Source organism: Streptomyces sp. NPDC006332, assembly GCF_040612855.1.
Taxonomy (GTDB): Bacteria; Actinomycetota; Actinomycetes; order Streptomycetales; family Streptomycetaceae; genus Streptomyces.
Window position 1 is genome coordinate 1 of the sequence record NZ_JBEXRA010000018.1, and the last position, 57435, is coordinate 57435.

47 protein-coding genes and 1 pseudogene (1 of these 48 only partly in view) are annotated in these 57435 nt (G+C 70.1%); 28 read left to right on the plus strand and 20 right to left on the minus strand.

The window, feature by feature from the left end:
- Positions 1-142 precede the first annotated feature (142 nt).
- The gene (locus ABZ027_RS18150) at positions 143-805 is read right to left on the minus strand and encodes a CBS domain-containing protein (protein ID WP_356769349.1); all 663 of its coding nucleotides are present in this window, start codon (positions 803-805) and stop codon (positions 143-145) included.
- Positions 806-1015: 210 nt separating this feature from the next.
- The gene (locus ABZ027_RS18155; RefSeq protein ID WP_356769351.1) at positions 1016-1861 is read right to left on the minus strand and encodes an oxidoreductase; all 846 of its coding nucleotides are present in this window, start codon (positions 1859-1861) and stop codon (positions 1016-1018) included.
- 106 nt (positions 1862-1967) lie between these two features.
- On the opposite strand from ABZ027_RS18155, the gene ABZ027_RS18160 reads away from it, so the two are divergent.
- The 3 genes from ABZ027_RS18160 (at position 1968) to ABZ027_RS18170 (ending at position 4431) form a co-directional block, all read left to right on the plus strand.
- Complete coding sequence (locus ABZ027_RS18160; RefSeq protein ID WP_356769353.1) at positions 1968-2882, plus strand: LysR family transcriptional regulator; 915 nt, start codon at positions 1968-1970, stop codon at positions 2880-2882.
- 108 nt (positions 2883-2990) lie between these two features.
- Positions 2991-3206 carry a hypothetical protein gene (locus ABZ027_RS18165; RefSeq protein ID WP_356769355.1) on the plus strand — a complete coding sequence of 72 codons (216 nt, stop codon included), beginning with the start codon at positions 2991-2993 and terminating at the stop codon, positions 3204-3206.
- A gap of 175 nt (positions 3207-3381) precedes the next feature.
- Complete coding sequence (locus tag ABZ027_RS18170) at positions 3382-4431, plus strand: LacI family DNA-binding transcriptional regulator (RefSeq protein WP_356769570.1); 1050 nt, start codon at positions 3382-3384, stop codon at positions 4429-4431.
- Here the strand turns inward: ABZ027_RS18170 and ABZ027_RS18175 are convergent.
- Complete coding sequence (locus tag ABZ027_RS18175; RefSeq protein ID WP_356769357.1) at positions 4386-5969, minus strand: glycoside hydrolase family 43 protein; 1584 nt, start codon at positions 5967-5969, stop codon at positions 4386-4388. The two genes, ABZ027_RS18170 and ABZ027_RS18175, sit on opposite strands and share 46 nt — an antisense overlap.
- Before the next feature lie 144 nt (positions 5970-6113).
- Here ABZ027_RS18175 and ABZ027_RS18180 point away from each other — a divergent pair, with 144 nt between their 5' ends.
- The 3 genes from ABZ027_RS18180 to ABZ027_RS18190 are packed head-to-tail and all read left to right on the plus strand — an operon-like array spanning position 6114 to position 8862.
- Positions 6114-7559 carry a GH1 family beta-glucosidase gene (locus ABZ027_RS18180; protein ID WP_356769359.1) on the plus strand — a complete coding sequence of 482 codons (1446 nt, stop codon included), beginning with the start codon at positions 6114-6116 and terminating at the stop codon, positions 7557-7559.
- On the plus strand, positions 7556-8032 hold the full coding sequence (locus tag ABZ027_RS18185) for a DUF2809 domain-containing protein (RefSeq protein ID WP_356769361.1): 477 nt from the start codon (positions 7556-7558) through the stop codon (positions 8030-8032). The genes ABZ027_RS18180 and ABZ027_RS18185 overlap by 4 nt, the downstream gene beginning before the upstream one ends.
- 35 nt (positions 8033-8067) lie before the next feature.
- Positions 8068-8862 carry a restriction endonuclease gene (locus ABZ027_RS18190; RefSeq protein WP_356769363.1) on the plus strand — a complete coding sequence of 265 codons (795 nt, stop codon included), beginning with the start codon at positions 8068-8070 and terminating at the stop codon, positions 8860-8862.
- A gap of 57 nt (positions 8863-8919) precedes the next feature.
- On the opposite strand, the gene ABZ027_RS18195 is transcribed toward ABZ027_RS18190, so the two are convergent.
- Positions 8920-11328, minus strand: coding sequence for an Orn/Lys/Arg decarboxylase N-terminal domain-containing protein (locus ABZ027_RS18195; RefSeq protein ID WP_356769365.1), 2409 nt, complete (start codon positions 11326-11328; stop codon positions 8920-8922).
- A 192-nt stretch (positions 11329-11520) separates the two neighbouring features.
- Positions 11521-12810: a cellulase-like family protein gene (locus ABZ027_RS18200; RefSeq protein WP_356769367.1), complete on the minus strand. Its 1290-nt coding sequence runs from the start codon at positions 12808-12810 to the stop codon at positions 11521-11523.
- A 163-nt stretch (positions 12811-12973) separates the two neighbouring features.
- On the opposite strand from ABZ027_RS18200, the gene ABZ027_RS18205 reads away from it, so the two are divergent.
- Positions 12974-15022 (plus strand): glycoside hydrolase family 2 TIM barrel-domain containing protein, encoded by a 2049-nt coding sequence (locus ABZ027_RS18205; RefSeq protein WP_356769369.1) that lies wholly within the window; start codon positions 12974-12976, stop codon positions 15020-15022.
- Between the two features lie 63 nt (positions 15023-15085).
- On the opposite strand, the gene ABZ027_RS18210 is transcribed toward ABZ027_RS18205, so the two are convergent.
- The 3 genes from ABZ027_RS18210 to ABZ027_RS18220 form a co-directional block, all read right to left on the minus strand.
- Positions 15086-16015: a carbohydrate ABC transporter permease gene (locus tag ABZ027_RS18210; RefSeq protein WP_356769371.1), complete on the minus strand. Its 930-nt coding sequence runs from the start codon at positions 16013-16015 to the stop codon at positions 15086-15088.
- Complete coding sequence (locus tag ABZ027_RS18215) at positions 16012-16917, minus strand: sugar ABC transporter permease (protein WP_356769373.1); 906 nt, start codon at positions 16915-16917, stop codon at positions 16012-16014. Before ABZ027_RS18215 ends, ABZ027_RS18210 begins: the two co-directional genes overlap by 4 nt.
- A gap of 63 nt (positions 16918-16980) precedes the next feature.
- Positions 16981-18327: an extracellular solute-binding protein gene (locus ABZ027_RS18220; RefSeq protein WP_356769375.1), complete on the minus strand. Its 1347-nt coding sequence runs from the start codon at positions 18325-18327 to the stop codon at positions 16981-16983.
- A 196-nt stretch (positions 18328-18523) separates the two neighbouring features.
- On the opposite strand from ABZ027_RS18220, the gene ABZ027_RS18225 reads away from it, so the two are divergent.
- The 10 genes from ABZ027_RS18225 (at position 18524) to ABZ027_RS18270 (ending at position 30561) form a co-directional block, all read left to right on the plus strand.
- Complete coding sequence (locus ABZ027_RS18225) at positions 18524-19267, plus strand: SDR family oxidoreductase (RefSeq protein ID WP_356769377.1); 744 nt, start codon at positions 18524-18526, stop codon at positions 19265-19267.
- A 67-nt stretch (positions 19268-19334) separates the two neighbouring features.
- Positions 19335-20081 carry a FadR/GntR family transcriptional regulator gene (locus tag ABZ027_RS18230; protein ID WP_356769379.1) on the plus strand — a complete coding sequence of 249 codons (747 nt, stop codon included), beginning with the start codon at positions 19335-19337 and terminating at the stop codon, positions 20079-20081.
- On the plus strand, positions 20078-21223 hold the full coding sequence (gene dgoD / locus ABZ027_RS18235) for a galactonate dehydratase (protein ID WP_356769381.1): 1146 nt from the start codon (positions 20078-20080) through the stop codon (positions 21221-21223). The genes ABZ027_RS18230 and dgoD overlap by 4 nt, the downstream gene beginning before the upstream one ends.
- A gap of 47 nt (positions 21224-21270) precedes the next feature.
- Positions 21271-21891 (plus strand): bifunctional 4-hydroxy-2-oxoglutarate aldolase/2-dehydro-3-deoxy-phosphogluconate aldolase, encoded by a 621-nt coding sequence (locus ABZ027_RS18240; RefSeq protein ID WP_356769383.1) that lies wholly within the window; start codon positions 21271-21273, stop codon positions 21889-21891.
- Positions 21888-22862: a sugar kinase gene (locus ABZ027_RS18245; RefSeq protein ID WP_356769385.1), complete on the plus strand. Its 975-nt coding sequence runs from the start codon at positions 21888-21890 to the stop codon at positions 22860-22862. The genes ABZ027_RS18240 and ABZ027_RS18245 overlap by 4 nt, the downstream gene beginning before the upstream one ends.
- Before the next feature lie 15 nt (positions 22863-22877).
- The gene (locus tag ABZ027_RS18250) at positions 22878-23765 is read left to right on the plus strand and encodes an SMP-30/gluconolactonase/LRE family protein (protein WP_356769387.1); all 888 of its coding nucleotides are present in this window, start codon (positions 22878-22880) and stop codon (positions 23763-23765) included.
- 150 nt (positions 23766-23915) lie between these two features.
- Positions 23916-27566: a family 78 glycoside hydrolase catalytic domain gene (locus ABZ027_RS18255; RefSeq protein WP_356769389.1), complete on the plus strand. Its 3651-nt coding sequence runs from the start codon at positions 23916-23918 to the stop codon at positions 27564-27566.
- A gap of 216 nt (positions 27567-27782) precedes the next feature.
- Positions 27783-28478, plus strand: a complete 696-nt coding sequence (locus ABZ027_RS18260; RefSeq protein WP_356769391.1) for an alpha/beta fold hydrolase — start codon at positions 27783-27785, stop codon at positions 28476-28478.
- A 194-nt stretch (positions 28479-28672) separates the two neighbouring features.
- Complete coding sequence (locus ABZ027_RS18265; protein ID WP_356769572.1) at positions 28673-29863, plus strand: MFS transporter; 1191 nt, start codon at positions 28673-28675, stop codon at positions 29861-29863.
- Between the two features lie 113 nt (positions 29864-29976).
- Positions 29977-30561 carry a TetR family transcriptional regulator gene (locus tag ABZ027_RS18270; protein ID WP_356769393.1) on the plus strand — a complete coding sequence of 195 codons (585 nt, stop codon included), beginning with the start codon at positions 29977-29979 and terminating at the stop codon, positions 30559-30561.
- Positions 30562-30627: 66 nt separating this feature from the next.
- Here the strand turns inward: ABZ027_RS18270 and ABZ027_RS18275 are convergent, their stop codons facing one another.
- Positions 30628-31335 (minus strand): phenylalanine--tRNA ligase beta subunit-related protein, encoded by a 708-nt coding sequence (locus ABZ027_RS18275; protein WP_356769395.1) that lies wholly within the window; start codon positions 31333-31335, stop codon positions 30628-30630.
- Positions 31336-31500: 165 nt separating this feature from the next.
- Between ABZ027_RS18275 and ABZ027_RS18280 the strand changes: the two genes are divergently transcribed.
- Positions 31501-32085 carry an XRE family transcriptional regulator gene (locus tag ABZ027_RS18280; RefSeq protein WP_356769397.1) on the plus strand — a complete coding sequence of 195 codons (585 nt, stop codon included), beginning with the start codon at positions 31501-31503 and terminating at the stop codon, positions 32083-32085.
- A 40-nt stretch (positions 32086-32125) separates the two neighbouring features.
- On the opposite strand, the gene ABZ027_RS18285 is transcribed toward ABZ027_RS18280, so the two are convergent.
- Positions 32126-32989, minus strand: coding sequence for an SDR family oxidoreductase (locus tag ABZ027_RS18285; protein ID WP_356769399.1), 864 nt, complete (start codon positions 32987-32989; stop codon positions 32126-32128).
- A gap of 89 nt (positions 32990-33078) precedes the next feature.
- On the opposite strand from ABZ027_RS18285, the gene ABZ027_RS18290 reads away from it, so the two are divergent.
- Positions 33079-33813 carry a TetR/AcrR family transcriptional regulator gene (locus tag ABZ027_RS18290; RefSeq protein ID WP_356769401.1) on the plus strand — a complete coding sequence of 245 codons (735 nt, stop codon included), beginning with the start codon at positions 33079-33081 and terminating at the stop codon, positions 33811-33813.
- Positions 33814-34035: 222 nt separating this feature from the next.
- Here ABZ027_RS18290 and ABZ027_RS18295 read toward each other — a convergent pair whose 3' ends face one another.
- Positions 34036-35097, minus strand: coding sequence for a LacI family DNA-binding transcriptional regulator (locus ABZ027_RS18295; RefSeq protein WP_356769403.1), 1062 nt, complete (start codon positions 35095-35097; stop codon positions 34036-34038).
- A 97-nt stretch (positions 35098-35194) separates the two neighbouring features.
- Between ABZ027_RS18295 and ABZ027_RS18300 the strand changes: the two genes are divergently transcribed.
- The 5 genes from ABZ027_RS18300 to ABZ027_RS18320 all read left to right on the plus strand — a co-directional run bounded on the left by ABZ027_RS18300 (position 35195) and on the right by ABZ027_RS18320 (position 42891).
- The gene (locus ABZ027_RS18300) at positions 35195-36490 is read left to right on the plus strand and encodes an extracellular solute-binding protein (protein WP_356769405.1); all 1296 of its coding nucleotides are present in this window, start codon (positions 35195-35197) and stop codon (positions 36488-36490) included.
- Complete coding sequence (locus tag ABZ027_RS18305) at positions 36487-37431, plus strand: sugar ABC transporter permease (RefSeq protein WP_356769407.1); 945 nt, start codon at positions 36487-36489, stop codon at positions 37429-37431. Before ABZ027_RS18300 ends, ABZ027_RS18305 begins: the two co-directional genes overlap by 4 nt.
- A gap of 8 nt (positions 37432-37439) precedes the next feature.
- On the plus strand, positions 37440-38306 hold the full coding sequence (locus tag ABZ027_RS18310) for a carbohydrate ABC transporter permease (protein WP_356769409.1): 867 nt from the start codon (positions 37440-37442) through the stop codon (positions 38304-38306).
- Positions 38306-40141, plus strand: a complete 1836-nt coding sequence (locus ABZ027_RS18315) for a DUF2264 domain-containing protein (protein ID WP_356769411.1) — start codon at positions 38306-38308, stop codon at positions 40139-40141. Before ABZ027_RS18310 ends, ABZ027_RS18315 begins: the two co-directional genes overlap by 1 nt.
- Before the next feature lie 71 nt (positions 40142-40212).
- Positions 40213-42891: a discoidin domain-containing protein gene (locus tag ABZ027_RS18320; protein WP_356769413.1), complete on the plus strand. Its 2679-nt coding sequence runs from the start codon at positions 40213-40215 to the stop codon at positions 42889-42891.
- Between the two features lie 71 nt (positions 42892-42962).
- On the opposite strand, the gene ABZ027_RS18325 is transcribed toward ABZ027_RS18320, so the two are convergent.
- Both ABZ027_RS18325 and ABZ027_RS18330 read right to left on the minus strand, forming a co-directional pair.
- Complete coding sequence (locus ABZ027_RS18325) at positions 42963-44237, minus strand: alginate lyase family protein (protein ID WP_356769415.1); 1275 nt, start codon at positions 44235-44237, stop codon at positions 42963-42965.
- Positions 44238-44286: 49 nt separating this feature from the next.
- Entirely contained in the window at positions 44287-45981 is a 1695-nt protein-coding gene (locus ABZ027_RS18330) for a glycosyl hydrolase family 28-related protein (protein ID WP_356769417.1), read from the minus strand.
- A gap of 373 nt (positions 45982-46354) precedes the next feature.
- Between ABZ027_RS18330 and ABZ027_RS18335 the strand changes: the two genes are divergently transcribed.
- Together ABZ027_RS18335 and ABZ027_RS18340 are read left to right on the plus strand one after the other, a co-directional pair.
- A complete protein-coding gene (locus ABZ027_RS18335) occupies positions 46355-47035 on the plus strand; it encodes a polysaccharide lyase family 7 protein (protein WP_356769419.1) in 681 nt (226 codons plus the stop codon).
- Between the two features lie 6 nt (positions 47036-47041).
- Positions 47042-47794: a polysaccharide lyase gene (locus ABZ027_RS18340; RefSeq protein WP_356769421.1), complete on the plus strand. Its 753-nt coding sequence runs from the start codon at positions 47042-47044 to the stop codon at positions 47792-47794.
- A gap of 56 nt (positions 47795-47850) precedes the next feature.
- Here ABZ027_RS18340 and ABZ027_RS18345 read toward each other — a convergent pair whose 3' ends face one another.
- Both ABZ027_RS18345 and ABZ027_RS18350 read right to left on the minus strand, forming a co-directional pair.
- On the minus strand, positions 47851-50175 hold the full coding sequence (locus tag ABZ027_RS18345; protein WP_356769423.1) for a glycoside hydrolase family 95-like protein: 2325 nt from the start codon (positions 50173-50175) through the stop codon (positions 47851-47853).
- Positions 50176-50355: 180 nt separating this feature from the next.
- Complete coding sequence (locus tag ABZ027_RS18350; RefSeq protein WP_356769425.1) at positions 50356-50808, minus strand: Lrp/AsnC family transcriptional regulator; 453 nt, start codon at positions 50806-50808, stop codon at positions 50356-50358.
- Between the two features lie 190 nt (positions 50809-50998).
- Here ABZ027_RS18350 and ABZ027_RS18355 point away from each other — a divergent pair, with 190 nt between their 5' ends.
- Positions 50999-51916: a DMT family transporter gene (locus ABZ027_RS18355; RefSeq protein ID WP_356769427.1), complete on the plus strand. Its 918-nt coding sequence runs from the start codon at positions 50999-51001 to the stop codon at positions 51914-51916.
- Positions 51917-51972: 56 nt separating this feature from the next.
- Here ABZ027_RS18355 and ABZ027_RS18360 read toward each other — a convergent pair whose 3' ends face one another.
- The gene (locus ABZ027_RS18360) at positions 51973-53391 is read right to left on the minus strand and encodes a DEAD/DEAH box helicase (protein WP_356769429.1); all 1419 of its coding nucleotides are present in this window, start codon (positions 53389-53391) and stop codon (positions 51973-51975) included.
- A gap of 209 nt (positions 53392-53600) precedes the next feature.
- On the opposite strand from ABZ027_RS18360, the gene ABZ027_RS18365 reads away from it, so the two are divergent.
- Positions 53601-54092 (plus strand): hemerythrin domain-containing protein, encoded by a 492-nt coding sequence (locus tag ABZ027_RS18365; protein WP_356769431.1) that lies wholly within the window; start codon positions 53601-53603, stop codon positions 54090-54092.
- 304 nt (positions 54093-54396) lie between these two features.
- Here the strand turns inward: ABZ027_RS18365 and ABZ027_RS18370 are convergent.
- From ABZ027_RS18370 to ABZ027_RS18385, 4 genes and pseudogenes are all read right to left on the minus strand, one after another.
- A pseudogene (locus ABZ027_RS18370) lies at positions 54397-55056 on the minus strand (GAF and ANTAR domain-containing protein); the annotation flags it as partial.
- Positions 55057-55202: 146 nt separating this feature from the next.
- A complete protein-coding gene (locus ABZ027_RS18375) occupies positions 55203-56213 on the minus strand; it encodes a sugar kinase (protein WP_356769433.1) in 1011 nt (336 codons plus the stop codon).
- Positions 56214-56268: 55 nt separating this feature from the next.
- Positions 56269-57042 (minus strand): amino acid ABC transporter ATP-binding protein, encoded by a 774-nt coding sequence (locus ABZ027_RS18380; protein ID WP_356769434.1) that lies wholly within the window; start codon positions 57040-57042, stop codon positions 56269-56271.
- Positions 57039-57435, minus strand: the 3' portion of a protein-coding gene (locus ABZ027_RS18385) for an amino acid ABC transporter permease (RefSeq protein WP_356769436.1). 254 nt of this gene lie beyond the right edge of the window; 397 of the gene's 651 nt are visible here — the last part of the coding sequence; its start codon lies beyond the right edge, outside the window; it ends in the stop codon at positions 57039-57041. Before ABZ027_RS18385 ends, ABZ027_RS18380 begins: the two co-directional genes overlap by 4 nt.

Below are 57435 nucleotides of genomic sequence, written 5' to 3' on the forward strand. Positions count from 1 at the left end.
GTCGGCGCGGTGCTGGCGGGTGAGCGGGGACACGTCGGTCGGGAAGTCCTTGTAGAAGGTGGGCAGCTGGGTCCGTTCCGCGCAACACGACGCGAGGAACGGCCCCTGCGGTATGCGCCATGGGGTGGCCGCACCGCACACGTCATCCGGGGATCTGGTGTACCGGGTCGTCGGCATCGGTCTCCTGGACCGGTCTGAACTCCACGGCCACCACACCGTCGACGTTCCTGCACAGCTCCTCCAGGGCGGGCACCGAAACTTCCGGTGACAGCCGCCCGCTGAGCACCACCTGACCGTGCGCCACGTCCACATGCACGGCGGAGGGAGCCAGGCCGAGACTCCTGACCAGTACCTCCTCGACGATCTCGGTACGGATCGCCTGGTCCGTCCGCACGAAGATCCGCAGCAGGTCACTCCGGCTCACCACACCGATCAACCGCCGGCCCTCATCGACCACGGGCAACCGCTTGATGCCGTGCTGAGCCATGACACGGGCGGCGTCGACGACACTCCAGTCCTCGCCCGCACAGACGGCGGGTGAGGTCATCAGCCCGGCCGCGTCGGTGGCCCATGCCTTGGTGGGCCGTACGCCCGAGGCCGGGGCGGTGCCCTCCTGCCCGCCCCACATCTTGTGCAGCAGATCAGCCTCCGACACCACGCCCACCGGGCGGTCCTCCGCGTCCACGACGGGCACCGCCGTGATGTCGTACTCCAGCAGCAGGTGCGCGATCTCCTTGAACGGGGTTCTGGCCTGGACACGGACGACCGCGTTGCTCATCACGCCGCGCACCGTCTGGTGGTTCATCGCAGGGCTTCCTCTCGGGGTCCGGCTCCGGGCCGGGCGACGTGCGCGTACGGCCTTCACACTGTAGGCAACGAGCGGCACACCGCGGATTACGCCCGACTTCCGGTGCTGCATCCCCCCATTCCACCGCGCGGCGCCCCGGAACGCACCTCGGAACGACCACCCCGCACGGACAACCCCCTCCCTGCTCGGCTGCCACCCCGTCGGCTGTCATTCCGAAGCGAAGTCCGTCCCCCGGGAGACCTTCTCCCACTCGGCGAGCTCGGCTCGCACGGAGTCCAGGTGCCCGGTCAGGGCGTCGACCGCGTCGTTGCCGAGGGCGAGACGGAGCGGGGTCCTCTCGGCGTCCAGAGCCAGCAGGATCGCCGCCGCGGCCTTCGCCGGGTCGCCGGGCTGGCTGCCGGCGCCGTCCCGTACCAACTGCCGGGTCGCGCCGACCTTCTCCGCGTACACCGGGTTCTCGGCGGAGAAGTACGCGGCTCCCTTGCCGAACAGGTTGGTTCGGAACGCGCCGGGTTCCACGATCAGCACCTTGACACCGAACGGTGCCACTTCGTCGGCCAAGCCCTCCGACAACTGCTCCAGCGCCGCCTTGGTCGCGCTGTACGCGGAGAACCCGGCGAAGGACAGCTGCCCGCCGAGGCTGCTGATGTTCACCACCGATCCACTGCCCCGCTCCCGCATCTGCGGCAGCAGCGCCCGGGTCAGCCGCGCCGGACCGAACACGTGCAGCTCGAACAGGTCGCGCAGCTCCCGGTCGGTTGTCTCCTCGAACGCTCCCACCTGGGTACGGCCGGCGTTGTTCACCAGCACGTCCACCCTGCCGTAACGGGCCAGGACGTCGGCGGCCACCGCGTCGATCCGCGCGCCGTCAGTGACGTCCAGGCTGACCGCGTCCACCCGGTCCGGGTATGCGGCGACCAGGTCGTCCAGCGACTCTGTCCGCCGCGCCGTCGCCACCACCGTGTCACCGGCGGCGACCGCGGCCTCCGCGATGGCCCGCCCGAAACCGCTGCTCGCGCCGGTGACCAGCCAGACCTTGGCGTTGCCGCTCATCTGTGTCTCCCTCGTCAACTGCCGTTCGGGACTTCCCCGTCGACAGGTCCCATCCTTCCGGCGGAGCGCGGACGACGTCCAAGACACGCCGTGATAGCCATGGGTTATGGATGTACATGGGCGCGATCTTCGCTACTTCACCGCGGTCGCCGAGGAGTTGAGCTTCACCCGTGCCGCCGAGCGGCTGTTCGTCTCCCAGCCCGCGCTGAGCAAGCAGATACGGATGCTGGAGAAGCAACTCGGCGTGGTCCTGTTCGAACGTGACCGGCGGACCGTGCGGTTGACCGCTGTGGGGGAAGCCCTGCTGCCCCGCGCCCGCGAGGTGCTGGCCGCCTGGGAGACGGCCGAAGCGGCGGTGGAGGAGGCGAAGGCCGCCGAGCGGAGCGCCTTGGTGATCGGCATGTCCACCAGCCCGGGGCGCGGTCTGCTGCCCGCCCTGCGGACCCGCCTCGTCTCCCGGTGTCCGGACGCGCGGCCCGTTCTGCGTCAGGTCAACTGGGCGGATCCCAGCGCCGGGTTGGCGGACGGATCCAGTGACGTCGCCTTCGTCTGGCTGCCGCTGCCGGACGGTGACCGTTACCGGTTCGAGGTGGTGGCCCGCGAGCCCCGGCTGGTCGCGCTGCCGGACGGACACCCCCTGGCGGCGCGGGCCGCCCGTGACCCCGAGGGACAGGTGGACTTCGCCGACCTGCTGGAGGAGCCCTTCCTCGCCCTCCCGGCGGAGGCCGGACCGCTGCGGGACTACTGGCTCGCCCTGGACGCCCGCGATGGTCGACGACCGCGGATCGGCGGGGTGGTCTCCAGCGCCGAGGAGACCCACGAGGCGGTCGCCGGCGGCCAGGGAGTGGCGCTGCTGGCCACCGGCAACGCCCCGCTGGTCGTCCGGGACGGGGTGATCGCCGTACCGGTCCGGGGCATTTCCCCGGCTCGACTTGCGGTGGCCGCGGCTCAGGGCGACAGACGGCCACTGGTTCTCGCCTACCTTGCCGCCGCGCGCGAGGTCGGGGCCACGACCTGCTGATGCGGCTGCTCAGCCCCTCGGGATCCTCGCCATTCCCGCCGTCCCCGGTGTGCGCGGGCACCGGCGGCCCCACATGCGCGGAGCCGCCACACACGGCACGCTGGTGCCATGGCCGACGCCCAGCCCATCGTGATCTACCGGCCCGCCGTGGACGGCGGACGGCGGGTGCGAGTGGGCGATCAGTTCCGTGGCATGGCGTACGGTCTGCTGGACGTCGTCGAGTTCCTGCGTGGCGCGGGCCTGGGGGACGTCGATGAGGACTGGGTGCGGCAGTCCGGGCTGATCGAGTGGCGGGGCGGCGGTCCGGAGCAGTGGCTGCCGTGACGCGACGAAGCCGTTCTTGGCCGTGGTCCTTCGGGGCACGGGCCGACTGCCCGGTGGGCCGAACCGTCACGCGGATGTGGCCCGAAGCCTGTGTCAGTATCGGCGGTGTGGGCGCAACGCCGTGCGCCGGGCCGAGGGCAGGGGAACGACTGAGATGAACCGGCCACCAGGAATGATGGATGTGGCACGGGAGGCAGGCGTCTCGCACATCACCGTTTCCCGGGTGATCAACGATCATCCGTCGGTGCGGCCGGAGACCCGGACCCGAGTAGAGGCCGCGATTCGAAAGCTGGGCTATCGCCCCAACAGTGTGGCCAGGGCCCTCAAGAGCCGCCGTTCGGCGACGATCGGTGTGGTGATCGTCGGGTCGGAGCTGTTCGAACTGCCCCGCATCCTGCTCGGCGTGGAGACGGCCGCCAAGGAAGCCGGTTACTGGGTGAGCCTGGCGAGCCGGCAGGGTGAGAGCACCACCGGCGATCTGGTGGAGACCCTGCGGCGGCTCACCGACCAGTCGGTGGAGGCGATCGCGGTCGTCGCCGACCGGAGTGTCGTGGTGGAGGCGCTGGCGGGCCTCGTGTTCGAGGTGCCGGTGGCCGTGGTGATGTCCGGGAGCGTCCCCAACCCCGATCTGAGCTTCGTCGAGGTCGATCAGGAACTCGGTGCCCGGCTGGCGGTTCGGCACCTCCTCGACCTCGGGCACAGGCGCGTCGCCCACCTTTCCGGCCCCCCACGCACCTTCGACGCTCGGGCGCGCGTCGAAGGCTGGCAGGCTGAACTCGCTGCCGCGGGAGCGGAGGGAGTCGTGCTGGAAGGGGATTTCACCGCGGAGAGCGGCTTCCGACTCGCCCACGAACTCTGCACGCACGAGGCAGGTCTGCCGACAGCGGTCTTCGCGGGCAACGACCTGATGGCGATGGGGGTGTTGGCGGCGTTCGCGGAGCGTGGAGTGAAGGTGCCGCAGGACGTGTCGGTGGTGGGATTCGACGACATGAAGGGGGTCGACTACCTGGTGCCGGCCCTGACCACGGTGCGGCAGGATTTCCTCCACCTCGGCAGGAGCGCCATCGAGCTGCTGGTGCGGACGCTGCACGGGGAGAAGGCGGCGCGCGAGAAGATCACGCCGGAGCTCGTCGTGCGGCGCAGCACCGCTCCTCCTCCCGCCGGTTCACCGTCCCGTCGTCACGTCCCCTCCCGTCCTGCCCGGGACGCAGCGGCGGGCGCGTAGTCGAACCAGCGTATGAGTGCCTCGCCCTGACCTGCTTCGGCGTCGCCCGTGCCGTACAGGCCGAGGTGCACGCCGACGAATCCGCCGGCTCGTTCGGTGCTGAAGAAGGATCGCTCGATGCTGCCCAGGGTCGCCCAGGTGCCGTCCTTGACGTAGAACGTGTAGCCGGACTCGTCGCTGTCCACCGCGAGGACGACCTCGTCGTCCGTCACGGCGACCGCCGCGAGGCGAGTGTCGGTACCCGCTTCCCGGGCGGTGAGCACCGCATGCGGAATTCCGGAGGCGTCGACGGTCAGAGCCAGCGTGGCGTGCCGGTCGTGGTTCTGGAAGACGACCAGCCCCGCTTCCTGCGTCGGTGCGACGGCGGTGAAGCGGATCCGGGTGCTCGCGCGCACGCGTAGGTGCTGCTGGCGGCGGGCGATGAACGCGGGGGTGCCTGTAGAGGTGAGGGTCTCGGGGGAGAGGCGGATGGTCAGCCCTTCCTCGCCGGGGCGGAGCGAGACGAGTCCGTCGACCGGTCCGCGCAGGCTGTACCAGTCCGGGGCGAGTGCGGTGCCGTCGAATCGGTCCAGCACACGGCCGTCCCGGTGCGCCCCCACGGGCGCCACCGTGATCCCGGCGGGCAGCCGCTCCGACAGCCGTACACGTCCGCTGTCCGGTGCGAACACGGGGCCCCTGGCGGTCCATTCGACGGGTACAAGGAACACCTCGCGGCCGAGCGTGTGCGTGCCGTCGGTCGGCCGCACGCCCAGGGCCACGGCCCAGGTCTCCCCGGCGGGGGTGTCGACCAGGTCGACGTGGCCGACGTTGTGGATGGGCTCCGCCGCTCCGCGGTGGCGGTGGGTGAGCAGGGGGCTCCTGGGATCCGTGGTGTAGGGACCGGTGACGGCGTCGGCACGAGCCGCGGTCACGGCGTGGTGGTGTTCCGTGCCCCCCTCCGCGGCGATCAGGTAGTACAGGCCATCGCGTTTGTAGAGGTGCGGCGCCTCCACCCAGGCACCGCGCAGCGCCCCGTGCCACAGGACATGGGTCGGGCCGGTCAGAACCAGGGTGTCGAGGTCGAGCTCGCGCATCCACAGTTCACCGGGACCGGTCACGTCCGGGCGGGCGGCGTCGCGGCAGGCGGTGAACCAGCAACGGCCGTCGTCGTCGAAGAACAGCGACGGGTCGATGCCCTCCGCGTCCATAACGATCGCCTCCGACCAGGGGCCGGCCGGGTCGGATGCGGTGGAGAGGAACGTGACGCTGCCCTGGCGGCTCTTCGCCAGGGTCGCGACCACGTAGAACGTGCCCTCGTGATGACGGATGGTGGGAGCCCAGATGCCGTCCGAGACGTCCAGCCCGGTCAGCGACAGACGCGAAGACCGGCGCACCACGTGCCCCAGAGGGCTCCAGTTCACCAGGTCGCGGCTGTGGAAGACCGGGATCCCGGGATAGTACGCGAATGTTGACGTGACCAGGTAGAAGTCCTCCCCGACCCGGCAGATCGACGGGTCCGGATGGCTGCCGGCGAGAACGGGATTGGCGAAGGTCGACACGAGGGCGCACTCCGAGGCAGACATGGGGCGGGGACGGGATCGGTCGCGGCCGAAGCCTCGACGGATTGTTAACGTTAACATCAAGGCTACGAAAGAAAGATCCGAAAGACGCGTCCGTCCACACGACATCAGAGAGGCACCCGCATGCCGACATCCCGGCACGAACCCACCGGGCACCTGGCCTTCCCCCCGGACTTCCTCATCGGCTCCGCGACCGCCGCCTACCAGATCGAGGGCGCCGCCGACGAGGACGGACGCGGTCCTTCCATCTGGGACACCTACTCCCACACCCCGGGCCGGACGTGGAACGGCGACACCGGAGACATCGCCGCCGACCACTATCACCGCCTGGAGGACGACCTCGACCTCATGGAGTCCCTCGGCCTGCGCGCCTACCGGTTCTCCATCTCCTGGCCGCGTGTCCAACCCACCGGCCGCGGTCCGGTCAACCCCAAAGGCCTGGACTTCTACCGTCGCCTGGTCGACGGCCTCCTCGACCGGGGCATCACCCCCGTAGCGACCCTCTACCACTGGGACCTGCCCCAAGCCCTCGAAGACACGGGGGGCTGGACGAACCGCGACACCGCCCTCGCCCTCGCCGACTACGCCGGCACCGTCGGCGCCGCTCTCGGCGATCGCGTCCCGGTATGGACCACGCTGAACGAACCATGGTGCTCCGCCTACCTCGGCTACGGATCCGGAGCGCATGCCCCCGGCCGCACCGACGGCGCCGCGGCGCTGACCGCGGTCCACCACCTCAACCTCGCTCACGGACTGGCCGTCCAACAGCTCAGGGCGGTCACCACCAACAGCCCGCAGTGCGCCATCAGTCTCAACTTCCACGTTCTGCGAGGCAGGGGCGACGGCGCCGACGAAGCGGTGCGCCGCATCGACGCGCTGGCCAACCGCTCCTTCACCGAACCGCTGCTGCGCGGACACTACCCGGAGGACCTCCTCAGGGACACCGCCGCGGTCACCGACTGGGCGTTCGTGCGGGACGGCGACCTCACCGACATCCACCAGCCCCTGGACCTGCTCGGCGTCAACTACTACGCCACCACCGCCGTCCGCCTCTGGGACGGCGTGACCCCGCGTCAGAACAACGACGGTCACAAGGACGTGGGAGGCTCCCCCTGGCCGGGCTCGCCCCAGGTCGAGTTCCTCGAACAGGAGGGCCCGCACACCGCCATGGGCTGGAACATCGACCCCGAGGGCCTTGAGGATCTCCTCCTGGACCTGCACACCCGGTTCCCGAACCAGCCTCTGGTCGTCACCGAGAACGGGGCGGCCTTCGAGGACCACCCCGCCGCCCGCGCGGACGGCACCCACGCCATCCACGACCCCCAGCGCGTCGACTACCTCCGCCGCCACCTCGTCGCCGCCCACCGGGCACTCGCCTCCGGTGTCGATCTGCGCGGATACTTCGTGTGGTCCCTGATGGACAACTTCGAATGGGGCTACGGCTACTCCAAACGTTTCGGCATCGTCCATGTCGACTACGAGACCCAGCGCCGCACCCCGAAGGACAGCGCCCTGTGGTACCGGGACCTCGCGGTGACCGGCAGCATCCCACCGCTGCCGACCAGATGAAGGAAAGGCGGACCAGGATGAACCTGGCCACACCCGCGGATCCGGTACGGACCCGGTTGGTCGCGGCCGGGGCCGCGGCGGTGACCATCGGCGCGGGGCTGGGGCTCAGGGCAGTGGCGACCGGGGACGTGGCCAAGTACGGCGGAGACGCGCTGTACACCGTCCTGCTGCATGCGCTCGTCGTGCTGGCAGCGCCACGTGTGACCCCGCTGGCGGCCGCCGGAACGGCGCTGGCCGTCAGTTGCGCGGTCGAGTTCTCCCAACTCACCGACGCCCCGGCGGAGCTCGCCCGGCGCAGCGCCGTCGCCCGCCTGGTGCTCGGTTCCACCTTCAATCCACCCGACCTGGTCTGGTACGCGGTCGGCGCGGCGGTGGGCTGGCTCGTCCACTCCGCGGTGGGCTCCTCGAACTCGGGCGACGCGAAGTCGGCGAGAAGAACGATGAAGTCTCTGATCTTGGGAAGACGAGAGTGATCTTCGTATTGCTTCCGTGAGGGGGACGCTTCGCCGTGGCCACGCCCATACGCCGTTTCCGACCCGTGCGGCGCCGACGCCGCCCGTTCGACATCCGTCGAACCGCCGCGTTCTTCGGCCTGCTGGCCCTGGTGGTGATCCTGGTGGGCTTCTCGGTGCGGGCGGCGGCCGGTGCCGTCGAGCGACGCCCCGCGTGGGCCCTCGCGCTGGGCGTCGTGGGCGTGGCGATCGTGATGGCCCTACGGCACGGGCGACGCCGGTTCTCCCTCTCCAGGACGGCGCGCCGGGCCGCCGTCGCGCTCGACCAGGGAGCAGGTAGGGCGGTCGAGGTGCTGGACACCCCCTCGTCCGTGGGTGCGGACCCGGAACCTTCCGCCGTCGGCGCCGGCCTCGAGGAGACGGTCGTCCTCCCACGCGATGCCGTGGCCGCCCCGGACGCCCTGAGCCCGGACGAGTTCGAGGCGGCGACAGCCGCCCTGTGCGAGCGGGACGGATGCTCGGACGTCGAAGTCGTCGGCGGGGCGGGCGACCTCGGTGCGGACGTCCTGGCCGTCGCTCCGGACGGGCGGCGCGTCGTCATCCAGTGCAAGCGCTACGGCGATGGCCACCGGGTCGGCTCCCAGGACCTGCAGCGCTTCGGCGGCACCTGTTTCACCGTCCACCAGGCCGACGTCGCCGTCGTCGTCACCACCAGCGACTTCACCGAACCGGCCGTCGAGTACGCCGAGCAGTGCGGGATCCTGTGCTGGGACGGGCCGGCCCTGGAGGCATGGAGCGCCGGCACCGGTCCGGCGCCGTGGGAGTCATGGACCGAGGAGGCTTACCGTTGACAGCCGCCGCCGACAACCGCGGCGGCTGTCACGCCCGTCGCGCACCCACCGGCACGGTCAGGGGCGCCCTCGGGCTTCCATCGGGTGACTGCGTGGGGCGGGTGGCACGGCGGCCGGTTTCAATGCCCGGTACGTCGCCTCCGCGTCGTCGTCCGCCGTCGGCCGCAGGCACTCGATGAGGTAGTCGCCCGTGTCGGGGTCGAGGGTCACGCCGTGGGTCTCACTGCGGAATCCGGGGAAGTGACGGTCGAACGACTCCAGGGCGGTGAGGTAGCGCAGCAGGGGGCCGTCGGGCACGCCCACGCTCTCGCCGGGCATGAGGACGGGAATGCCCGGCGGGGTGACGGTGACCATGGCGGCGGCCACCTGGCCCGGCGCGTCGGCCAGGCGTACGCGCTGCGTGCCGCCGCGGATCAGCTGCTGGTAGCAGAGGTACGGCGGGGCCGCGGGTTGCGGCAACTGCCGGAACGCTGTGTCCAGCAGGTCGACGAGGCGGGCCGAGCGCAGATGGTCGTGCATGTCCTGACACAGATCGCGCAGGGTCAGGCCGGCGTAGCGCCTGGGATGCTCGGCGACTAGCGCGGGCAGCACACGGTCGAGGGGGGCGTCCTCGTCGTAGAGGGCCTTGAAGTCCATCAGGGCGTCGAGGAGGGTGCCCCACTTGCCTTTGGTGATGCCCATGGAGAACAGCACGAGCGTGGTGTAGCTGTCGGTCTTCTCCACGACGATGTGACGGGTGGCCAGGTACGCGGTGAGCACCCGTGCCGGGATGCCCCACTCGGCTGCCGCACCGGTCGCGTCGATGCCGGGGCAGGTCAGGGTGACCTTGATCGGGTCGAGCATGCAGTAGCCGTCGGTGAGCCCCGGGAAACCGTGCCAGGCGGCGCCCGGTTCCAGGTGCCAGCAGGACGGCTCGGTGCGCAGCAGATCGGCCGGTGCCTCGTCGAACGGCACTCGTGCGCCGGTGCCCGGGTCGGTGACCGACTCGGGTTGCCACACGCCGAAGAACCACGGCGGCCGGTCACCGGCCTCCTCGATCCGACGCCGGATGCGCACCATCTCCTGACGGAACCGGACCGCCTCGGTCACGGCCTCGTCCAGCAGCCAGTGGCCCTGCGGCCCGTCCATCATCGCGGTCGCCACATCCAGCGACGCGATCATCGGGTAGAGCGGGGAGGTGGTGCCGTGCATCATCAACGCCTCGTTGAACCGGTCGTGTTCGACGGGCGCCCTGGGCGCGGGCCGGACGTGGACCATGGCGCTCTGCGAGAGCGCGGCCAGCAACTTGTGGGTCGACTGGGTCGCGAAGACCGTCGGCCGGTCCGGGCCGGGGAAGGTGTCCTCGTCCACCGACATGCCGTACCGGCCCGCGTAGAGCGGATGGAAGCGGGCATAGGCGAACCACGCCTCGTCGAAATGCAGCCGGGGAGTGCTCGCGGCGAACGCCCGCGCCGCCGTCGAGGCGTCGTAACACAGGCCGTCATAGGTCGAGTTGGTGAAGACGGCGTACTGGGCGTCCGGTGACACGGCCTGCCCGGTCAGCGGGTTGGCCACCACCCGCGCCGCGACCGACCCCGCGGCGAGCTCCGCCGGAGGCAGCGGTCCGGCCAGGCCGTAGCCGTTGCGGGTGGGGATCAGGTAGACCGGGCGCGCGCCGGACATGACCAGCCCGTGCAGCACCGACTTGTGGCAGTTGCGGTCCACCAGGGCGATCTCGTCGCGGGTGACGCTGAAGGTGCCGACCACGCGGTTGCAGGTGGAATCCCCGTGCAGCACGAAGTAGGTGAGGTCGGCGCCGAAGACCCGGGCGGCGTTGCGTTCCGCCTCGCCGATCGGGCCGGTGTGCTCGAACAACGAGCCCAGTTCCCCGACGGAGATCGACAGGTCGCTGCGCAGCAGCCGTTCCCCGAAGTAGTCGTGGAACGCCCGGCCCGCGGGCGACTTCAGCAGGGCGACACCGCCGGAGTGGGCCGGGGTGTGCCAGGAGTACTCGTGCGCGTCGTCGAAACGGCGCAGCGCGCGGAAGAAGGGCGGCAGGACGGCTTCCCGGTAGGTCCCGGCGGCGGTGGTGATCCGGCCCGCGATGAAGCCGGGGGTGTCCTCCAGCGGCCACACGTACCCCACGATCAGTTCCGACACCCACAGCGGCAGGTCGCGTACGCCGTCGTCCGTCATGACCAGGAAGACCGGCAGATCCTTGAACCGCCGGCCGATCGAGCGGAGCACCGTGGCGCCCCCCGGCTCACCGTCCCCGCCCCCTCGGCCCGGGAGGTCCCAGGCGACCAGCGCCGCGGTCAGTCCGGCCTCGGTCCGTAACACCGCTTCGGCGTCGGCCACCCCGACCGCCCACCGGACGTCGAAACCCCGCGCCTGGATCGCCTGACCGATCCCCGCCCATTGCTCCGAGCCGGCCCCCTCGTCCCGAGGATGCTCCCGCACCGCGATCAGAATCCTGCTGTCCGCCATGGAATTCCCTCCCGGCGGCCCGTACCGCCGCCCCCGCTCAGTCTCCGAGAGAACCCGGCCGGACCGAGGGGAGCGCACGGTAAACCACCCGCACGACGGAAACGCCTGTCGTCGAGGGCTCGGGGTGAGGGGATCGTCGAACGGCTATGTGCCGGATGGGCGGTGGGGTCTTCGGGTGCCGTCGGGGCGCGTTCAGCCGGCGGTGACCCGGGCGTTGACCCGCCGCATCCAGTCCTGGTCGGTGTGCCACATGGGGTGGTGGGGAGCGGCGTTGGAGGTCAGGACGACGCCGTGGAACCCCGCGGCGAGGCAGCGGTCGACGACGAACTCCGCGATGTCCTTGCCGACGGCGTCCTCCTCGAAGCGCGTCAGCAGCGGGGTGTACCCCACGACGCTCTCACCGAGGACGGCGGGGATGCCGCGGTCGCGGGCGAAATCGGCGACGGAGTCGACCCACCCGGCCAGTGTCTCCCGCATGGCCTGCCGGTGCGCCGGATAGTTCTCGTAGAGCCACAGGTCCCAGCGGTCGGGGTCCACCCAGTCGTGCGCGTAGAACAGTTCGCGCGGGATGCCGGTCGCGGCCAGACGCCAGGGCTCGTCCGGCTGGTAGTCGGCGAAGGCGGGCGCGTCGGGGCGCAGCATGGCGGCCAGTTCGGGGGTGGGCCAGGTGGCCGTCTCCGGCGCCGCCTCGGTGCCGTGCCCGAGCCCCACCGCCTCGTACAGCGCGCCGAGCACGCCGTACACGTAGAAGTGGAAGTGCGCGATCTGCGCCTGCTCCGGCAGATCGTCGAGCTCGTCGGGCCACGGCTCACCCAGCGAGTAGGTCACCGGAATGCTGGGGTGGCGTGCCTGCAGCAGCTTCACGGCGCGTTCGAGGGGGCCGCGCAGCCGGGCGTAGTGGCGGGTGGTTCCGTCGCCGGGCACCAGGGAGCAGTTGTCGACCTCGTTGTGCACCTCGACGTAGGCGACGGGGCCGGCCAGCCCGCGTTCGGTGAGGAAGTCCAGCAGCTCGGCGAGCGCTTCGGCGACCGCCTCGGCGCGGTCCGGGCCCGGGACGTCGGCCAGGGCGCGGTGCCAGCTGTCGGTGTCGGCGAAGCTGGGGGACTGCTGGTACTCCCACGAGGACACGATGACCTTGCAGTCATGGCGGGCGGCGGCCTCGAACAGCTCGATGAGCCGTCGGCGGCCGTCCAGCGGGTAGCCGCCGTGCACGTTGTACCAGCGGGTGCGCTGTCCGAACTGCGCGCCCAGGCCGCGGACCTGCAGGGACTCCGGCTCGTCGACGCGTCCGGAGAACAGCAGGAAGGGCATGGCGCAGATGCGCACGGTGTTGAAGCCCCGCTCCACCGTCTCGGCGAAGGCGCGGTCGAGGTCGGCGAACGGCTCGCCCGGTCCGGCCTGCGTGTACCAACTGAAGTCCCACAGAGTGATGGCGAGCCGGCCCGTGGTCTTGAGCCGAGCGGGTTGTTGCTGTGCGGTCATGGGGTCACCCGTCGTGTTCGTGTGCGGTGGGCCGTCGCGGATCGGCGGAGCGGCGGCACCACGCTAGCTCAATTCATTATTTATGAATAATCCTTGACGAGGGTGGCGGGGTTGTCCAGGCTGTGGGGCGAACGAACCCGCGCGCATCGAGGAGTCGCCCGCTATGACCGAATCCACCCATCCGTCCCGGCGCGCCGTCGTCACGGCGCTCGGTGCGGCCGGCTTCGTCGCCCTGCCGGCCTGGCCGCAGACGGCGCGAGCGGCAGACGGCCCGGCCGTGGCCGCCGCGACCGGCCCGGTGCTCGACACCCACCCGGACACCGAACCCTCCGGCACCCATGTGCGTGAGGTCGGCGGCACCAACGTCGTCTTCCAGTACGGCACGGTGCTCCCCGCCTTCGACGGCTGGCGCACCCATGAGCCCACCCGCGAGTACCTCACCCTGGACAAGAAGTGGCGCTTCCGCTTCGACCCCGACGACCAGGGACTCGCCGAAGGCTGGCAGTCCGCGCACCACGACGACGGGGCGTGGGGCCTCATCGACGTGCCGGCGGCCTGGGACCTGCTGAACACACCCGGATTCGGCTCGCAGACCACCCCCTTCGGCCAGGGCACCGCGTTCAGCGACGGGTACGCCTGGTACCGCACCACCGTCGACGTGCCCGGATCCTGGCGGGCCCGGCACGTACGCATCGCCTTCCTGGCCGCCGGTTACAGCGCCGAGGTCTGGCTCGACGGCACCCGACTGGGCAAGCACGAAGGCGCCAACTCACCCTTCGCGCTCCCGGTCGCCGGGGCGCTGAGGCCGGGAACGCGCCAGACGATCGCCGTGCGGGTCTTCCGCCGGGCGAGCTACACCGACTACACGGCCTCGACGGGGCAGGCGGTCACCGACGACTACGAGGTGCCGTACAAGCCGGTCGACTACTGGCCCTACGCGGGGCTGACCCGGTCGGCCTGGATCGAGGCGGTCCCGCAGGTCACCATCACCAAACTCCTGGTGTCCGGCGCGAACGGACGACTGGAGGCACGCGCGGTCGTCGAGAACCACTCAGCCTCGGACTTCGACGGCCGGCTCACGCTGGACCCCGGCCGGGACAGCGGCGCCCCGCCCGTCCGGGTCGAGGTCAGGATCGCGGCCCGATCGGCCGGCGTCGTGCCCGTCTCGGTCCCCGTGCCGCACGCCCCGAGATGGAGCCCGGCCGCACCGCACACCCTCACCGCCCGCGCCACCCTGACCTCCGGGAAGTCCTCAGGCCCGCGGGTGGACACCCTGTCGACCGTGTACGGCGTGCGGGACCTGACCGTCGGCGACGCGCAGGTGCGGCTGAACGGCAAGCCGCTGTTCCTCAAGGGACTCAACTGGCACGAGGAGACGGCCGCGCACGGCAGAGCGATGACGCCCGCCGAGTACGACCGGGAACTGGGCCACATCACCGCACTCGGCGCCAACCTCATCCGCAACTGCGTCTACAACCGCCACCCGTACGTCTACGACTGGGCCGACGAGCACGGCGTCACGGTCATGGACGACATCGACACCATGTGGCTCAACACCGCCCAGGAAAAGCTCCAGACCGAGCGCTACGGCCTCGCCCGCGCACTGGCCCTGACGATGGCGTGGAACCAGCACAACCACCCGTCGGTGATCCTCTGGGGACTGCAGAACGAGTCGGAGATCGACGCCGACGGCGCCCCGGTCTACCGGGCCTGGCTCGCCGACCTCAAGGCGGCCGTGAAGGCCGTCGACCTCACCGCCCGCCCCGTGACCTGGGCCTCCAACACCAGCAACGACCCCGCCTTCGACCTCGCCGACGTGATCGGGTTCAACGAGTACTTCGGCTACTTCTACGGCAAGGACGCCGACCTCGGACCCACGCTTGACGCGGTGCACGCGAAGTATCCCGACAAGCCGATCCTGATCACCGAGAACGGCACCTGGTCCGAGGCGGGCACCCACGGTCCGGACACCACGCAGGGCACGGAGGAGTGGCAGGCGGCGAGTTTCACCGCCCACTGGGCGCAGGTGACCGCGCGCAGCGCGTTCGTCGCCGGGTTCACCTACTGGGTGCTCAAGGACTACAAGGAGCGGGCCGGGTACAACCAGGCCTACAACGGCATCTCCGTGATGGGCCTGCTCACCTTCGCCGAGGAGCGCCCCAAGCTCGTCTACGACGCGTTCCGCGAGGCGGTGAATCCCAGGGGCAGGTGACCTGACAGGGCACGGCAGGAGGGGGAGGGGCGGACCGCCCCTCCCCCTCCTGCCGTCAAGCTCTCAGCCCTTGACGCTGCCCTCGGTCAGACCGCTGCGCCAGAAGCGCTGCAGGGCCACCATGGCGATCATCAGCGGGACGACGGAGACGAAGGCACCCCCAACGGTCAGCTGATAGAGCTGCGGCTGACGGTCGGCGAACGACTGCCACGACGTCAGGCCGAGGGTGATGGGGTACAGCTTGGCGTCGGACAGCATGACCAACGGCAGGAAGTAGTTGTTCCAGATGCCGACGAACTGGAAAAGGAAGATCGTCACCAGGGCGGGGGTCATGATCCGCAGCGCGACGGTCGTGAAGATGCGGATCTCTCCCGCGCCGTCGATGCGGGCCGCCTCCAACAACTCGTCCGGTATGGAGGCCGCGGCGTAGATCCGGCACAGGTACACGCCGAAGGGACTGACGAAGCTCGGCAGCAGGACGGCCCAGTAGGTGTTGGCCAGGCCTGCCTTGCTGAACAGCAGGTACATGGGCAGCGCCAGCGCCGTGGCGGGGATCAGGACGCCACCCAGCACGACGTTGAAGATCGTGTCGCGGCCGGTGAAGGAGAACTTGGCCAGCGCGTAGCCGGACATCGCGGCCAGCAGCGTCGCCACGGCCGCGCCGACGCCCGCGTACAGCAGGCTGTTGGCGGCCCAGCGCAGGTAGATCGCATGGTCGTAGGTGACGACCTGGTGCAGGTTGCTCCAGAACTGGGGATGCGAGAACCACAGGCCGAAGCTGCCGAACAAGCCGCCGGTGGACTTGGTGGACGCCACGACCAGCCAGTACACCGGGAGCAGGAAGTACCCGGCGGCCGCCACGAGCAGACCGATGACCAGGATGCGACTGCGTGTGGTGACCCCGGTGATGCCGCCGCGCGGCGTCGTGCCGTCGTCGGAGGCGGGCGTCTCGCCCCGTGGCGGGACTGTGCGGGCCGGTGTCTGGAGACTCACGCGTCCCCACCTCTCTTGTTGATCAGCCGCAGAAAACCGAAGGAGAGCACGAATGCGGCGAGGGCGAGCAGCACTGCCTCGGCGGCGGCGAGGTGGTAGTTGTCGTTGGTGAACGCCTCGTTGTAGGCGCTGAGGTTGGGGGTGTAGGCGCTGTCGATACTCGACGAGACGGGCTTGAGCACCAGCGGTTCCGCGAACAGTTGCAGGGTGCCGATGATGGTGAAGACCGTGGTGAGGACCAGCGCCGGGCGCAGCAGCGGCAGTTTGACATGCCGGACCGTCACCCACGCGCCGGCGCCGTCGATGCGGGCGGCCTCGTACAGCTCCGCGGGGATGGTGCGCAACTGGGCGACCAGAACCAGGACGTTGTAGCCGGCGAACTCCCACGTGACGATGTTCGCGATGGACCACAGAACCGTGTTCCCGCCCAGCAGGTCGACCGACACCCCCAGGTGGCGCATGCCGTCCACGAGAGGGCTGACTCCCGGAACGTACAGGAAGCCCCACAGGATGGACGCGATGACCCCCGGGACGCCGTAGGGCAGGAAGAAGGCGGCGCGGAAGAACCGCACGCCTCTGGCCGAGGCGCTGTCCAGCAGCAGCGCGAGCCCGGCGGACAGCACGACCATCACCGGCACCTGGACGACCGCGAACAGCAGGACGCGACCGATGCTGCTCAGAAAGGCGTCGTCGGACAACGCGTCGGAGTAGTTGCGCAGCGCCACGAAGACGGTGCGGGTGCCGCCGAGCCCCAGGGCGCCGGTGTGCTCGACATCCATGACGCTCTGGTAGACGGCGTAGCCGATGGGGACGGCGAAGGTCAGCAGGAACAGCAGCAGGAATGGCGCGACGAAGGCGAAGGGCGCCAGATTTCTGCGGCGGCGGGACGTTCGGGTGGGCATCAGGGTTCTTTCTGGAGTCCGGAGGGAGAACGGCGGTGGCCGTGTCGCGCCCTCCGGAGGTGGTCACTGGCCGGTGGAAACCTTCAGACCCTTCCTCTTCAGGTCCTCGACCGTCTGCTTCTGTGCCTGCTGGACCGCGGAGACGAACGTGCCCTTGCCGGCCACGGCGGCCTGGAAGCCGTCGTTGAGGTGCTGGTAGGTGGCGTCGATCGTCGGTATCCACTTCCACGAGTTGTCGATGCTCTTGTCCGACTGCGCGAAGACCTCGTTGTACTTCTGGCCTCCGAAGAACTTCGACGGCTTGTCCAGCGAGGAGCCCTTGTATCCGTCGGCCGCGGCGGGCCAGCCGTATCCGCCCTGCAGCAGCAGGTCGACACTCTTCGGGTCGGTGTTGAGCCATTCGGCGAACTTCAGGGCCTCGGGGATGTGCTTGGCGCCCTTGAGGACAGCCGTGGAGGATCCGCCCCAGTTCGCTGAGGCGTTCGCGCCCTTGGTCCACTGCGGCATGGGTGCCACCGCCCACTTGCCGGCGGTCTGGGGAGCGTTTCCGCTGATGATGGCATCGCCCCACTGGGCACTGACCCACGAGGTGATGCCGCCGGTCTGCAGGTCCTTGTACCAGCCGTTGGCGAAGTCGGGCTCGGTCCTGATCAGTTTCTTGGTGCGCAGGCTGTCCCAGAAGGCGGCGACCTTGAGGGTCTGCGGGGAGGCGATGTTCACCTTCCAGGTGTCGCCGTCGACGCCGAACCACTTGGCGCCGGCCTGCCATGCCAGTGCGGTGAACCAGGCCGAGTTGCCGGGCGGGAAGGTGCCGATGGAGGCCTTCGGATCGGCGTTGTGGATCTTCTCAGCGGCCTGGGCGTACTCGTCCCACGTGGTGGGCGGAGTGATGCCCCACTTCTTGAACAGGTCGGAGCGGTAGAACAGGCCCATTGGACCGGACGCCTGGGGGATCGCGTAGACGTCCGAGCCGAAGACTCCCTGCTGCCACTGCCAGTCCACGAACTTCGACTTGTCCTTGTCCGCGCCGTAGTCGGACAGGTTCACCAGGCCGTTCTCCAGCAGGAACGAGGGGATCTCCTGGTACTCCACCTGGGCCAGGTCGGGCGCGTTGCCGCTCTTGAGGGCGGCGCGCATCTTCGCGTAGCCGCCGCTGCTGCCTGACGGGATCTTCTCCAGCTTGACGTGGATGTCCGGGTGGGTGGCGTTCCACCTGTCGACGGCCTTGTCGACGCCGGGGACCCACGACCAGAAGCGCAGGTCGACCTTCTGGCCGGGCTTGACAGGTGACTGGATTCCCTTGTCCGACGAACCGGTCGAACCCCCGCAGGCGGAGATCATCAGGGAGGCGGCGGCCAGGGTCGCTGCGAGTGCGCCCCGGCTTCTGCGGAGGTGTGCGGTGCGGCTCATGGGAGGAGGTCCTTCCTCGCTTCGTACGGGAGGTGGTGCCTGGTGCATGCCGGTCAGTTTCGGAGCGGCATCACCACCCCGTCAAGATATATTCATAATTAATTGAAACAGCTATGGTGGGTGGAGGCGTCGGGCGCGCAGGCGCCGGACGCGCATGCATCAGATGGGGAGACACACGATGACGGAGTGCCGCAGGATGGCGGGACGCGTGGCGGTGATCACCGGCGCCGCGCACGGAATCGGCGCGGCCACGGCGCGAAGGCTCGCCGACGAGGGCGCGGCGGTCGTGGTCACGGACGTGGACGACACCGCGGGCAAGGAACTCGCCGCGGACATCCAGGACAGCGGAGGGCGCGCGGAGTACGTACGGTGCGACGTGACCTCGGCAGCCGACTGGGAGAACCTGGCCCGCCACGTCGACGAGGCTCACGGGCGGCTGGACATCCTGCACAGCAACGCCTTCGCCCAGCTCAACAAGCCCGCCCACGAACTGAGCGAGGCCGAATGGGACGGTCAGATGGCCGTGCTGCTCAAGCCGGCCTGGCGGGCGATGAGGACCTTCGCGGCCATGCTGCGCGAGGCCAAGGGAGCCGTCGTCCTCACTTCCTCGGTGCACGCGGTCATCGGCCTGCCGGGCCACGCCGCCTACGCCGCCGCGAAGGGTGCGCTGTGCTCGCTGGGCCGGCAACTGGCCGTCGAGTACGGGCCGGACATCCGGGTCAACACGGTGCTGCCGGGCCCCATCCTCACCGCCGCGTGGGAGGGGATCCCGGAGCCCGACCGGGAGCGCAGCGTGGCGGCCACGGCGGCGAAGCGGTTCGGGCAGCCGGCGGAGGTGGCGGCCGCCGTCGCGTTCCTGGCATCGGCGGACGCGTCCTATGTGACCGGAGCGAGCCTGGTGGTCGATGGAGGATGGAGCGTCATGAAGGAGTCCTCGTGAGCGGCGCGTACCGTGCGGAATGCTGTGCGCGGCATCCGCGAACAGGACCGAGACGGAAACGGAGAACGTGGTGACCCATCCGCCCAAGGGGCTGCACGGCCAGGCCGTGGAGGAGCTGGGCCGGCGCATCATACGCGGCGACTATCCCCCGGGCTCCGTGGTGGACCCGGTCAAGTTCGAGACCGAACTCGGAGTCAGCAAGACCGTGGTGCGCGAGGCGCTGCGCGTGCTGGCGTCCAAGGGACTGCTGGAGTCACGGCAGAAACGCGGTACGACCATCCGGCCTCGCGCCGACTGGAACCTGCTCGACAGTGATCTGCTGCGCTGGCAGGGGAGCAGCGCCCCGACCGACGGCTTCCTGGAGGACCTTGCGGAGGTCCGCGCGATCGTCGAGCCCGCCGGAGCCCGGTTCGCGGCGGCCCGCCGTACCGCGGCCGACCTGGACGCGATGCGCCAGGCACTCGACGCGATGGCGGCGGCGGGGGCGGACGCGGACGCCATGGTCGAGGCCGACCTGGCTTTCCACCGAGCCCTGTTGGAGGCCGCGCACAACGAACTCCTCAGCCGGATGGAGGTCGTCATCGAGGCCGGTCTGCGGGTTCGCGACCGGATCGTGCACGGCGCCCGGCACTTCTCCGACTCCATCCCCGTACACCAGGAACTGCTGGACGCGGTCGAAGCGGGTGATCCGGACGCCGCCGTCGCGGCCGTCGAGTCGCTCCTGGCGCAGGCGTCCGACGACCTGGCGGCCGTACAGGCGCGGGAAGACCCCGATGACGTCGCCACCGACTCGCAGCCGAAGGAAGTTCCTTGAAGATAACCGGACTTGAGACGTTCCTGGTGGCTCCGCGCTGGCTGTTCCTGCGCGTCGCCACCGACGAGGGCGTCACCGGCTGGGGCGAACCCGTCATCGAGGGCCGCGCCGAGACCGTGCGCGCCGCGGTCCACGAACTGGCCGACCACCTCATAGGCCAAGACCCCCTGCGCATCGAGGACCACTGGCAGGTCCTCACCAAGGGCGGCTTCTACCGCGGCGGCCCGATCCTCTCCAGCGCCGTCGCGGGCATCGACCAGGCACTGTGGGACATCGCCGGCAAGACCTACGGCGTCCCCGTGCACCGCCTCCTCGGCGGACCGGTACGCGACCGCGTGCGGATGTACGCCTGGATCGGCGGGGACCGGCCGAGCGACGTGGCGGAGCTGGCCAGGGAACAGGTGAAGGCGGGCTTCACCGCGGTGAAGATGAACGCCTCGGCCGAACTCGCCCCGATCGACACCCCGGCACGCACCGCCGAGGTCGTCGAACGCGTCGCGGCAGTCCGCGAGGTGCTGGGCGACGAGCGGGACATCGCCGTCGACTTCCACGGCAGGGCCTCCACCGCCATGTCGCGTCGCCTGCTGCCCCTGCTGGAACCGCTGCACCCGCTGTTCGTCGAGGAACCCGTCCGGCCGGAACACTCGGGCAACCTGCGCAGCCTGGCGGAGTCCACGAGCATTCCGCTCGCGACCGGCGAACGCCTCTACTCCCGCTGGGACTTCCGCGAGGTCATGAGTAGCGGCATCGCCGTCGCCCAGCCCGACCTGTCGCACGCCGGAGGCATCTCCGAGGTCCGCCGCATCGCGGCCATGGCCGAGACGTACGACGTCGCGATGGCCCCGCACTGCCCGCTCGGCCCGATCGCCCTGGCCGCGAGCCTGCAGATCGCCTTCGCCGTACCGAACTTCCTCATCCAGGAACAGAGCATGGGCATCCACTACAACGAGCAGTGCGACCTGCTGGAGTACGTGATGGACCCCGAACCCTTCCGTTTCCAGGACGGATACGCCGTTCTCGGCTCCCGCCCGGGCCTCGGCGTCGAGATCGACGAGAAGGCGGTACGCCACGCCGCCGAAGCCGGACACCGCTGGCGCAACCCCGTGTGGCGGGGCGCCGACGGCGCCTTCACCGAATGGTGAGCACCGTCAGGACCCCGCACCCCACCCCCAAGGAAGAGCCCATCCCCATGAACCTGGTGGAAAACCTCCGAGTCCACCGCCTGTTGGCGATCGTCCGCGGCAAGGATCCCGCCGCGTCCCTGCGCACCGTGCTCACCCTCGCCGAAGAGGGCATCGCCGCCATCGAGGTGTCGCTGACCACCGCGGACGCCCTGACCGTGATCAAGCGGGCCCGCGCGGAACTGGGACTCGGCGCACTGGTCGGCGCCGGAACCATACGCTCGGCCGCCGACGCTGCCGCCGCCGTGGAGGCCGGGGCGTCGTACCTCGTCACCCCGGCACTGGTCGAGGGGCTGGAGCCGTACGGCGTACCCGTGGCGATGGGTGCGCTGACCCCGAGCGAGATCGAACGGGCCCTCGCCCTGGGCGCCGACGCCATCAAACTCTTCCCCGGCTCCCTCGGCGGCCCCGGCTATCTCAAGGCCCTGCGCGACCCGTTCCCCGAGGTGCCCTTCGTGCCCGTCGGCGGCGTGGACGCGCAGGCCGCCCGTGACTACCTGGACCTGGGCGCCCTCGCCGTCGGCGTCGGCTCACCCCTCGTCGGGGACGCGGCCGACGGCGGCGACCTGGACCGACTGCGCGCCCGCGCGGCCGTGTTCCGCAAGGTGGCCGCGGGGGAGACGCCGTGACGACACCGGAGGGCCGGACCCCGGCCGACGTGGTGACCTTCGGCGAGACGATGGCGGCGCTGCGGGCGCACGGCGCGCTGCGGCTGGGCGGAAGTCTCGGCCTGTCCGTCGCGGGAGCCGAGTCCAACGTCGCCATCGGTCTCGCCCGGCTCGGGCACAAGGTGCGCTGGGCCGGCCGGGTCGGCGCGGACGAACTCGGCGCGCTGGTGCTGCGCACCCTGCGCGCCGAGGGCGTCGACACCGACCACGCGGTCACCGACGACACCGGCAGGCCCACGGGGCTGCTGCTGACCGAACCCCGCCTGGGCACGCTCACCCGGGTCAGCTACTACCGAGCCGGTTCCGCCGGTTCGGCACTCTCACCGGCCGACGTACTGCCCGCGCTGGCTTCGGGAACCCGCGTCCTGCATCTGACCGGCATCACCCCGGCGCTCAGCGCGTCGGCGGCCGAGTCCGTCCTGGCCGCCGCCACGACGGCGCGCGAGGCCGGCGTCACCGTATGCCTCGACGTCAACTACCGCTCCCGGCTGTGGACCACCGACCAGGCTCGCACCGCCCTCAGGCCGCTGCTGGACCACACCGACCTGCTCATCGCCTCCGAGGACGAGCTGCCGTTGGTGCTGGAACGGTCCGGCGCGGATGAGGCCGAGGCCGTGCGCGGCATCGTGGCCGCGGGTGTCGCGGAGGTGGTCGTCAAACGTGGTGCCCGCGGTGCGACGGCTTTCACCGCCGACGGGGCGAGCGACCGCGCGGCGCGACAGGTCGACGCCGTCGATCTGGTCGGAGCGGGTGACGCCTTCGTGGCCGGTTACCTGTCCGGACTCCTCGACGGGGCGGACATCCCGGCCCGGCTGCACCGGGCCGTCACCACCGCGGCCTTCGCCGTCGCCACCCGGGGCGACTGGGAGGGCCTTCCGACGCGGGACGAACTGGGCCTGTTCGACGAGCCCGACGGCACCACCATCCGCTGACTCAGGAGACCGTTCATGACGTCCACGGCACACCCCGCGGCGGTCCTCGTCGAGGGAGCGTACGAACTCGCCGAGGGCGGCCGTTGGGTCGACGGCCGGTACGTGTACGTCGACATCCTCAGTGGCCGGCTCTTCGAACTGCGCGACGACACCGGACGGGCGACCGCGCGCCAACTGGCCAGGCTGGACGTGCCTTTGGGTGCCGTCGCCCCGGTGAGTGGCCGACCGGACGAGTGGATCGCAGCCGCGGGCACCGGCATCGCGCTGCTCACCGCCGACGGCGCACTCACCTGGCTGGACCGCCCCGAGGACCGCACCCCCGTCCCCAGCCGGATGAACGACGGCGTCGCGGACCCCGCAGGCCGGTTCTGGGCCGGCAGCATGGCCTACGACGGCACACCCGGCGCGGGGTCGCTCTACCGTACGGACCCCGACGGCACGGTGGTACGCGTCCTCGACGGCCTGACCATCACCAACGGACCGGCGTTCACCGCCGACGGCACGACCATGTACGTCGCCGACACGGCCGTCGGCACCGTCCTGCGCTGCCGGGTCGATCCCGTCTCGGGCGACCTGTCGGCGGGCCCCGAGACCTTCGCCCGGCTACGGGACGACGAAGGAAGCCCTGACGGAATGACCGTCGACGACGAGGGCTGCCTGTGGATCGCCATGTGGGGAACCGGCACCGTCCGCCGGTACCACCCGGACGGCCGCCTGCTGCACACCGTGATTGTCCCGGCCCCGCACCCCACGTCGGTGTGCCTGCACCCCGGCGACGACCGCCTGTTCGTCACCACGGCCCGGTACGGCGTGACGAGCCCGACCGCTGCCTCCGGCGCGGTGCTCAGCGTCCCGGTGCCGGCCAGCGGAACGGCAGCCTGTTCCTGGCGCGGCCGACTCTGAGACCCGGTCTGCGTCAGGACCATTGTGTTCGACCCGGAGTTGTTCATAAACTTTCCACTTGGAAGATATTGAAACGTTTCAGCGCAAGGGGTCTGAGCCGTGGCCGAGCAGAACAGAAGTGGGTTGAGCCGCCGACACATGCTCGGCATCATGACGGCCGCCGCAGCCGGGGCCACGCTCCCGGTCGCCGCCGCGCCGAATGCCGTCGCGGCCGGCGCCGCGGCATCAGGCAGGCAGGGTCCCGCGCCCGTGCGACCGCAGGTCAACTCCCGGACCGCACCGCTGGGTACGCAGACCGCGCCGGCGTTCAGCTGGGTGCCTCAGGTGGCCCGGCAGACCGCGTACGAGATCCAGGTCGGCACCAGGCCGGGCGCGGCCGACGTCTGGCGCAGCGGCAAGGTGGCGGGCGCCGCGGGATCCCACAGCACCGAAGTCGCCTACGGGGGCGGCGCGCTGCGGTCGGAGCGGGCGTACTTCTGGCGGGTGCGGACGTGGGACGAGAAGGGCGCACCCGGCCCCTGGAGCGAACCGGCGAGGTGGGAGACCGGCCTGCTGAAGGGCGAGAAGGACTGGTCGGGCGCGCGGTGGATCGGCGGACGCGAAACGCAGGACCACGACTGGAAGGACCTGACCGCGACCGTCGTCTTCCGCGGTGGGCCCGACCCCGCCGACGGGCTGTCCCTGCTGCTGCGGGCCGAGCCCATCGGCAAGACCTGGGGCGAGGCGCTCAACTGGACCATTCGGCAGAGCGGCGACGAGATGCGGCTGGTCATGAGGACCAGCCACTACGCCGGCAACACCTGGGTGGACGACGGCACCTCCGAGCCGAACTGGGGTGTCGACCACTACGACCCGCAGAGCGAGACCAACCCCACCACCGCGGGCACCCGTGAGGCCCCCGTCGGCACCATCACCCTCCCCGCCTCCACCGGACTGACCAAGGACACCTGGGCCGCCCGCGACCACACCGTGACGGTCGCCGCCCACGGGCTCACCGTCACCACCACCGTGAACGGGGTCGAGGTCGACAGCCGCACCCTCACGGGCGACCAGATCCGCCGCCACGGAAGCTTCGGCTTCGGAGGCGGCACCAACGCCACCATCCGCAACGTCGAGGTGACCGGCACCGGCGCCCCCGACTTCTCCGCCGACCTCACCACCGGCGCCAACCCGTTCGAGAACGGCATCGGAACCCTCGCCGGTCTGACCTTTCCGCCGAAGAACCCTTACATCCCGTCGAAGAACAGCGTGCTGCCGATCGCCAACCCGGCCCCGGTGCTGCGCCGCGCGTTCTCCCTGCCCCGAGGCCGCCGTATCGCCACGGCCCGGCTGCACCTGAGCGCCGCGGGCAACGTCACCTTCACCGTCAACGGCGACCCGATCACCGTCGACGGCAAGCGGGCGAACCGCGGCCGGACCAACGTGCCCCGGCTGCTCACCGACCAGAGCACCTACGACCGTACGGTTCTGTACGACACCTTCGACGTCACCGCGTTGCTGGCCTCCGGGCGCAACGTACTCGCCGCCGAACTCGGACGCGGATGGTACGGGGTGACGACACCCCAGGAGTGGTACTGGCACCTCGCCCCCTACACCGGCCAACCCCGGCTGCGCGCGAAGCTCGTCGTCACCTTCACCGACGGCTCCGCCACCACGCTCGTCACCGACCAGGACTGGCTCAGCGCGGATGGGCCCACGACGTTCGACTCGGTCTACTCGGGCGAGAAGTACGACGCCCGGCGAGCGGACCAGCTGGGGCAGTGGCGATCACCCGGCTACCGCACCGGCCGCGACTGGCGACCGGCCACCGTCCTGATCCCGCCCGGCAGTTGCTCCGGCCCCTCGCCCACGTACCACGGCGCGCTCCCCGCCACGACGATCCCCGACGGCTTCAAGACCGCTGTCCCGCGCGCCCACGAGGCGGAGCCGGTGCTGGTCGACCGGACACTGCGCCCGGTGTCCGTGACCGAGACGGCTCCCGGCTCGGGAACCTGGGTCCTGGACTACGGCCAGATACTGACAGGCTTCGTCCGCCTGCGACTCACCGGCATACGCCCCGGCGGCGAGGGCACCACCGTCCGCATCCGCGGCGGCAACCGGATCGTCGCCGGTGACGGCACGGCCGCCTCCCCCCTCTCCGTCGAGGAGGAGAACTTCCAGCACGACGCCGACCTCCAGACGCACTACTACACCCTCGGCAGACGGTCGACGCAGACCTGGGAGCAGCAGTTCAGCCACTTCGGCTTCCGCTACCTGGAAGTGATGAACCTGGACGCGGCCCTCGGACGAGCGCCGGATCTCACCCGGGACGCGGACGTGCTGACCGTCGGCGTCGCCCGCTCCGGCTTCGCCCGCACCGGCACCTTCACCACGGACAACGCCCTGCTCAACCGCCTCCAGCGCAACCTGGAGTGGGCCGAGCAGAACAACCTGGTGCAGAAGCCCACCGACACCCCGTCACGGGAGAAGAACGGCTGGACCGGCGACGCCATGGCCAGCTCCGAGTCCGAGTGCCTCACCTGGGACGTCAACGCCGTCCTCACCACCTACCTGCGCCACTTTCCCGACACGCAGATCTCCACCGGCCAGCTCCCCATGTTCGTCCCCGTCGCCAAGGGCGGTTACGGCTACGACCGCACCCCCGGCTGGAACGCCGCGTGGAAGGCGGTGCCGGCCTGGGACTCCGCGTACTTCGTCATCCCGCGGGAGCTGTACAGGTACTACGGAAACAGCAGTCTGTTCGCGGAGCTCTACGACCACCAGGACACGCTCCTGACGTACTACGAGACGCTGTTCACCGCCGAGAACGACTACATCTTCGAAGCCTCCCTCGGCGCCTACTCCGGCGCGGAGAGCCCCGGCAGCAACGCCGTCATCAGCCTCGCCTTCTACATCCACTTCTGCGACTACATGGACGAGGTGGGACGCAGGCTCGGCCGCACCGGACGCGCCGCCCACTACGCGAAGCTGGCGGGCACCCTGCGCAAGGCGTTCATCGCCAACTACTGGGATGCCTCCCAAGGCCACTTCACCCAGGGCAGCATCTCCAGCGAGAACACCCTGGCCATCGCCTTCGACCTGGTACCCGGCTCCGACCTCAGCCCCGAAAACCCTCGCTACCTGAAGGGCGCCAAGACGGTCGAGGAGAACAAGAAGGCCCTCGCGAAGCTCCTCGCCGACCGGATCGTGGCGGCGGACCAGCACATCCAGAACGACATGTACGGCTCGCGCTACGAGTTCAACATCCTCAGCGAGTACGGCTACACGGACATCGCCCTCAAGGCCGTCACCCGGACCGGACAACCCGGCTACGTCCACCAGATCGCCAAGGGCGCCACGTCACTGTGGGAGCAGTGGACCGACCGGCTCTCGGTCAACCACCACTACCGCTCCAACGTGGCCACCTGGTTCTACCAGAGCCTGGCCGGCATCAGGCCGACCTCGACCGCCTATGAGACGCTGCGCATCCGCCCGTACGTCCCCACGGCCGCGGTCAACAGCCGGGTCCCGAAGAACACCGAGGACACCGACCTGGCACCGGCGACCCTCGACCACGTCAGTGCCGAGATCGACACCGTGCGCGGCAAGGTGTCCTCGGAATGGCATCGCCGCTCCGACGGCAGGATCGACCTCGCGGTGACCATCCCGTACAACACCGAGGCCGAGATCTGGGTTCCCACCCAGGGAAAGTCCGTCGCCCCGCCCAAGGGTGTCGCCTTCGTCCGGGAGGACATCTCAGGGGGCGCGGCCTATGAGGTCTACCGGGCCCGGGTGGGGCGGTACCGCTTCAACGCCGGGTGATGCGAACGCGCGGACCGCTGTCTCGTGCCGACCTGAGGACGTCTCCCGGTCGGCGCGTGCGGCCGGTGGCCTCGTAGCCGGTGTCCCACAAAACTCCCGACGTCGTCAGCGTCGGCCCAGGTCGGCGCCGTCTCTCAATTTGCTCCGCCGCAAACCTCCCCAACAGAACTGAATTCACTTAAGGTTCGGTCAAAGTCGTTGACGAGGAGGTCAACCATGGCGTTTGTTCTCATCCACGGTGCGAGCTTCGGCGCGAACTGTTGGGACGAGCTGATCCCTCATCTCAGTGCGGAAGCGCTGGCAGTCGATCTTCCAGGGCGCGGGAGCAGGGCCGAAGCCGACCTGGGCACGGTCACTCTCGCGGACTGTGCCGATGCGGTCCGGGAGGACGTCGAGGCAAAGGACCTGCGGGACGCCGTACTGGTCGGTCACTCCTTCGCGGGAGTCACGATCCCGCGCGTCCTGGACCTCATACCCGACCGGATCCGCCACGTCGTCCTCGTATCGGCCGTGGTGCCGGCGGACAGATCCCGGGTGCTTGACCAGATCGATCCCGAGGTGCGTGACCTGGTGGAGCAGTCCATTGCCGACGGCGTCTACCACCAGACCCGCGAGGGCGCCGCCGCAATGCTGTGCAACGACATGGACGAGGCGACCGCCACGTCCACCCTGGAGCGGCTTGCCGACGATTCGGCCGCCCTGCTGAGCGAGACCGTGGACCTGAGCGGCTACAGACGGGAGATCCCCCGGACGTACGTGCACCTCACGCGGGACCAGTGCTACCTCGAGGAACTCCAACAGCGATCCATTGCGCTGCTTCGGCCCGACGTCATCGATCTCGACACCGGTCACATGGCAATGATCAGTGCGCCCGAAAAGCTTGCCTCCGTCCTCAACACCATTCACGGCTGATCGCCGTACCGGCCTGCGGTGGCTGCCGCGTTCGGCAGAGCGAACTGGTTCGTTTGACAGTCGCGGTCGGCTCGTGCCAGCCTGCAAACGAACCATCTAGTTCGTTTGATTCTTATTGGAGTCGTACCGTGTCCCGCACCGTTGTGTCCGCCCCACCGGCCCCGGCGCAGCTGAGCGGCAGACTGCCCCTGGTGATGGCGCTGGCCTGCGGTGTCGCCGTGGCCAATGTCTACTTTCCGCAGGCGATCACTCCGTTGATCGCGCACGGTCTCGGTGTCGGCCAGGACGCGGCGGCCGTGCTGACCACAGTCACCCAACTCGGTTACGCCGTCGGTATCTTCCTGCTGGTACCGCTCGGCGATCGGCTGTCCCGCCGACCGCTGATCACCGTGCTGCTTACCGTGACCGCGCTCGCTCTGCTCGCCGCCGGTCTCGCCCCGGCCATCGGTCCACTCCTCGTCGCCGGTGCCGTGGTCGGTGTGGCCACCGTTGTTCCGCAGATCCTGCTGCCCATGGCCGCGGGCCTGGTCGAACCCGAGCGCCGAGGGGCTGTCACCGGCACCCTGCAGGCCGGGCTGATCGGAGGCATCCTGCTGGCCCGCACCTTCGGCGGCGTACTGGGCGAGCATCTCGGCTGGCGTGCCCCGTACCTGGTGGCGGCCGTGCTCACCGGAATACTCGCCCTCGCCCTCGGTTTCGCCCTGCCGCGCAGCGTCCCGACCGTGCGCGACCGGTACCCCACCCTGCTCGCCGATACGCTGCGGCTCCTGCTCCACGAGCCGCAGCTGCGCCGCTCGGTCTACTTCCAGGTCACTCTCTTCGGGGCGTTCAGCGCGGCCTGGACCGCCGTCGCCCTCCTGGTCACGGGCCCTCGCTACGCCATGGGTACCCAGGCGGTAGGCCTGCTCGCGCTGATCGGCGCGGCCAGTATGTTCCTGGCACCCGGGGCCGGCCGCTGGGTCGACCGATACGGCGCCGACCGCGTCAACCTGTGGTGCATTCTGCTCGCCCTCGTCTCCGGCGCCTTCCTCCTGACCGGCCTCTCGGGCGGCCCGGCCGGAATCGCCGGCCTCGCCGCGGGACTGCTGCTGATCGACGTGGCCGTGCAGTGCGGCCAGGTGGCCAACCAGGCCCGCATCTTCGCCTTGCGCCCCGAAGCCCGTAGCCGCCTCAACACGGGCTACATGACGTGCGGCTTCATCGGCGCGAGCGTCGGCTCCTGGCTCGGGACGCGCGCCTACACCCAGCTGGGCTGGGGTGCCGTCTGTGCTCTGGTCGCGGTGGCCGCGCTCCTCGCCCTCGGCGCCCACCTGACCGGCCGCCGCGGTGGCCCCACTGCGTCTCTCGCCGACGCCTTGCCTGCCAGGGCGAACCGCGGGGCCTGACCTGCGGGCAGGGATTCCGATGATGGCGGGGGGCATCGAGGCGCCGGTGCGTGACGCACGCGGCGTCGGCCCGTCGCACCGGTCAAACGAACCGGTTCGTTACCATGGACTGCATGGCATACGACTCGGCGGCGACCAAGGAACGCATCCTCGCGGCGGCGACCGCGGAGTTCGCCGCGCATGGGGTCGCCGGTGCGCGGGTGGATCGTATCGCCGCCCAGGCCAAGGCCAACAAGCGCGCGATCTATGACTACTTCGGCGACAAGAACAAGCTCTTCGCCGTCGTCCTCGAACGCGTGCTGGCCGAGCTGGCCGAGGCCGTACCACCCAGCGGCGACCTGCCCGGCTATGCCGAGCGTCTCTTCGCCTACCACCGCGCCCACCCCGAGGCCCTGCGCCTGGTGATGTGGGAGGCCCTGGAGATCGGCGACCGGCCCGTCCCGGCCGAGGAGGCCCGCACTCGCCACTACCAGGACAAGATCGACGCCGCGGAAGCCGGCGGGCAGGCCCACGACGCGCGTACCCGGGTGTTCTTCACCATGGCCCTGGCGAGCTGGAGCATCGCCATGCCGCAGCTGCGTCGCATGGTCCTCGGCGCGGACCACAGTCTCGACGACCTCGGCGCGGACGTCGCCCGAGCCGTACGGGATCTGACCGCGGGGACCGGTTGGGAAGGCGAGGAGCGGCCGCGGCACTGACGCCTCCGTGGCGCCGTGGCGGCGTGTTTGTGGCGGACCGGGCACGGGTCCGGGCTGGTCGTGCTCTCAGGTGGTGGCCTGGGGACGAGCCGGGCTGAGGTAGTGCACGGCGGTCTGTGCGCTGTGCGGGGCGAGCAGGTCCCGCAGCTCCTCCGCTGCGACCTTCAGGAGGTCGCCGTCGCGGGTGGCGTGGAGGGTTTCGAGGACGAAGGCGACGTGTGCGGAGTCCTCGGTGACGCGGGTGCGGTGGGCGTCGCGGTGGTTCCAGTGGCGGGTCAGGACGCCGGCGGTGTCCGCGTAGATGATCTCGCCGGGCTTGGGACGCTCGACGGTGTCGGGTTCGCCGAGCGGGATGAACTCTTCGCGGCCGTCCGCGTACCGGATGTCGACGTCGTCGACGACGTGGTCGAGGTCGAAGGCGCCGGCGGGCAGGCCGTGCCGGACGGAGACCACGTTGTAGGAGTCGACGGACGGGTTGATGCGGGGCAGGCTTCCCTTCTTGGCGAGGCGGCGGCCCAGCGCGTCGACGCTGGGGCGGATGCGGCGGGGGTTGGTGCCGAAGGAGCGGTAGGCGGTGTGCCAGGCCTCGATGCGGGGGTCCGTCTCGTCGGCGGGCTGCCACGTGGCGTCGGCGAGTTGCTGTTCCAGGTCCGCCAGGGCCGCGGTGGTGTCGGGCCAGGGTTCGCGGCCACGCAGGCCGGTCGCTGTGACCAGGGCGATCAGGGTGTCGGGAAAGGCGTCCGCGACGGCGGGGGCGATGCGGAAGGCGGGCATGGCGGGGTTTCCGTTTTCTGTGTCCGTACTGGGCGGCAGCGTCCTTACAGCTGCTCTCCGTTACCATCATTGGAACGACTGCACCGTACAACGCAACGACCGACCCATGTCAACCAACCGACCGTGCGGTGCATTGCGGTGGTCCGTGGTGAGGATGGAGATCAGATGGTCGAGACGGCCGCGGCTCTGCGGACGGTGGCGCACAACGTCCGGGCCGCCCGCACCCGGGCGGGCCTGTCCCTGGATGAGCTCAGCCGACGCTCCCAGGTCAGCAAGGGGGCCCTGGTGGCACTGGAGAAAGCCCAGGGCAATCCCAACCTGGCCACCCTGGTCCGGCTGGCCGACACCCTCGGCATCTCGGTGTCCGCGCTGATGCAGGGGCCGCCCGAAGGTCGGGTCCGGGTGGTGGCCGCCGACGCCGTGGCGCCCCTGTGGACCGGCGACCGGGGCAGCGAGGCCCGGCTGATGCTGACGACCTCGGGCCCGGCCCCTGTCGAGGTCTGGCGCTGGCGACTGGAACCGGACGAGGAATACCCCAGCCACCCCCACCAGGCCGGAGTCGTGGAAACCGTCAACGTCACCTCCGGCCGGATGACCCTGATCGTCGACGGCGCCGAACACACCGTGGAGGCCGGACAGACCGCCACATTCGACGGCGACACCCCTCACACCTACCGTGGGTCCGGCACCCAGGCCTGCGTCCTGATCATGACGGTCCACCTGCCACCGGGGCCCGCTTCCGTAACTTGACCCGCGTGGTGCAGGATCGCGTCACGAGCCCCGGCTCCCGTCACTGGCCGGACAGGTGCTCGCGCAGCACCGCGCCCAGGGTGACGGGTTCGCGGCCGAGCAGGGTGGCCAGGGTGGGGTCCACGGCGGCGAATTCGCCGGCGCGGCAGGCGGTGAAGACGCCCACCAGTTGATCCGCCGTTTCCGCGGGGGCGCCGTTGCTCACCAGGTGCGCGCGGAACTGTTCGTCGGATGCGGTGGTCCTCGTGACGGGACGTCCGGTGACCTCGGTGGCGATGCCGACGATGTCGTCGAAGGTGAGAGCCTGCGCCGCGGTGAGCGGTGGCGTGGGGCCGTCGAAGAGACCTTCGTCGGCCAGGATGGCGGCGGCCGAGTCGGCCAGGTCGGCGTGCGCGGTCCAGCTGACCGGCCCGTCCTCGGGGAGCGCGACCTCACCGGACTCCATGCCGTGCGCGAGGAACCGCACCGCGCTGGCGGCATAGAAGCCGTTGCGCAGGGAGGTGTACGGCACGCCGCAGGCGCGCAGCGCTTCCTCGGTGGCCGCATGGTCGCGGCACGCCTGGAAACGCGACGTCGGACTGGCGCCCATGTGGCTGGTGTAGAGGACGCGGCGGGCACCGGCCGCGACGGCCCCGTCGATCGCGGCCCGATGCTGCCGCACGGCCTCTTCACCCATCAGGTCGACCGAGACGATGAGTACCTGGGAGGCACCCTCTAAGGCGTGAGCGAGGCCGGCGGCGTCGGTGAAGTTGCCTTGCCGCACTCGCACCCCCCGGTCGGCGAGAGCCCGTGCTCTTCGCGGGTCGCGGACGCTGACGCCGACCTGTTCGGCCGGTATGCGGGTCAACAGCGCCTCGACGATCTGGCGCCCGAGCTGTCCGGTGGCTCCGGTCACGATGATCACGACATCCTCCACGATGTGTTTCCAGTGAAATCGTAAAAAGCGTATCACTGATAATAACCTTGGAATCGGCGACAAGGTATCGTTGATTCATGCCACCACCTCCACACAGCAGGAGCACGGCTTCCGATGCCGCGGCCGTCGGTCGCGAACAGACCCGGAGGCGGGTCATCGAGGCCGCCATCGATCTCCTGACCCGCTCGGGTCGCGACGCGGTCACCACCCGCGCCGTCGCCGACCAGGCGGGCCTGCAGCCACCGGCCATCTACCGGTTGTTCGGCGACAAGGACGGGCTCCTCGACGCGGTGGCCGAGCACGGTTTCGAAGAGTTCCTCGCCACCAAGCGCATCGACCCCGAACCGCCGGACCTCATCGAGGACCTGAGAGCCGGCTGGGACGTCGCGGTCGAATTCGGTCTGACCAACCCCGCCCTGTACACGCTGATGTACAGCGAACCCACGAGGGCGGACTCGGCGGCTTTCAAGGCCGGCATGGAGATCCTCAAGGGCCGTGTCCGGCGCCTCGCCGCCGGTGGCTGGCTCCGCGTCGACGAGGAACTCGCGGCCCAGATCATCCACGCCACGTCGCGCGGCGCGGTGCTCACCTGGCTGTCCCTGCCCGAGGACCGACGCGACCGCACCCTGTTGACCACGCTGCGGGAGTCCATGGTCGCCGCCGTCACCGCCCAGACGCCGGCCGTGCGGGACGCGGGACCGTCGGGCGCCGCCCGCGCCTTGCGCGCCGCACTCCCCGAACAGACGACCCTCAGCAGCGCGGAGCGGTATCTGCTGAGGGAGTGGCTGGACCGCCTCGCCACCGGCGGTTGAGCGCCGACGCGTTCGCGCCGAGGCAGGCTCCCGTGGCGGTCATGTCCGTGTCCGGGCCGCGGCAGAGGCTCTTGACCAGCCGGAGACGGCAGCCCGCGGTTTCTCGCCAAAGCCCCACGGCGGCGTGACTCGCGGGGTGGCCGCGCGCGTCTGAGCCCCGACGGCCGTCCGACGTCCCGCGTGTGCCCTCACCCGCGAGCCCTGCGATCCGAACGAGAGGCCTTACGCGTCGTCCTCCCGGCTGGGACGGCGTCCGCTGCTCTCCCGTACCACCAGTTCCGTCGCCACCTCCACCCGCGTCGTCTCCGGCTGCTCCCCGGACAGCAGCCGCAGCACCATCCGGGCGGCGAGCGCGGTCATGTCGGCGAGCGGAGTGCGGACCGTCGTCAGGCGTGGGGTGACCCAGTCCGCGAAGGGCAGGTCGTCGAAGCCCACCACGCTCACGTCGGCCGGGATGCGCAGGCCCAGTTCGGCGGCGGCCCGGTAGGTACCCAGCGCCTGATGGTCGCTGCCGGCGAAGATCGCCGTCGGACGCTCGGGCAGCGCCAGGAGTTCCAGGGCGTGTTGGTGCGCGAGCCCATGGGTGAAGTCGCCGTATCGCACCAGCTCGGGATCGAAGGGCAGACCGGCCTCCGCCAGTGCCGAGCGGTAGCCGTCGACCCGCGCCCGCGAGGTGAGCCTGCGCTCCGGGCCGCTGATGATCGCGATGCGGCGATGGCCCAGCTCGATGAGGTGGCGGGTCGCGGCCAGCCCGCCGGGCCAGTTGGTCGCGCCCACCCACGGCGTGCCCGGCACGGGCTCGTCGATCGGCGCCACCAGCGCGTAGGGAATGCCGAGCCGACTCAGTTCCTCGTGCTGCTGAGGCGTAAGTTCCGGCACCACGAGAATCGCTCCGCGGGTGGAGCGGGTGGCGAGCGAGTCCAGCCACTGACGGGCGCGTCTGGTCCGGCCGTGGGTGGAGGAGACGACCAGTCCCATGCCCGCGTCGTGCAGCACATCCTCCGCGCCCCGGATCAGCTCCACCGCCCAGGGGCTGTCCAGTTCGTTGATCACGAAGTCGATCAGACCGCCGGGCGGGGCCGCGGTGGCCGCCGGGCGGTGTTTCGCCAGGTAGCCATGGTGTTCAAGGAGGCGCTGCACCTTGGCCCGCGTCTCCGCCGATACATCGGATCTGTTGTGCAGCACCTTGGAGACGGTGGACACCGATACGCCTGCCTGTTCGGCGATTTCGGCCAGGGTGCGCCGCCTCGCCTCACCTGATCCTGTCCGAACCGTTGACGTCATCGGATGAATCTCCTACGTTGCCGGGCGATCGCGGTTTGCGAAAACTATCGCAACCCGCGGTCCTGGAGTAAGGCTCCTCGGCGAAAAGGTGGTCCCCATGAAGAGATGGCGCGCGGCTTCGCTGGCCGCGGCCGTGGCTCTGGTGCTCTGCGGTTGCGGAGGAACCGGTGGTGGCGGCGGATCGGGCGACGCGAAGGACGAGTTGCTGGTCTGGGTGGACAACACCCGGATGCCCGCGGCCCAGCAGTACCAGAAGGCCCACCCCGACGTGAAGATGCGCATCGTCACCATCCCGCCCGACGCGGGCTACGTGCCCACCAAGGTCTCGCTCGCCAACCGCACCAAGAGCGGCTGGCCCGACGTCGTCTTCCTGGCCAACCCGGCCGAGGCGGCGACCCTCGCGAGCGAGAAGTTCGGCTACGCGGCCGCGCTCGACGACCTCGTCCCGCAGTCCGTCCGCGACGGCTTCACGCCCGGCTCCCTCGAAACCTGTTCCTTCGGCGGCAAGACGTACTGCCTGCGCAACGACATCGCCCCCACCGTCCTGTGGTACGACGCCACACTGATGAAGCGATACGGCTACCAGGTCCCCAAGACCTGGACCGAGTACCAGCGCACCGGCCTGAAGGCGGCCGAGGAACACCCCGGCACCATCGTCGGAGCCGTCAACGGCAAGTACGGCGCCGGCGTCTACTTCGGCAGCAGCGGCTGCCCCACCCGCGACACGCTCAGCCTCACCAAGGTCCACATCGATCTCGGTGGACCCAACTGCACCCGGGTCGCCGATCTGCTCCAGCCGCTCGCCCGTAAGAAGGCCGTGACCACCGTCGTACCCATCGACCCGGGCTTCGCCAAGTTCGGCAAGGACGACAAGATCCTGATGCTGCCCGCCCCCGCCTGGTTCGGCGACTTCATGTTCAAGCCCGCCTTCAAGGTGCCCGAGGGACGCATCGCCGCCGCCCCCATGCCCACCTGGCCCGGCGAGAACAAGCCGTACGCCGGACAGGTCGGCGGCGGCGCCTTCCTCGTCTCCTCGCACGCCGGTGAGCGGACGAAGAAGGCCGTGGACCTGGTGCGCTGGATGACCACCGACGTCGACCTCCAGGCGAAGCAGCCCACCTATCCCGCCTTCACGGCAGCCGCGAAGGCATGGGGCGAGGCCAAGTCGAAGGACCCGTACTACGCCTCCGACCCGATGCCCGCCCTCACCGCGGCGGCGAACGCGCTGCGCCCCGGCTTCGGCGCGGTCCGCTTCGAGGCCGACTGGCAGAGCAGCTTCAACGACACCTTCGTCAAGGCGGTCGACTCCGGCAGCAACCTCCGCGATTCTCTGGCCAGTTGGCAGGACAAACTGGACGCGGCGGCCAAGACCAGCGGATACACGGTCGGATGAAGACGCTCACGACACCCCGCCCGCCCGCGGTCGCGGCCGCGAGGCCGGTGACGTCCAGCCGCGGGCGCCGCCCCGCACGCACCGCCGCCGTCTGGATCCTCGTCGGCCCCTACACGGTGTTCCTCGTGCTCTTCGGGCTCGCGCCCGCCGGATACGCCCTGTGGACCTCGTTCGTCGACAACGGCTCCTTCTCCGGCGGGCGCGACTGGGCGGCGGTGTTCCAGGACTACCGGCTCGGCGACGCTGCCGCCCACGTGACGACGTATCTGCTGCTGTGGCTGCCCGTCCTGCTGCTGACCGTCCTGTCCCTCGCCTTCACCCTGCACGCCCGCCCCGGCCGCACGACCAGCGCGCTCCAGCTCGTCTACTACCTGCCCGGCGCGGTCACCGGCTCCGCCGCTGCCCTGCTGTGGTTGTTCATGGTCAGCCCGGACAGCAGCCCCTTCTCACCCCTGCTCACCCTGATGGACGTCAAGAGCGCCACCGACGCGCTGTCCGGCGGCAGCGTGATCGCCGTCCTCACCGTGATGGGCGTCGCGGTGCACGCCGGCGGCTGGATCGTGGTCCTGTACGGGGCGCTCAACGCGCTCCCCAAGGACGTCCTGGAGGCCGCGCAGGTCGACGGGGCCTCGGCCTGGCGGACCATGTGGCACGTCAAGCTGCCGATGGTGCGCACGTACGTCGCCTTCGTACTGATCTCCAGTTTCGCCTCAGGCAGTCAGGTGTTCGTCGAGCCCACCGTGCTGTCCACCGGCGCACCCGGCCAGATCAGCCCCACCTGGTCCGTCAACCAGCTCGCCTACACCTACGCCACCCAGGACGGCGACTTCGGCAAGGCCGCGGCGCTGTCGCTGGCCATGCTCGCGGTAGGAGTGCTGGCCGCCTGGATCGTGATCACCCGCACCCGTATGTACGCCACCGACTCCTCCGACTCCCGGTGAGTGAGGCGATGACCGCTCTGTCACGCGGCGCCCGCGCCCTGTTCCTGCTCGGCGCGGCCGTCTTCTTCGGACTGCCCCTGCTCTGGCTGCTGCTCGCCCCGACCCGCACCGCCGACGACCTCACCACCGGCTCACCGCTCGGCTTCGGCTCGCTGGGCAACGTGGGCGACGCATGGTCGCACCTGACGTCGTACAACGACGGCGAGATCACCCTGTGGATCGGCAACTCGATCGTCTACGCGGCGGCCAGCGTGGCCCTCGCCCTGCTGCTGTGCGTGCCCGCGGGCTACGCGCTCGCCAAACACGAGTTCGCCGGCCGCCGGGCCCTGCTCACCCTGTCGATCGTGACGATGATCCTGCCCCCGGCCGCGCTGGTGCTCCCGCTGTACCTGGAGATGTCGGCGGTCCACCTCACCGGCACGGTCTGGTCGGTCATCCTGCCGCTGTCCTTCTACCCGTTCGGCGTCTACCTCGCCTTCCTGCACTTCCAGGCGAACCTGCCCGACAGCCTGCTGGATGCCGGACGCGTCGACGGCGCGAGCGAACTGCGGCTGTTCTGGTCGGTCGCGGTGCCGCTGGCCCGCCCCGCCATCGCCCTGATTGCCTTCTTCGGCTTCGTCCGCTGCTGGACCGACTTCTTCCTGCCCTTCGTGATGCTCTCCGACGACCGCACCTTCACTCTCCAGCTCGGCCTGATGTCCCTGCTGCAGTCCACCGGCGCGGTCAACAACTCCAGCGGCTTCGCCGACCTCGACATCCACCAGCCGGAGGCGGCCCTCGCCGGGCTGGTGGCCTGCGCGCCGTTGCTGATCGGTTTCGTCCTCGCCCAGCGCTTCCTGCGCACCGGGCTGCTGGCCGGGGCGGAGAAGGGCTGATGGACGACACGCGTACCGAACTCGCTTCACAGGTAAGGAAATTGGTCGAGCCCGTCGCATCCCGCTTCAGTGCGGGACGGGCACGCGTGCGGCTCGGCGTGAACACCGCGATCCACGACGACACGGCCGCCGAACTGGAGGCGTTCGCCCGGCCGTTGTGGGGACTCGCGCCCCTCGCGGCGGGCGGACAGGCCGTTCCACACACGGGGTTGTGGGCCGAGGGCCTCGCCCACGGCAGCGATCCCGCACACCCGGAATACTGGGGCGAGCCGGTCGACCATGACCAACGCATCGTCGAGATGGCCGCCATCGGCTTCGCCCTCGCCCTCGCCCCCGAGCAGTGGTGGGACCCGCTCAGCGGACCCGAACGCGACCGGCTCGCACGCTGGCTGCTCAGCGCACTCCCGCGGGAGACCACCGACAACAACTGGCTCTTCTTCCCGGTGCTGGTCAGCCTCGGTCTCGACCGGGTGGGGGTGACCTATGACCGCTCCCTGATCACGGCACGGCTCGACCGCCTGGAGACGTTCTGGCTCGGCGACGGCTGGTACGCGGACGGGCCCACCGAACGCCGCGACTACTACGTCCCGTGGGCCATGCACTTCTACGGTCTGCTGTACGACGCGCTCACGGGCGGCGACCGCTTCAAGCACCGGGCGGCCGCCTTCGCCGGCGACTTCCGGCACTGGTTCGCCGACGACGGTGCCGCCGTCCCCTACGGCCGCAGCCTCACCTACCGCTGGGCGCAGGCCGCCTTCTGGGGCGCGCTGCCGTTCGCGGGCGTCGACGTACTGCCGTGGGGCGAGGTCAAGGGGTATCTGCTGCGGCATCTGCGCTGGTGGCGTGGGCGGCCGGTGACCGGACCCGACGGGCTGTTGTCCGTGGGGTACGGCTATCCGCAGCCGGCGCTGGCCGAGCAGTACAACGCGCCGGGCTCGCCCTACTGGTCGCTCAAGGCGTATCTGCCGCTCGCGCTGCCCGCACAGCACGCGTTCTGGACCGCGAAGGAAGGGCCGGCTCCCGCCCTGCCCGCGGTCAGCGCCCAGCCGCACGCCGGGGCGGTACTCATGCGGGAGTCCGGCGACGTCACCCTGCTCGCCGGGCGCCAGCACCACCCGTGGGTGCGCCACGGAGCCGAGAAGTACGCCAAGTTCGCCTACTCGACCCGCTTCGGCTTCAGCCTGCCGGGCGGCACGCTCGGGCTCGAGCAGGGCGCGTACGACTCGATGCTGGCGCTGAGTGACGACGGCGGGGCGCACTACCGGGTGCGCGAGGAGCCGGCCGCTTCCTACGTCACCGCCGACACGGTCCTCAGCACCTGGCACCCGTGGCCCGACGTGGAGATCACCACCTGGCTGACGGCCGCCGCGCCCTGGCATGTGCGCACCCACCGCATCCGCACCGCTCGGGCTCTGCACACCGCCGAGGGCGGCTTCGCCGTCGACCGGGACGCGGGCACGGACCGCCTGACCGGTCCGGGACGCGCACGGGTGTCGGCCCCCGAGGGACTCACCGGACTACGCGACCTCGACGGCCGACGCGAGGGCGAGGTCGTCGACTGCCTGCCCGGTACGAACGTCCTGGCACGGCGCACCGCACTGCCCGTCCTCAGGGGCCGACTTCCTGCCGGGGAGCACTGGTTGAGGTGCGCCGTGCTCGGCGCCCCCGGCGGAAGCGAAGAAGCCGAGACGGCCTGGCGACAGCCCCCGACCCCCGCACACCCCTCGACCCCCGCACACCCTCAGACCACCGCACACCCTCCGGCCCCTGCACACCCTCCCACCCCTGCACACCCTCCGACCAGCGCAGATCCGACGACTGGAGACGCGACATGAGACGACGCGACACGAGACGACGCGACACGAGGCGCCGCGACACGAGGCGACGCGACATGACACGACGGGACATGAGGCGACGCGACATCAGACTCAAACACCTGGCCGTACTGGGCGCCGTGACCGCGCTGCTGACCTCCCCGGTGCAGGCGCACGCGGCGCCGTCCGGCCACACGTACCACGTCGCCCCCTCGGGCAGCGACCACGCACGCGGCACGCAGGCAAGCCCCCTGCGCACCATCGGCGCCTGCTTCGACCGGGTCCGCCCCGGCGACACCTGCCTGGTCCATCAGGGCACCTACCGTGAACAGCTCGCCCCTCCCTCCGGCACCAAGGGCGCCCCGATCACGGTCGCCGCCTACGGTGACGGCCCGGTGACCGTGGACGGGACCGAGCGGGTGACCGGCTGGAAGGACGCCGGCGGTGGACTGGTCGCCGCGAACACCGACCTGCCGCCAGACCCCGACTTCAACGCGGTGTTCCTCGACAACGCCCGTGCCGCGGAGGGCCGTTGGCCCAACTCGGGGGCCGATCCGCTGAACACCACCTGGGCCGAGGCCGACACCACCTCCACCGACCAGCACATCGACGACAGCGACCTGCCCGACGCCGACTGGTCGGGCGCCACCGTGCACCTGTGGGCGGGCTCCAACCCCTGGGCCCAGCAGACCGGCACGGTCACCGCCACGGCACCCGGCAAGCTGGACTTCAAGGGCGGCAACTACCGCTGCCCGCCGCTGTGCATGGGCAACCAGACCTACCGCAACTACTACCTCGTCGGGTCGAAGGCCGCCCTGGACCAGCCGGGGGAGTGGTACTACGACAAGGCCGCGCACCAGCTCTACATGGTCCCCCCGAAGGGCGGCATCGCCGGACACACGGTGACCGCCAAGCACCGGCTGTGGGGTGTCGACCTGAGCGGCAGCTCGTACGTCACCGTGCGCGGCCTGAACCTGTGGGGCACCTCCCTGCGAACCGGTAAGTCGAGTACGGGAGTTGTGGTCGACGGGCTGCGTGCCACGTACATCTCCGAGTTCTCCACCCTGCCCATGCCGCCGGACAGCGATCTCGCGATCGATCCGTTCGAGGGGCACATCGTCGCCTCCCGCATCCTCGACTCGGGCGTGCAGATCCTCGGCACCGGCAACACGCTCAAGAACAGCGAGATCGCGCAGTCGGCCGGCGACGGCGTCCTGGTCCGCGGCACCGGCAACACCGTCACCAACAACTACATCCACGACGTCGGCTGGATGGGCAGCTACACCCCCGGCATCGAGATCAACGGCAACGGTCACACGGTCACCCACAACACGATCCGGCGCACCGGGCGCGCGTCCATCGACACCGCCTGGCAGCTCAACGGCACCGAGTTCCACGACAACCGCATCGCCTACAACGACATGTCGGAGGCCATGCGCACCTCGCGCGACGGCTCACCCTTCTACGTCTGCTGCAGCCTGAACGGCTCCGGCAGCTCCATCGACCACAACACCTCGCACGACGCCGACGGCCAGGTCGGCTTCTACGTCGACAACTACTCCGGCAACTTCCTGCTGCACCACAACGTCGCCTGGAACACCGGCGCCCGGGGCACCTTCTTCAACGGCCACACCGGCCCCAGCATCAAAAACCAGGACCACAACTCCAGTTACGGTGTGGGCATCAACGGCAACTCGGTCCTGCTCAGCGGCGCGACCGACGCCTCCGGCTCGTACATCAGCAACATCGTCGGACCGAAGCCGATCACCGCGACGCAGACCGGTGACCCGCTGCCGGTGGTCCGCTCCAACCTGATCAGCGACAAGCCCGGCTACACGAACGCCGTCAACGGCGAGCTGTGGCTGACGCCCGGTTCGCCCGCCATCGACGCGGGCGAGGTGATCGACGGCATCACCACCGACACCCTCGGCACGGCTCCCGACCAGGGCGCCTACGAGTACGGCGCGCCCGTCTGGTCGACCGGCTGCGATCTGCCCGGCTGCCAGCAGCGGGTGCGGCACGGCAACTGGAGCGCCACCGCGAGCGACGGCACCAATGCCTCGGCCACCGTAGACGGAGACATCAACACCCGCTGGACCGGGGCCGCCCCGCAGAGCGCCGGCCAGTCCCTGACCGTCGACCTCGGCGAGAGCAAGACCTTCGGCCGGCTCTCCCTCGACGCGGGCCGCGACACCAACGGCCAGCCGTACGGCTTCACGGTCTCCGTCAGCGGTGACGGCACGCACTTCGGCGAACCGCTCGCCCGGGTCTCCGGCCGCTCCTTCACTCAGGACGCGGTGTTCCCCCGGCAGACCACCGCCCGCTACATCCGGATCACGCTCACCGCGAGCGGACCCGCGCCCTGGGTCGTCAACGACATCCGGCTGTACGGCGACGGACCCGACGCCGCCTCCACGCTCCAGGCCGAACAGGCCACGACCGTACGAGGAGTGGAGCGCGGCACGGCGGCCACCGGAGTTCTCGGCTCAGGCGACCGGGTGGCCTTCCGCAAGGCGAACGTCCGCGGAAAGCACCTCACCGCCCGCCTCGACTCCGCCTGCCCCCAGGGCACCCGGAGTTGCTCGCTCCAGCTGCGCCTGGACGCGCCGGATGGCCCGCTGGTCGCAGTGGTGCCCGTCGCGGCCGGCGGTGACTGGCAGGAGCAGTCCGTGACCCTGAAGCGCGAGGTCACCGGCACGCACGACCTCTACCTCGTGGCGAAGGGCGCGGCCCGGGTCGCCGCGCTCGACTGGCTGACGATCAGGCCCTGACACGGGACGGGCCGGGCGGCGGGATTCTCTTCCCGTCGCCCGGCCCGTCACGTCTTTGCCGCGGTGCGATGTCAGCCCGCGATGGAGTCCAGTTGTTCCGCCGCCGGGCGCAGCGCCCACAGATCGCCGCCCGGTGGCTCCTGAAGCGAGGGCACCGCCCGCTGGGCCCGCCGGTCGCCCGCGTCGGCGGCCGCGTGCACCACGTCGGTGGCCGCGTACCGGTAGAACTCGAGCTCCGGATGCGGCCAGGCGGCGGCTCCGGTCGCGGCGGGCAGCAGGTAGTCCACCGCTTTGAACAGGCTCTGCCCGTCAGGACCCTGGTACTTCCACAGGTTCACACCGACGTGCCGGCCGATGGCCGCGAGCCGGGTGTAGGCGACCAGGTCGAAGGTCGAGTAGTGCCAACTGCGTGTCCGGGCCAGCTCCTGGGGCTGGCTGCCGTCCGCGGCGATCTGCGGGGCGATGCGTGCGCTCCGCGCGTTCACGACCGTGCGCCGGGCCAGGTCGGTGTCGCCCGTCGCGTAGGCGAGGGCGGCGAGCTGCATGTCGAAGAAGGTGCCGTGGTTGTTCGCGGCTGCCGCCTCCTGCTTGCCGAAGTCGCTGTTCTTGAGCCAGTCGAGGAAGGCGGTGTTCCACCGTGCCATGCCGGCACGGTCGGTCTTGGTCCAGCCGGCGGCGCCGGTGTCGAGGATGGCCAGCGCGTCGAGGACGCTGGTGTACGACTGTGAGAAGTCGATGATGCCGATGGCCCGGCCGTCGTATTTGCAGGGGATGAACTGCGCGTGGTTCAGGTTCGGGTTCATCTTCGTGGCCGGATCGAGGAACCAGGTGCGCAGGATCTGCCCGGCCTTGACGGCGTACCGCTTCTCGCCGGTGTAGTACCAGGCCAGGGACAGGTCATACGCGGAGTCGAAGACCTTCTCGACGTCCTGGCGATCCGTTCCGGTGTCGACCTCGGGGTTGCGCTGCCCGTCGCGCTGCACATACGGGCAGCCCCACGGGTTGTCGGCGGTCGGTGGCGTGGAGGGCCACCAGTACGGGGCCTGACTGAGATAGTCGTGGGTGTCACCCCCGGGTGCGGGCTTGGGTTTGTCGACGACCGTCCAGGGGCCCTGGTTCAGCCACTTGTCGGCACGGGCCGTCAACGCCCGTGCGGATCGCCGCAGTTGTGAGTCGCCGCGGTCCAGACGGATTTTGGTCTGCTGCATGCGGGTGCCGTCGAGGACGGCGGTGTGCGGGGCTTTGGGCACCAGGTGCTCCACCCTCGCTGTCGCCGCGGGTACCGCGCCGGCGGTGAACGCGGCCAGGGCCGCTAAGAGGACACCCAGGCGGGATCGAGCGCTCATAGGTCAACTCCGATCACGTACATGAAGTCAGGGGTTGGCGTGGCGCGGCCTACAGCCTGCGCTGGGCCTCGTAGAGGTTCTGCGGACGCACCGCGCCGGGGCTGCCGTACAGCTCCAGTCGCGTGTGCAGGTCGCCCGTGAAGTCGGGGACGTCGATCTGGTCGAACTCCGTGACCTCGCTGACGCCGACAGTGGCGGAGTACGGTGCAAGACCGTCGATCTTCATCAGGCCCGCCCGGCCGTTGGTGACGCGGATGTTCCAGTGCGTGAAGCGGGCGCCGAACAGGGGCCCCGCGCTCGCGTCACCACCGTGACGGCCGTTGTTGTTCACGGTGATGTCGGTGCGGACGTTGGCGAAGGGCAGACCCTTGTGGCTGTCGAAGGTGCCCATCCGCATGTCACCGCGCGACCACACGTTGTACGAGGACAGTCCCTCGACGTTGATGCCGTGCAGTTGGGTGTTGGACGGCGCGGGACTGGTGCGCTCCTCGATGGTGAAGTCCTCGATGAGGTTGTCGTGCGACCCCTCGCGGCAGAAGTAGGGATGGTGGGAGCCGCGGCCCGCGACCCGCGTCCGGCGCAGGGTGCAGGCGGAGGCGGCCACCAGGCCGAAACCGTTGTCGACATGACGGACCGTCACGTCATCCACCCAGCAGTCGTAGGCGCACTGCAGGGTGACGCCGTTGTACCCCTTGTCGAGGAGGTGCTGCTGCTGGGGTGTCTCCACGGCCTCCAGGGTCAGGCCCTCGACGCCCGAGCCCGTCAGCTCCGGTACGTGGGTGGTGAGCTGGGGGTTCCATTCCGGCCGGACGTCGAGCGGGAGGGGACGTTCGAGCGTGACCCTCCTGCCGTGGACACCGGCGATGCGCACCGGCCACTCGTAGGGGACGTACGAGGTCAGCTTCGTCTTGTCGTCCCAGTAGTACGCCTCGGGGCCGGGCCCTCCGCCCGCCATGTGCTCCAGCAGGGTGTGGCCGGGGTCGTCGGCGAGCCGGAGGAGGACGAGCGCGCCGGGACGCAGCCCGGCGGGGCTGGTGACCGTCACCGTCCAGGAGCCCTGCCGGGCGGGGGCGACACCGGTGAGCGGCCGCCACTCGTCGCGCCGGTTGCCGGTCCATCCCTCGAACGGCCACGCCTTCGCCCGGATCGCCGCGGTGAGGGAGTTCCAACGGGCCTCGGGTGCGAGCCAGATGAGGCCACCCGCCCAGGACCAGGACGACTTGTCACCGCCGTAGCGGGAGCCGTAGACGCCGATCAGTTCGGTGAGGTTGCGTGTGGCGTACAGCCTGGTGCGGCCGCTGCCGGCGCCGCGCAGAACGACGTTCGAATGACCGACGCGTATGACGTCGTCGATGCGGAAGGTCCCGGCCGGAATGGAGACCGTGCCACCGCCGGCCCGGCCGGCAGCGGCGATGGCACGGTTGATCGCGGGAGCGGAGTCGGTGGTGGTGCCGGGCCTGGCTCCGAAGGCGCGTACGTCGAAGAGGCGGGGGTGGCGGGCGAAACGCGTCTGTCCGCCGCGGTAGCCCGCCCGGCCGACGTAGGGGATCTGCGGGTGGTCGTAGGGGGTGTGTGTGAACTCGCGCCATAAGTGTGGGACTTGCCCGTGCGTGCCGGAAGCGGCGGCAGCAGTTGTGCCACCCGTCGCGGCGTAGGCGGCCACGACCGCTGCGCTGCCCAGCAGGCCTCGTCTCGTGATGCCGGTGTACCCGTCTCGGCTCTCGCTGCCAGGTAATTCGCTCATGTCCGCCCGCTCCTCCACAGTGACTCATGCAGTGATTCATGTAGATGAACAACGTTCATAGCTGTGTCGGTCGTGAGCATGCCATGTCTCCCCGGGGGCGGGAAAGAGACGTGCAGGGCAAAACTCGATCGAGGGCGTCGGACTGCGGTCTCTGGCGTCGAAGGCTGACGGGTCGTCAACAACCCTGGTTCAAGTCCTTGACTCCTCCGATGTATTGAGGTTGCCTGCGTTCGCGCTCGACGCGGCCGGGACTTCGACGCCGCGTGCCCCCTGACGTACCCGGCCGGATCCGGCCGGCACTTCGACGACTCCGGATCCGGGCGACGGCCGACACGATCGACCACCACCACCCACCCACCGGAAAGGACACCCGATGAACAGGAGAACCGTCCTACGGGCCGGGGCCGGCCTGCTGGCCGGCGGCGCCGCGCTCGCCCTGCCGAAGGTCCCGCTCGCCACCGCGGCGCCGGCCGCCGACCCGACCGACGGCTGGACGCAGACCTCGTTCACGTACAGCTGGCAGAAGCCCTGGAACCTCGACCTCGGTGACCGGCACAGCTACAGCGACGGCGTGCACCGCATGTGGGTGTACGACACCGACGAGCCGTTCGAGGAGGACAGCTCGACCGACCCGCGTACCGAGATGCGCTGGAAGGTCGACTACAAGACGGGCAACCGCATGTGGGACGCCGACGTCTACCTCCCGTCCGGCACCGACGCCGCCTCCTTCGTCCAGATCCTGCGCGGCGTCCACCCGTCCGGTACCCCCGCCACCGACATCATGCTCAACGTCTACGACACGGGCGGCGGCACCGTGCGGCGCTACGACGGCACGGTGCTCCGGACGAACGCGTACGACAAGTGGTTCAACGTGAAGATCGCCCACCAGGCGAGCAGCGGGACCGGCACCATCAAGGTCTACTTCGACAACTCCCTCGTTCTCACGGTCGACGACCGGGGCCCCGCCACCCGCTACTTCAAGAACGGCGTGTACAACCACGGTTCCGGCCGCGCGGAGGCCCGCTTCCGCAACATCCGCTACTGGACGAGGTGACCCGACGTGCGCAGACGACAGGCTCTCGCCATGCTCGGCGGCACCGTCCTGGCAGGCACGGTCGGTGCGACCGCCGCGGTCGGGCAGGCCTACGCCGCCGACGAGGTGTACTTCCAGAACCGCGGCAGCGTCGAGGGGTGGGATTACGCCTACACGCAGAAGGACGGCGTGATCGCCACCGTGGACTCCCTGGTGTACAAGGGCGCCCACTGTCTGGAGGCGACCCAGACGTACATCGGCGAGACGGGCGGGTACCACTCGGAGGTCATCCAGCGCGGCGCGCAGAGCGTCGGCGAGGACAAGTACTACGGCCAGGCCATCCGCCTCGCCCCCGACTGGGAGTTCCATGACCAGAACGTCACCTTCCAGCAGTGGTCGCCGGAGGACCCGGAGGGCCCCTGGCTCCTGATGTTCGTCATCGGCGACGAGATCCGTTTCGGCGGCTCCGGCGGCATCAAGGGCACCGTCGGCTCCATCACGGCCCTGCGCGGTACGTGGCTGCGTGTCGTCGCCCGCCTGAAGCTGGCCGGGGCCTCGGCGGGCGCCTTCGAGGTCTGGCTCAACGGCAGGAAGACCGTCAGCATGACCGGCATCACGGTCCTGCCGTCGACCTCGCGCACCATCCGCTGGTCGAACGGCATCTACTGCACCGCGTGGCGGGACGGTACGCCCAGCGGCCCCGACGTACTGACGATCCACCACGACAACCACCGGATCGCCTCGTCGTACGCGCTCGCCGAACCGGCCAACTGGTCCTGACGGCCGCTGCCCCCGGCAACGTGCACGTTGCCGGGAAGTTCGACGCGGGCACCGGCTCAGTCCGGCAGTCCCCACGGCTTCGCGTCACCGACGGCCGGCACGTCACGCGGACCCAGGTCCGGGTGCGTTCCGCGCGGGAGAACCACAGCCGTTTCGTTCCGGCCGAGCTGGATCCGGACCCGCCCGGCCCCTGTCTCCCGGTAGCTCAACCGCCGCCCACGTTCGTCCCGCACGTCGATGGCGCCGTCGATGCCGTGCTGCAACTGGAGCGGGGCGCCCGCCTCGCTGTGGACGCGCACCCATCGGGTCCGGCCGCCCGACCGGTCCGCGTCGACGAGGAACGCGCCCTGGGTGCGCAGACCTTGGACCGACAGGTCGGGCCAGCGCCGTGACACGGAGGGGAAGACCCGTACGACGTCGCCGTGGCTCTGCACCGCCATGTCGAGGACCGACTGGGCCGCCGTCAGCGGGCTCTCGACGGCCAGGTTCCCGCCCTCGACGTACATGGTGTTGGCGGTCATCCACGCGTTCTTGATGAGGTTGCCGTCGGTGAAGAAGGTCAGATAGTCGAGCGCGTCCTCCGGGCGCTCCATCAGGGAGGCCATCGAGGACGCGGCGGCGTAGCTGTAACCGGCCCACAGGCTGCGGTCCTTGACCCAGTGGTCGAAGGTCGTCCGTATGGTGTCCCGGTCGGCGGTCCGGTCCCAGCTCAGTTCGTGCAGCGGGAAGAGCCACAGCATGTGCGAGAAGTGCCGGTGGGACTCGGTGAGCGGCTTGCCGGCGCCGATGGTGACGCCGGTCGCGTCCCGCGGGTAGTCCACCAGGCGCTGGAGGATCTCGCGCCAGCGTCCGGCGCGCGGATGGTCCGTACGCAGCAGGCGCAGGCAGTCGAGGAGGGTCGCGCAGCCCCAGCGGATCAGGGAGAGGTCGTAGGTGCAGTCGGTGGCGTCCGCCCACTCGGGCGACCGGGTGAGCGGCAGGTGCAGTTTTCCGTCGCCGCCCTCGTACAGGAAGTGGTCGTAGAAGTTCACCGCCTTGACCAGGATCGGGTAGAGGACGTCACGCACGATCGACAGGTCCATGGTGTGGCGGTAGCTGAGCCAGACGTTGTGCATGGCCCAGATGAGATTGCCGTTGTTGTCGGTCTTGGTGGAGGTGCCGGGGACACCGACGGTCTTGGCGCCGGGGCGCAGCATCCAGTCCGAGGGGTGGGCCAGGGCGTAGGTGTCGCCGTCCTGGAACTCCGGCGGGACGGAGAGCGGCAGGTACTTCTCGAAGTTCTTGAAGGTGGAGGTGACGGAGTCGAGTTCGGGGTGATGGGACCCCTGGATCAGCCAGGTGGCGATCTGCACGTTGAGGTTCCACCACACGGCGCTCCAGCTGCCCCCGGTCTCCGGGTACCACGGCCCCCACTCGGACATCGAGGGCCCGCCTGCCCGGGTGGCGCAGGCGGCCTTGTAGAGCTGGATCCAGTAGAAGTCCTGGATGCGTTTGTCCGGTACTGACAGCAGGCTGCGCCGGTAGAAGCGGTGCCACCAGGCGCGGTGGTCGCGCACCAGGTCGTCCGGTTCCGCGGACAGCGTGCGGGCCACTTCGGCGACGGCCAGCCTCGTCGTGCGCGACAGGTCGTCGGGGTAGCGGTAGACGATGTGCGCGGCCAGCAACCTGCCGCTGCCGACACGCCGTTCACGCCACGCGGTGGTCCATCCGCCGCCCGCGATCAGCGGCTGCTCGACGTAGTGGGTGGCGCCGGTGGATCCGGTCCGGGGGTCCGGGTTGCCCGTGTAGTCGGCGGGCTTGTCCTTTTCACGCGGCGAGATGGCGGGCAGCCAGCTGAACGACCAGGCCGCTGCCTCCTCGCCGGCACTGGGCCGGGTGGAGATCAGCAGTGCGGTACGGGCGTTGTGCACCAGCATCGAGAAGCGGACGCTGCCCCGGGTGGTGGTGACGACACCGCGCAGCTCGGCGTCCCAGATGTCCAGGGTCCAGTCGACGCCGGTCACCTCGCCGGCGAGGGTGAGGTCGAAATGCCCTATGGGTAGCCGGGAGAATCCGTACGGAGCGCGCCACTGAGGTCGCTGGTCCTGCACCTGGCTGTGGCTGACCATGACTTTCACGGAGTTGGCCGTCGCACCTCGGTACACCTGCACCCCGAGCAGGCCGTTGCCGAGGAAGGGGCCGTCCTTCCAGTCGCCGGGCATCCGCCGCCACCGCAGGGCGGCAGCTCTGGCCATCCGTTCGTACAGGTCTGTCGCCCCCGCCGGCGACGGGGACGCCGCCCAGGCGGTGCCGGACCCGATCGACCAGCTCCCCGCGGCGACCGCGGCCGCCGTGCCGATCACACCTCTTCGAGAGATCCCGTTCCCTGGCGTCGCGGTCACGTAGGTGCCTCCCATTTCTGGTTGTGAACTTCCAGGGCATAGTGCAGGTCCCTTGAGTGATTGGGGAAGACCTCCGACGTATCGGAAATCAGGAAGGGAGGTACGAGCAGGTCAGCCCGGGGAGTTCAGCCGCACTCCCTGGGCGAGGGTGAGGAAGTGGACCGATGTCTGTCGAGGACCTCACATCGGCTCGATGACGTTCTTCCGTGAGTGTCCGTAGAGCACCGAGGTGCGTACGTCCGCGAGTTCCTGTCGCTCGGTCAGCTTGTCGAGGACCACCGCGTTCAGATGGTCGGTGTCGCGAACGGCCACATGCAGGAGGAAGTCGTCGGTGCCCGTGGTCACGAAGACCGCGATCACCTCGGGCATCCGCGCCACGAAGGCCTGGAACTGCTCGATGACCGTACGCGACGGCGGCCGCACCCGCACGGCGATGATGGCCTGCAGCCCCCGGCCGACCGAGGGGAGGTCCACCTCGGCGTGGAATCCGAGCAGCACCCCGCGCTCGCGAAGGGAGCGCACCCGCTCCAGGCAGGTGGAGGGTGCGATCCCCAACTCCTGCGCCAGGTCCCGGTTGGTGCGCCGACCGTCTTGCTGCAGAAGGCGCAGCAACGCCGAATCTAGTTCATCCATATCCCGTCACATCTCCACCCAGCCGAATTATGTTCGGTCAGGATGTCAAACTCCCGGATCAGTTGCTAGCGTTCCAGCGGAATTTCCGTTCTTGATTCGCTGCTCCACTGCGCGGTCGGGGCGGAGCCGGAAGTGCGCGGGAAAACATGGAAATGGGGCAGCAGGGGTGGACGAGCGGAAAACCAGGGTCTTGGCGACGTGTTCCGTCGTGGCGGCCGCGCTGTTCTGGAGCAGCTCGTACGCGGTGACCAAGGAGGTACTGGCGAGCGTCGGTCCGCTGAGCATCGGGGCCGCCCGCTTCACGATCGCCGCCGCACTGCTCTGGATCATGGTGCGCATGCGCGGCAAGCCGGCCGTGCGGCCGGACACCCGCCAACGGCGGATGATCCACCTGAGCGGTCTGCTCGGCATCACGGTCTACTTCGTACTGGAGAACATCGGCGTCGAGTTGTCGACCGCCTCCGACGCCTCCCTGATCGTGGCCTCGTATCCGCTGATGACCATGCTCCTGGAGCTGGTGGTCTTCCGGACCAGGATGCCGCTGCTGCGGGTCGCCGGCGTGCTGCTCGCCGCGGGGGGAGCCTTCCTGGTCGTGCGCAACGGGGCCGAAGTCGGAGGCGGCGCACGCTGGTTCGGCGATGTTCTGCTGCTGCTCGGCGGGCTGGTGTTTGCCGGGTACAACGTGCTGACCAAGTACGCGGGTCGCGGGCAGGACGCGGTGAACCTCACCTACCACCAGACCGTGGCCGGTGCCGCCGGCTTCCTGCTCGCCTCGCTCCTGGAGATCCGGGACTGGCGGGTGCCGGACACCACGGCCTCGGCGCTGCTCGCCTATCTGGCCGTGGCGTGTTCCGTCGGCGGCTTCCTCCTCTACAACTACGGCCTGCGCCGGATGACATCGAGCGTCGCCGTCAACATCCTCAACCTGGTACCGGTGTTCGGTGTGCTCGGTGCCGTGGTGATCAACGGTGAGACGGTCCGGCTCGCCCAGGTCCTCGGCGGCGTGGTCATCATCGCCGGTGTGGCACTCGGATTGGTCGAACGCCGAACCGCCGTCGGGAAAGCCCCGGCTCGCGAGCCGGTTCCGATCGGCCAGCCGTCCGCCTGACTGCGGTGCGGGGGCGAGCCCACGGCTCTCCCCCCGGCTATGGTGCCCGCCCCGCGTCAGCGACCCCTACGTACCCGCGCCGCCGCCCGGGCTTCCGCGGCCTTGCGGGCCTCGGCGGCTTTCCGGGACTCCTTCGCGGGGCGGCCCGCACGGTTGCCGAGGCCGCGGAAGGGAACGTTGCCGCCGCTGCTCTTCCCCCCTGTCGGCGGGCGCTTCGCGCCGGTGATGGCGGTCAGCTTCTCGTCGCCGGAGCGCACCTGTGTGGTCGTCGGCCGGATCCCGGCGTCGGACATCATCCGGTTCACGTCCCGGCGTTGGCTGGGGGTGACCAGGGTGACCACGTTTCCTGACTCCCCGGCGCGTGCCGTGCGTCCCCCACGGTGCAGGTAGTCCTTGGCGTCGGCCGGCGGGTCGACGTTGACGACGAGGTCGAGAGCGTCGATGTGGATGCCCCGCGCCGCGACGTTGGTGGCCACCAGCACGGTGATCTCACCGTCCTTGAACTGGGCGAGCGTGTGGGTGCGCTGCGGCTGCGACTTGCCGCTGTGCAGAGCACCGGCCCGTACCCCGCTGGCCCGCAGGTGACGGGTGAACTGGTCCACGCCCGCCTTGGTGTCCAGGAACATCAGCACCCGGCCGTCGCGTGCGGCGATCTCGGTCGCGGTCGCGTACTTGTCGGGGGCGTGGATGTTCAGCACGTGGTGCTCCATCGTGGTGACCGCGTCCGCCCCCCGGTCGACCGAGGCCAGCACCGGGTCGTGAAGGTGGTTGTGCACCAGCTGGTCGACGTCCCGGTCGAGAGTGGCCGAGAACAACAGACGCTGACCGTCGGAGCGGACCTGGTCCAGGATCTCGGTGACCTGCGGCAAAAACCCCAGGTCGCACATCTGGTCCGCCTCGTCCAGCACCGTGATCCGTACCTGATTCAGGTGGCAGTCCCGGCGCGACACCAGGTCGGCCAGGCGCCCCGGCGTCGCGATGACCACGTCGGCTCCGCTCCTTAGCAGCGCCGTCTGCCGGTTGATCGACAGACCTCCGACGACCGTCGCCAGCCGTACGTTCAGGGTCCGCGCGTACGGGGCCAGGGCGTCGCTCACCTGCTGTGCGAGCTCCCGGGTCGGCACCAGGACCAGCGCCAGCGGTCGCTTCGACTCCGCTCGCAGGCCGGCCGTCCGCATCAGCAGCGGCAGCCCGAAGGCCAGTGTCTTGCCGGAGCCGGTCCGCGCACGGCCGAGGACGTCACGGCCGGCCAGCGCGTTGGGCAGGGTGGCCGCCTGGATCGGGAAGGGCTCCGTCACTCCGAGGCCGGTCATCGTCGTCAGCAACTCCGGCGGCAGCCCGAGTGCTTCGAAGGACCCGGCAGGCGGCAGACCCGGGGACGTCGCCGGTGGTGTCGGGAGTTCGTTGTGCCGTGCTGTCGCCCGCGGCGGCTTTCCGGCACGGGGGAGTCCGGGCTTCGACGACTTCGTGTTCATGGGGAACCTCTCTGGTCTGGTGCCCCGGAACGTGGCGGGCCCGTACCCCTGGGTACGGGCGCCGACGGTGTCGAAGCGTGGACCGTATTTTACCTGTGGACACGGGAGGCGGTTTCCGACGGAGCCCGCAGATCAGGGATCACTGAACACGGCGGACGGGGGTAGTCGGGTCCGGCAAGGTTCCCTCGCATGAAAGTGAAGCCCGTGCCATGGCCGAGACACGAGACGTCGTTGAACTCATTCTCCGGGATCACCGAAAAATGGAGGATCTCTTCCGTCTGATGCGCAGCGTCGAAGCCGACCGGGCCGCCGCCCTGCGGGAGTTCGCCGACCTGCTGATCGCGCACGCGCAGGCGGAGGAGGCAAAGGTGTATCCCGCCCTCAAGCGCTACAAGAAGATCGAGGACGAAGAGGTGGAGCACGGCGAGGAGGAGCACGAGGAGGGCAACAAGGCGCTCCTCGCGCTCCTGGAGGTCACCGAGGTCGGCTCGGAGGACTGGGACACGAAGCTGGAAGAGCTCGTGGAGGCTGTCACGCACCACGCCGACGAGGAGGAGCGCACCATCCTCAATGGCGCACGCGAGAACGTCGCCATGGAGCGTCGGGAGGAGCTGGGCGCGGCGTTCCTGGAAGAGCGGGAGCGTCAGCTGAAGGCAGACTGCGGCGCCGTCGACAACGTGCGCCGAATCGTCAAATCCTGACCGCGACCCGTCGACGCGCCCCCCTGCTGTGGACGGTGGGAGGGCGCTTTGGACGGTGCGGGGGCGGGGGAGAAGCGGGTGCGCGGGGCAGCTCACAGGGCGGAGGCCCGTCTCCCCATGCCGGGCGGCGAAGCGTGGCATGGGGAGGCGGGCTCCCGCCCCACGTCTGACCAGGAACCCAGGTGTGGACCGGTCGCTATGGGGGACTTGGTTCGCAGGCCGGATCAGGGTTCCCATGGGGCTGGACCGGCTCAGGTTCCTCTGGTTCAGACGTGGTGCCGGGGGAGCCGCCCCTCGTGGGTCGCGAGAGGCTGCCCTGTTCGCAGACCAGTCTCGCGACCTCACGCAGCTTGATGTTGTTCTCCTGTGAGTAGCGGCGCAGCACGTCGAAGGCCTGCTCTTCGGTGAGGTTGTGGCGGCCCATGATGATTCCCATGGCCTCGCCGATGATGTGGCGGGTGGCGACGGCGTTCTTCATCTGGGAGTGGGCGCGGGCGCTGGAGAAGGCGATGGCCGCGTGGGAGGCCAGCAGCCACCCGGCCAGCTCGCTGGTCTCGGTGAACGCGCCGGGTTCGCGGGAGTAGAGGTTGAGCGCGCCGAGGTCTTCGTCCTCGGTGAACAGCAGGAAGCCCATCATGCTGCCCACGCCGAGCTCGCGGGCCTGCGGGGCGTAGGCAGGCCAGCGCGGCTTCTCGCCGGCGAGGTCGGCGATGCGGAAGACCCGCTCACCCTGCGAGCTGAGGGCCGCGTCGAAGCAGGGCCCTTCACCCAACCGCTCCTGCAGCTGATCACTGTCGATGACCACCTGGTCGGTGGGCGCGAGAGTTTCCACCTGATCGCGGTGCAGCACCAGAATGCCGGCCGCGTCGCAGCCGTCCACCAGCTCGGTGGCCGACGCCGTGATCCGCTGGAGTGTGGCATCGACCGATTCCTGTGCCAGCAGGTCCCGTGCCATCGACGCCATCTGCTGTGCGAACCATCCCCAGTCCACTTCGTCCTCCGCTCTCGTCCGGTCCGGACAACCCGCCTACCCCAATTTTCGCGCGAGCCATCTGGCGGATCGAGGTAAGAGAGCAGGTCCAGCCGTTGAGGCGCTGATTCTCGACGGCGTCAGCTCAGGCGTAGCGCGGACCAGGCCGCGTTGTCGAGGGCGAGGTGGTGATCGAGGGTGTCGCGGGCCAGGTCGGTGGGGACGTCCTCCCGGGTGCCGAGTGTCGCCGCGGCCACCAGGTGACCCAGGCGCAGTCCGTTCGCCGGGGTGCGGCCTTCCAGGAGTGCCGCGAGGTAGCCGGCGGCGAAGGCGTCACCGGCTCCGACGGGCTCGACGACCCGGGCGGCCGGGGTGGGGACGTAGGTCTCCGCACCGTCGGCGCCGTACGCCGTCGCACCGCGCCCGGCGTCCTTGACGACCAGTGCCGGGCCGGGGCCGAGCAGGTCGCGGATGTCGTGAGCCGTGCGGGTGCCCCACAGTCTCTCGGCCTCGTCGCGTCCGACGAACACGAGGTCGGCGCCACGGGCCAACTCCTTCAGGACGGGAGCGGCGTCGGCCGGACGGTGCCGCCACAGCGCGGGGCGGTGGTTGACGTCGAAGGAGATGGCGGGGCCGGGGACGCTGCGCCGGATGACGAGGTCGGTGACCAGTTCGGCGCAGGTGTCGGAGAGCGCGGCGGTGATGCCGGAGAGGTGCAGCGCGCGCGCTCGGCGCAGGAGCGGAAGGTCCGTCAGGCCGGTGTCCATGGCGGCGGCCGCGGAGTCCCGGCGGTAGTAGTACGTGCCGGTGCCTTCCGGGCCGGTGTCCTTGAAGTACACGCCGGTCGGCCGCAGCGGGTCCGTCTCGACGGCGGAGACGTCGACGCCCCGGGTGGTGAGGTCCGCCAGGACACGCCGTCCGAGGGGATCGTCACCCACCCGGCCCACCCACGCGGCGCTGTGCCCCAGGGCGACCAGGGCGCAGGCCACGTTGGACTCCGCTCCGCCCACAGCGAGCGCGAGTGCTCTCTGGTGCGCGAGCGGCCGGGTGTCCCGAGGGCTGAGTACGGCCATGGTCTCCCCGATGCACACCACGTCGGCGCTGGGCTCGGAGCGGGTCGGCTCACGAGGAGAAGGGGGTGGGATGACCACAGGTGTTCCTTCTGCGGGTTCTCGGACGGCGGTGCCAGGGCGGAAGGAGCGCCTCTCAGGTGTCCAGGACGCGGTGCAGGAACTGCTGGGTGCGTGCTTCGGCGGGACTGCCGAAGACCTGCTCGGGGGAGCCCTGTTCGAGGACGACACCGCCGTCCATGAACACCACGCGGTCGGCGGTGTCCCTGGCGAAGCGCATCTCGTGGGTGACCACGACCATGGTCATGCCGTCCTCGGCGAGGGAACGCATGACGCCGGTGACCTCGCCGACGAGTTCGGGGTCGAGAGCGGAGGTCGGTTCGTCGAAGAACATGATCGCGGGGTCCATGGCCAGTGCGCGGGCGATGGCGACGCGCTGCTGCTGCCCTCCGGACAGCTGCGCCGGGTAGGAGTCGGCCTTGTCGGCGAGCCCGACCCGCTTCAGGGCCGCCCGGCCACGCTCCTCCGCCTGAGCGCGGGAGAGCTTCCTGACCTTCAGCAGGGCGAGCGTGACGTTGCCCAGCGCGGTCTTGTGCGGGAAGAGGTTGAACTGCTGGAACACCATCCCGACGTGCCCGAAGATCTCCGGTGCGCGCTTGCGGTCGTGCAGCGGGACACCGCCCACCCACACCTCCCCGCTGTCGGCTCGCTCCAGGTCGCACATGATGCGCAGCAGGGTGCTCTTGCCGGATCCGCTGGCGCCGATCAGGACGACGACCTCGCCCGGCTCCACCGTGATGTCGACTCCCTTGAGGACCTCCAGCTCACCGAAGCGCTTGTGCACGCCGGACAGAGAGATCCTCGACGTGGTCACCGCCTTCTGCTGGGCGGCGGGATCGGTGATCATCATGCGGTGACAGCCTTTCGCTCCATGTGCCGCACGAACAGCGACAGCGGGTAACAGATGACGAAGTACAGGGCGGCGACAGCGAGGTAGGACGTGCCGGGGTCTCCCACACGGTCGATCACGGCCTGTCCCTGGCGGACCAGTTCGACGTACCCGATCACCACGGCGATCGAGGTGTCCTTGATCAGGGAGAGGTACTGGCCGACCAGCGGGGGAAGGACGATCGGCCGGGTCTGGGGGAGGATGACGCTGAAGAACGTCTGGACGCGGGGCAGACCCAGTACCCGGGCCGCTTCCCACTGACCGCGGGGCACCGCCTCGATGCCCGCCCGGAAGATCTCCGCGATGTAGGCGCCCTGGTAGAGCGTCAGGGCGAGCAGGGCCGCGCCGAAGACG

Excerpts from the sequence above, each read along its gene's own strand:
- ABZ027_RS18365 (WP_356769431.1), top strand. The coding sequence starts at position 53,601 with ATGGCCGAGACACGAGACGTCGTTGAACTCATTCTCCGGGATCACCGA.
- ABZ027_RS18270 (WP_356769393.1), top strand. The coding sequence starts at position 29,977 with ATGGCATACGACTCGGCGGCGACCAAGGAACGCATCCTCGCGGCGGCG.
- ABZ027_RS18250 (WP_356769387.1), top strand. The coding sequence starts at position 22,878 with ATGACGTCCACGGCACACCCCGCGGCGGTCCTCGTCGAGGGAGCGTAC.
- ABZ027_RS18305 (WP_356769407.1), top strand. The coding sequence starts at position 36,487 with ATGAAGACGCTCACGACACCCCGCCCGCCCGCGGTCGCGGCCGCGAGG.
- ABZ027_RS18150 (WP_356769349.1), bottom strand. The coding sequence starts at position 805 with ATGAACCACCAGACGGTGCGCGGCGTGATGAGCAACGCGGTCGTCCGT.
- ABZ027_RS18225 (WP_356769377.1), top strand. The coding sequence starts at position 18,524 with ATGGCGGGACGCGTGGCGGTGATCACCGGCGCCGCGCACGGAATCGGC.
- ABZ027_RS18215 (WP_356769373.1), bottom strand. The coding sequence starts at position 16,917 with ATGCCCACCCGAACGTCCCGCCGCCGCAGAAATCTGGCGCCCTTCGCC.
- ABZ027_RS18265 (WP_356769572.1), top strand. The coding sequence starts at position 28,673 with ATGGCGCTGGCCTGCGGTGTCGCCGTGGCCAATGTCTACTTTCCGCAG.
- ABZ027_RS18165 (WP_356769355.1), top strand. The coding sequence starts at position 2,991 with ATGGCCGACGCCCAGCCCATCGTGATCTACCGGCCCGCCGTGGACGGC.
- ABZ027_RS18260 (WP_356769391.1), top strand. The coding sequence starts at position 27,783 with ATGGCGTTTGTTCTCATCCACGGTGCGAGCTTCGGCGCGAACTGTTGG.
- ABZ027_RS18155 (WP_356769351.1), bottom strand. The coding sequence starts at position 1,861 with ATGAGCGGCAACGCCAAGGTCTGGCTGGTCACCGGCGCGAGCAGCGGT.
- ABZ027_RS18220 (WP_356769375.1), bottom strand. The coding sequence starts at position 18,327 with ATGAGCCGCACCGCACACCTCCGCAGAAGCCGGGGCGCACTCGCAGCG.
- ABZ027_RS18310 (WP_356769409.1), top strand. The coding sequence starts at position 37,440 with ATGACCGCTCTGTCACGCGGCGCCCGCGCCCTGTTCCTGCTCGGCGCG.
- ABZ027_RS18240 (WP_356769383.1), top strand. The coding sequence starts at position 21,271 with ATGAACCTGGTGGAAAACCTCCGAGTCCACCGCCTGTTGGCGATCGTC.
- ABZ027_RS18350 (WP_356769425.1), bottom strand. The coding sequence starts at position 50,808 with ATGGATGAACTAGATTCGGCGTTGCTGCGCCTTCTGCAGCAAGACGGT.
- ABZ027_RS18380 (WP_356769434.1), bottom strand. The coding sequence starts at position 57,042 with ATGATGATCACCGATCCCGCCGCCCAGCAGAAGGCGGTGACCACGTCG.
- ABZ027_RS18300 (WP_356769405.1), top strand. The coding sequence starts at position 35,195 with ATGAAGAGATGGCGCGCGGCTTCGCTGGCCGCGGCCGTGGCTCTGGTG.
- ABZ027_RS18205 (WP_356769369.1), top strand. The coding sequence starts at position 12,974 with ATGACCGAATCCACCCATCCGTCCCGGCGCGCCGTCGTCACGGCGCTC.
- ABZ027_RS18290 (WP_356769401.1), top strand. The coding sequence starts at position 33,079 with ATGCCACCACCTCCACACAGCAGGAGCACGGCTTCCGATGCCGCGGCC.
- ABZ027_RS18280 (WP_356769397.1), top strand. The coding sequence starts at position 31,501 with ATGGTCGAGACGGCCGCGGCTCTGCGGACGGTGGCGCACAACGTCCGG.
- ABZ027_RS18330 (WP_356769417.1), bottom strand. The coding sequence starts at position 45,981 with ATGAGCGAATTACCTGGCAGCGAGAGCCGAGACGGGTACACCGGCATC.
- ABZ027_RS18170 (WP_356769570.1), top strand. The coding sequence starts at position 3,382 with ATGGATGTGGCACGGGAGGCAGGCGTCTCGCACATCACCGTTTCCCGG.
- ABZ027_RS18295 (WP_356769403.1), bottom strand. The coding sequence starts at position 35,097 with ATGACGTCAACGGTTCGGACAGGATCAGGTGAGGCGAGGCGGCGCACC.
- ABZ027_RS18180 (WP_356769359.1), top strand. The coding sequence starts at position 6,114 with ATGCCGACATCCCGGCACGAACCCACCGGGCACCTGGCCTTCCCCCCG.
- ABZ027_RS18325 (WP_356769415.1), bottom strand. The coding sequence starts at position 44,237 with ATGAGCGCTCGATCCCGCCTGGGTGTCCTCTTAGCGGCCCTGGCCGCG.
- ABZ027_RS18335 (WP_356769419.1), top strand. The coding sequence starts at position 46,355 with ATGAACAGGAGAACCGTCCTACGGGCCGGGGCCGGCCTGCTGGCCGGC.
- ABZ027_RS18195 (WP_356769365.1), bottom strand. The coding sequence starts at position 11,328 with ATGGCGGACAGCAGGATTCTGATCGCGGTGCGGGAGCATCCTCGGGAC.
- ABZ027_RS18200 (WP_356769367.1), bottom strand. The coding sequence starts at position 12,810 with ATGACCGCACAGCAACAACCCGCTCGGCTCAAGACCACGGGCCGGCTC.
- ABZ027_RS18255 (WP_356769389.1), top strand. The coding sequence starts at position 23,916 with ATGACGGCCGCCGCAGCCGGGGCCACGCTCCCGGTCGCCGCCGCGCCG.
- ABZ027_RS18315 (WP_356769411.1), top strand. The coding sequence starts at position 38,306 with ATGGACGACACGCGTACCGAACTCGCTTCACAGGTAAGGAAATTGGTC.
- ABZ027_RS18320 (WP_356769413.1), top strand. The coding sequence starts at position 40,213 with ATGAGGCGACGCGACATCAGACTCAAACACCTGGCCGTACTGGGCGCC.
- ABZ027_RS18160 (WP_356769353.1), top strand. The coding sequence starts at position 1,968 with ATGGATGTACATGGGCGCGATCTTCGCTACTTCACCGCGGTCGCCGAG.
- ABZ027_RS18275 (WP_356769395.1), bottom strand. The coding sequence starts at position 31,335 with ATGCCCGCCTTCCGCATCGCCCCCGCCGTCGCGGACGCCTTTCCCGAC.
- ABZ027_RS18360 (WP_356769429.1), bottom strand. The coding sequence starts at position 53,391 with ATGAACACGAAGTCGTCGAAGCCCGGACTCCCCCGTGCCGGAAAGCCG.
- ABZ027_RS18185 (WP_356769361.1), top strand. The coding sequence starts at position 7,556 with ATGAAGGAAAGGCGGACCAGGATGAACCTGGCCACACCCGCGGATCCG.